The sequence below is a fragment of the Roseibacillus ishigakijimensis genome, from assembly GCF_016595415.1.
Classification (GTDB): domain Bacteria; phylum Verrucomicrobiota; class Verrucomicrobiia; order Verrucomicrobiales; family Akkermansiaceae; genus Roseibacillus; species Roseibacillus ishigakijimensis.
Genome location: NZ_JAENIO010000033.1, coordinates 1 through 45918, shown reverse-complemented (window position 1 = coordinate 45918; position 45918 = coordinate 1). Strand labels below are relative to the sequence as shown.

Genomic DNA, 45918 nt, shown 5'->3' with positions numbered 1-45918 from the left:
TCTTCCGTCGCAGAGCCGCTGAGACCCAGAGATTCACAGAGTTCTTCCTTTCTCAAAAAACTCCACGCTCCTCCCTGTCTTTGCGTCTCTGCGTCTCTGCGTCAAAAATAAGACGCCCTCCGCCCTTCTTCCGTCGCAGAGTCGCTGAGACCCAGAGATTCACAGAGTTCTTCCTTTCTCAAAAACTCCGCGTTCCTCCGTGTCTTTGCGCCTCTGCGTCAAAAATATGACGCCATCCGCCCTTCTTCCGTCGCAGAGTCGCTGAGACCCAGAGGTTCACAGAGTTCTTCCTTTCTCAAAAAACTCCGCGTTCCTCCGTGTCTTTGCGTCTCTGCGTCAAAAATGAGATGCCCTCTGCCGCTAAGAAACCAGCGACCTCCCCTCTGCCGGAAACATCTTCTTTCGCAGAAACAGCGAAACATGCACCAGACCAATGAGCGCAGGCACCTCCACCAGGGGCCCGACCACCGCCGCAAAAGCAACCCCGGAATCGATGCCGAAGACCGCGATGGCCACCGCAATGGCAAGCTCAAAATTATTCCCCGCCGAGGTGAAAGCCACACTGGCCGAGCGCGGATAATCCGCCCCCAGCTTCGCCGCCATCACAAAACTGACGAAGAACATGATGCCGAAATACAAGAGCAGCGGAATGGCGATACGCAGGACATCGAGAGGCAGCTCCACGATGGCATCGCCCTTGTAGGTGAACATCACCACGATGGTGAAAAGGAGGGCCACCAGCGTCAGCGGAGCAATACGTGGTAGAAACACCCCTTCATACCATTCCACACTCTTGACCCGCGTAAGCACCACCCGCGAGAGCATTCCCGCAAAGAAAGGAATCCCGAGATAAATCATCACCGAGGTAAAAATCTCCCCCATGGAGATATCGACCACCGCGCCTTCCAGCCCCACCAAGGGAGGCAAGACGGTGATGAAGAGCCAGGCGTAAGCGCCATAGAAAAGAATCTGGGCAATGCTATTGAAAGCCACCAGACCAGCGGCATACTCCGACGAGCCTTTCGCCAAGTCGTTCCAGACCAGCACCATCGCTATACACCGGGCCAAACCCACCAGGATGAGGCCCACCATGTAGTCCGGTTGATCCCGCAACAATAAGACCGCCAGAATCCACATCACCACCGGCCCGATGATCCAGTTTTGCACCAGTGAAATGCTGATGATCCGGGGATTGGAAAAGACCCGGGGCAACTCTCCGTAGCGCACTTTCGCCAGCGGCGGATACATCATCACGATGAGCCCGATGGCCAGCGGCAGATTGGTCGTGCCCACCGTAAAGGGCCGGAAAAAAGCCTCGGGATCGGCGATGAGGAAACGACCAATGACGATTCCAAGCGCCATGGCAGCGAAAATCCAGGCCGTGAGATAACGGTCTAGGAACGACATTCGGGAAGCAACTTTGTCAGACATGATGATTTGAGTATTTCGAGTGAACCCGCCGGCTCAGCAGCCACAGGAATCGGAGGCTCCGCGGTCAATGGCCGCAATGCAGGTGAGAAAAGTCGGGAGGCAGTCGCAGGCCAACTCGTAGTAAACCTGCAGCCCCTTCTTCTCACAGGAAACCCATCCGGCCTTGCGCATAAGGGTGAGATGCTTGGAAATGGTCGACATATCGCAGTCAAAGGAAGCCACGATATCCGAGACACAACGAGGCCCCTGCGAGAGAGATTGCACAATCTCCAACCTCACCGGGTGGGCCAGGGCCTTGATGATCTCAACCTGTCGAGCGGTGGAAACGGTCGTCATTTACTTGGCGAAAATGCCAAGTAGTTTCGCGTTGTCAAAGACCATTTTGAGAAAAGTCGTTTCAAGGACAAACCAGAGCTTGGCCCAAAAGGCCCCTCCCCCGCCCAACTGAATGGCGAATCTCGCCCGGCCGGGGCGCTTCATACTGCAGTTCGAGGTCTGGACGACAGTCCACGATGACCTCCTTCACTCGCTGCCCCCGTCCGGAACACACGTTCGAGACCCCTTGCCACCGGGAAGTAGCCGCCCACGCAGTCATCTCGGCCACTTCCTTGACCGCGATGAAATCCCGCGTCTGCAGGCCATCGCCATAAACAACGAAACTTTCTTTCGCCGCCACCAAGAGTGCATGCAACCCTTGCTTTTGCCCCGGACCAAAGACATTGAAGTAGCGCAGGATCGCCCAGCGGGGAGCCCAAGCACGCACGATTTGTTCCGAAAGCAACTTGGCCAAACCATAATTGCCCACTGCCCGCACCGGAGATTGCTCATCCACCAGCCCTTCACTCGCGCCGTAGACTGCGGCAGAGGAGGCAAAAACCAGCTTGGCTCCCACTGCAGCGGCATGTCGAGCCACCCGCTGGGTCAAAAGCACATTTTGCTCCCAGTTCTCCACCGCATCTTCCTCACAGCGCGCCACCGCACTGGTCGCCGCCAAATGGATGATGCCCTCACAGGGGTAAGAGCTCAAATCCACGGTGCGCAAATCCTGTGGGTCCTTAGGATGAAGCCGATCCAATTCCAAGACCTCGTGACCCTCTTCACGCAGCACCCGCACCACGTGCTTTCCGATAAACCCCTCCGAACCCGTCACCAAGACTCTCATCTTCAACCCTTTCCTACCTCGACCGCGAGTTCCCCCTCACCCCGCTAGCACTTAGCCACCCCGCTCCCGTTCCAGCCCAATAGCTCCGGCTCCTCGGGCAAGGAGTCAGCCCATGGTCCCTCCCGATAATCAACTCCCGGACCAATGGCCCCCTCGGCATCGTAGCTCCTCACCCACTGCCTCTGGTAACCCAGCCCTGCCAGACGATCAGGACTGTCCCCCGCCAGACTCTCCCGCACCACCACATAGGGGGGCCGGCTCCCTTCCTCGCTCTCCCTCAAAATCTCTTCCAACTGCTCGAGAGTGCGACAGATCAAGACCAGAGCGGCCGCAGGGTCCTCACGTTCGGGCTCCTCACTCCCCTGCGTATCAGGATGCGTGCAGAGCTCCTGCCACAGCCGATCCTGATAGCGATGCCAGCCCTCCTCCCGCTGGGCCAACTTCTCCGCGCTCATCCGGGGTGCATCCTCAGCCAAGGGCGGCAGAGGGCTCCGCTCGCCCCGGCGAAAGACGAGACGCCAGCCCCGCTTCATCCAGGGATGCAGGGCCTCGATACGCGATCCGGCGGCATCAATGAGTAGCGGCTTGTCCCAGACCCCCGCTCGCAAGGTCGGCCAATTGCAACGCTCCCCTTCCCAGACTTCCGGGCGCCAGCTCTTACTCGCCAGATGCCAAGGCTTGGACCAGCCCGACCAATGAATGATCCCGGTCAACTCCAGGTCTTGCTCGATCTCGCCCTCCTCGTTCTTCGTGACATCCCATTGCGGCACCTGATTCCACTTCCGGTCCACCCCCTTGACCCGTCCTCCCGTCGCTGCGGTCAGGGCGAGCTGCTCCTCCTGCCCCATCAGTTCATGGGCCTGCAAAATCTTCTGCCAAGTCCCCTCCTCCCGCATCAGAGCCAGATTCATCATCGGCCCCATAAAGAAGTAAGGATGATCCGCTGCCTGAGCCAACTCCTCGGGCAAGCCGCCCCGGCGCTCCATCTGGAGGCCCAGCGTATTTCCCGGACCAAATAAGCGCCCCATGAGCAGGTTTCCCTCAAAGTCTTCATCGAAATACTCGCCTAAGTCAGAGAGACAAACCATATCGTGATCAACCACCAGACAGCGGTCCCACTCCGGGGCATCCTCGATCACCCGCAGTCGATCGAACACCGCCACCGGAACGTGGGGAGGAAAGTTCCCCGTCACCTCCTCCGTCGCCTCCATGAAATCCACCCGCAAACGTCCGGTCTCAAACGACTCCTGCGAGAAGCCCCGCGTGTAGCATTTCACCCAGACCGGACGCTCCGTCCGGCGCAGAATACTGGCAATCAGTGTGGCATTGTAGCCGAACCCTTGTGCGTCAGTGCTCATAGCAAGGGTTATCGATTGACTATCGAGACCACAATCTCCTATTAACCTAGACATCTCCCAATCTCAAACCAAATGCCACATCAATAGTAAAATCACTTTAGAATTGACACTAATCATCAGCCATCTCTTTCCAAGCTTGAGCGAGTTCATAATCACTAATGCTTGCCGCGATTCTTGAAAAAGCGGTAGCGAAATATTTTCGTTGCTCCAGCGAAAGGCTTTGATTCTCATCCTCATACCATGTCCTCAACGACTCAGAATCACTTTCAAACCACTGGGGGACAGCAGATTCTATTATACTCATATCAGATCCGAAACCCCCACTAATAATTAAGTCCGCAGTAATAGTCGGATTTTGGCGAATGTTTTCACGAACAAGAGCCTGCTTAATCTCACTGAATACAGAATCGGACCGAAATTTGTTTATAATATCTTCACTTTTAACAATACTCTGGAAGAAGGCGTTAGCCTCTTGGAGGTTCCCACGTTCTAGCTCGCTTTGAGCTCTACTAAGATTCAACGCAGTTTTTAACTTGCCCGAAAACCTATCATCTTCCAACATTTCATTGAAAACATCGGGAGCCATCTCCTCAACTTTAGACACCATCTCCAAAGTATCTCCATTGAGATAAAGAGGCACATCGTTCTCCAAAAAAGAAGACAACATTTTAACTTTACCGTTATCATCTAGAATCTTAAACAGACCTTTCTGCACTTCTTCATTAGACCTAATATCTATACTTTCGCCTAGCAATTTAGACGCAAAAGAATAATCAATCGATTCCCTTCTTAACGAATTAATCACGCTACTATAATCATCAATAAGCAAAACCCCTTGACTCTTCACCTCACTCAAGAAGTCAAGAACTTGATTCTTCTTGTAGACATACAATTCCTTATCAGATTCAGGATCGGAGTAACCCGCCCCATTCAAATAACCGTCCAGACCCGCAAATAGAACTCTCTTCTCAAATTCATCATCTAAAAGCTTTTTCATATCTCCCACTTCACTTAGGGCTCCCAACCCCCTCATCGCAAATTTTTCCGCCAAACCTGCGACTATCTGGTCGCGGAACTCATACCCACCTTCATCTGACACGAGATCTTTACCCACAGCCACCAAATCAAGCAAAGGAAGACCAGCCTTACGAAAAGCGTTGACAATTTCCCAATCAATCTGCCCATTGGGGCTCTTTGAGGATCTTGATTTCGCCAATATATTTTTTACCTCCTCTCTAAATTCATTTGCACTAGCATAATACTTGAAGTCTCTCTCATTCCGGATTCTTTCGAGTTCCATCGAAATACGTGACTGTGCTGATTCACTTTTCTGTAGGCGGTTTAATTCCTCTGAGGATTTAATGGAAGAAGACATCCTTGAACTCGTTTCTTCCGGCGTGTTTTCGACCTCATCAGAGGGCCTATAAAACAAACTGACCAGCATTAAAATTAACGCCAACAAAAAAAAAGAGACGCTAATTTTGCCAATTTTATTTAATACAAAAGATCGATTCATAACAAATCATCCACTAAATCAAATTATCCTGCATATTTGATATGAATCTTCCTGACACGGTATTGGTATTCTATCAACCGATCCATCACTTTTATGATCTTCACAATAGACCATACAAAATTCTCCATCCCCGTAAAACGACTTCGGTCGACACTCATGCCACATATACGCCCCCGTCTCTTCATCATAAATCGCCTTCATATCAAGACCACCTTCACATATAGTTGTCGTCTCAAGCGTCGTATCTACAGTCGTTTCCGTCCAAGTCGTATCTGTTGTATCACTCGTCGTGGTTCCACCACCTCCTCCAGCAGCATTGACGAGACCGGAGAGAGCCAGGGGAGAGGCAGCGAGGGCGGGAAGGACCATGGATTGGCGAATAAAGCTTCGGCGTTTCATCAGTTTTCTTCTTCTTAAAATTCCGTTTCTACAAGATGCCCGGAGAAATCAGACTCCGCTCAACAGCGAATGCTCCCTCTCTTTCGAGCGCTTTAATACTTGTCAAAAAAAAAAAAAAAACGTCAACACTGATTTTCAGAAAAACAATCAGTAATTGTTAACTACACCACTTACGACCTCTGCTGCAATGACTTCCTTACCTACCTCTAACCCCCACCCTCCCCGCCTTATCTTAATCGGAGGCTTTTTGGGTGCGGGCAAGACGACCTTGATAACCGAAACCGTGCAGCAACTGGGCCGCCAAGGCTTGCGCTGCGGCATCGTGACCAATGACCAGTCCGAGGGATTGGTCGATAGCGCCATGGCCCGGTTGTCCACTAGCGAGGCGGCGGTGGGTGAGGTCACCGGAGCTTGCTTCTGCTGCCAACTGGATTCTCTGGTGGCCACCGTGCGGGAGCTCGCCACCAATCTGCGCCCCGATGTGCTCCTCTGCGAGCCGGTGGGCAGTTGCACCGACCTGCGGGCCACGGTCCTACTCCCTCTCGCGGAAATCTATCGGATGGAGGTGCGGCTGGCCCCCTTCACCGCTGTTCTCGACTCCCGCCGGGCCCAATCACTTTTCCGCCCGGCCACAACGGGCCGAAAGAAGGGCTTTGCCAAAGAGGTGACTTATATCTTTCGCAAACAAATTGAAGAAGCCGATGTCCTCTTCTTGAACAAATGTGATCGGCTCACCGCCGAAGAGCAGCAAAGCCTGCTGGAGGCCCTGCGCGAACGCTTCCCCGATAAACTGATTTTTCCGGGCTCGGCTCGTGAAGGGGATGGCGTGGCAGACTGGCTGCACTCTTGGGCCGGAGACGACCTCCCCGCCCTTTCGCCCCGCGAGGGCGCCGAGGTGCTGGAGATTGACTATGATCGCTATGCCTATGGCGAGGCCCTACTGGGATGGTATAACGCCTCCCTAGAGGTCTCCGCCAATGCAGAGTGGTCGGGCGACGAGTGGCTCCTCGCCCAGGCGCGGAAGATTGCCCACAGCCTCTCCCAAGCCGACATGGAAGTTGCCCACTTCAAGATGTCTCTCCAATCAGAAGAGCCCGCCGCGTCTGCCCTCGCGGTGGTCAATCAAGTGCTCGCCGAAGAGGAGCCTGTTCTCTCCCGAGCCTTGGGCGCCCCTCTGCAAAAGGGAAACCTTCTCATCAATCTCCGCGCCGAGGGCGAAGCGGAGAAGCTACAGAAAATCGTGCGCGAAGCTCTCCTCGAAAGCGACGATCTGACTCTCAATTGGCAACAGGAGTCCTTTTTCCAGCCCGGAAAGCCCCAGCCCACCCATCGCCTCGCCGCCACCAGCCACTCATTTTCCAAAGCCCACTGAAAGAGCCATGTCTTGGACGCAAATCTTTCCCTATCTCACCGACGATCAACTGGAAGAGTATGAGCAGGAGGTCACCACGGGTGAGCGAGCCGAATTCGAAGAAATGCTCGGCGTCTCCAAAGTTTACAATCGGCAACGGGGTCGTCGCCACATTGTGACCATGACCCTCTTTTGGAAGAATGTGAACGCGGATCAACCCGACCTCGTCACCCCCACCTGGCAGCGTCTCACCCAGGCGCGGCGCTGGGGACTGGTGCGCCGCTTTGATCCCTACGAGAGCTATGTCGAGCCTCTCCTGCTCCACGGCCCCGCACTGACCCGGAAGCATCCGGAGGTCTGCTTTCGAGTCTATCTGGCTGCCGATCTCGACTTTCTCATCGCCCCCCTCACCGAGGCCGGCTTTGAGGTTCAGCACATGAAAAGTTCTTCGCAGCGCTATTGTCCAGGGGGCTTCTGGCGCTTTCTCGCCCTCGCTGAACGCGGCAAGCTGATCACCGTTATGGACACGGACCGGATTCGCTTTGCAGAAGAAGAGCTGGCCCGCACCCACGCCATGCACGAGAGCGAACTCTCGCTGTGGCGGGTGCCCGGCTACTACAATGCCCCTATCCGTGAGAATGTGGCCTACCGCCCCCTCCTCGGTGGTCACATGGGAGCCAGAGGAGGAGTCGCGATTCGCCAATGGATGGAGGCCTTCATCTGGCACAATCGCCGGGGCACCATGCCGAAATTGGTCGAGCTCCCCGGTTGTCGTCCGGTTCCCGTGAAAGCGAATCAGTGGCCGAATTATGGCTTCGATGAGTGGTGGCAGCTCGCTATCTACCCCCGGCTCGCCGCACGAGGGGTGCTCACTTTTGTCCCCACCGACGCGCGCTCCCAAATCCTGCCTCTCGATATCGAATTCACCACTTGGATCAACTCCAAGAGTGAAATGGTTTACTTTCAAGCTGGCGGAGCTTGCTGCTAATAGAACTCCGAGGAATGAAACGCGCAATCATCAGCGGAGAAGTTCTCGGAACCTTTCTACTTGTATTCTTTGGCTGTGGGGCAGTCGCAGGTTCGGTCATTTTCGACTCTTTCGGGGACCTTTTCGCCATCGCCATTATCTGGGGTTTAGGACTCATGATCGCGATTCTGCTAGCCGCTCCGCTCAGTGGTGCCCACTTGAATCCCGCCATTTCGCTAGCTTTCTGTTGCGCGGGAGAGCTTGATAAAAAGCATCTCCCTCTCTACCTGGCCGGGCAATTTTTGGGAGCATTTCTAGCGGCTACTGTTCTGTATCTTCTCATTCACGAACCGTTGGCATCTTATGAAAACAGGATAGGCATTCAACGGAGCGAGCAGGGAAGTGAACAGACAGCTCGCATTTTCGGGGAATTTCATAGCCCTTCGATCAGCACTCAAACGGCGGCACTCGCCGAGTTTCTCGGAACCGGCCTACTGGCTTTCGTGATTTTTCTCCTCACCGACAAACGTCGTCCTCCTTTCCCGCCGTGGTTTCTCTCCTTGGCAATTGGCATGACTTTAACTGTTCTCATCAGCCTCTTCGCTCCTTTCTCGATGGCCGGATTCAATCCTGCCCGAGACTTGGCACCACGATTTTTTTCTTCTCTCGCGGGGTGGGGCCGCTTGCCCTTTCAAGTGAATGGCGCGAGCTGGTGGCTGGTCTACCTCCTCGCACCCTGTCTGGGTGCCATCGGTGGAGGCCTGTTAGCCAAACATCCTCCGACACCAAGGTAGAACCGCTATCCCAAAAAGCCCAGCCCTGCGAATTTTTTCCCCAGAATCTTCTGGGAATCAGTCTTGAGCCAACCGTCAAGAAGGGTGGCGTAGACTTTGCGGAAATCGGTGGTGAACTTGAGGTCGCCCCGGCTCAGATCAGTGAGGCTGGGATATTGACCGTAAAGGCCGCCCTTGACGCCCCCACCCGCCACAAAGAGACAGGAACCTTGCCCGTGGTCGGTGCCCGCGCTGGCATTCTCCCCCACGCGGCGGCCGAACTCGGAAAAGGTCATCACGGTGACCCGCTGGTAGTTCCCCTGCGCCTTGAGATCGGCGAAAAAGGCCTTCAAGGCGTCGTCCATCTGGCCCAGGAGCTGGTCGTGGCGACCCTCCTGCTGGCGGTGGGTGTCGAAGCCACCATGATTGACGTAGTAGACCCGGGTGGGCATGCCTCCGGCGATCATGCGCCCGACCAGACCGAGGCTCTGCCCCAACTGGGTGCCCGGGTAGTTGGCCTGCGATTTGTGCTTGCGAGCCAACTTGACCACTTCCTCGGAGCTGACCTGGGCATTGAGGGCGACGCGTTCCAGATAGGCCGCATTGTCCTCGCCCACCACGGTGCCGGGCGCGCCGACCTCGCTGATGGAGTCCCCGGCGGCGAGTTCGGCCATTCCCTCCTCCAGGCCCATGGCGGGAGCATTGAGCCCTGCGAAGGCTTCCTGCGCTTCCGAGAGATTGTCTCCCCCGTGAATCCAGCGATAGAGCTCAGGGGCGGAAAGGCTGATGCCGGGATTCTGCTGTGCGCCAAAGGACTCGGGCTGGGTCTTGCGCAGACTGACGCCGATCATGGGATCGCTACCTTCGCATTGATTGTCGAAGTAGCGTCCCAGCCAGCCGGTGTTGGAGCGGGCGGCGGGATCGGCAGTTTCCCAAATGGTGGTGGAGACAAAGTGCGAGCGGTTGGGATTCGGGTAGCCAACTCCCTGCACGATCGCGAGCTCACCCTCATCGTAGAGTCCTCCGAGGGCCTTGAGGTTGTCATTGAGACCGAGCCCATCTGTGAGGCGGATAAGGTCTTTCTCCTTTTTGGCCAGGGTCGGACGAGCTTTGTGATACTCCTCATCGCCAAAGGGGACGAGGGTATTGAGACCGTCGTTGCCGCCAGCCATTTGGAGCACGACCAGGATTTCATCATCCTTGCCACTCGCCGCTTGCACGGCCAAATCGCGGGAAGCGACGTCGATCTCGCCAAAGGTCCGCTGCAAAAAAAGGGGCAAGGTCCAGGAGGCGGAGGCTCCCCAGATGCCGGTGCGCAGGAATTCGCGGCGCGTTTTGAAATAATCACTCATGACTCAAGTTCTACAAGGTTCAGGTTAATTGATAAGCGGGGGTGGACATCATGAGGTGAACCAGCTCGGCCACCTCGGTGTTGGTAAAGACGGCGCCCTTTTTGGCACGGGCATAACTCTCGAAGGCGGTGCGGTTCTTCTCCGACAAGGGGCTTTGAAAGAGGCGAAAGGCCAAGTCGTCGACGAGAGAAGATATCTCTTTCCTCATCTCACGGGGCACCAATTTTTCGAAGTCCGGCTGGCGCAGCTTTTTCTGCAGTCCGCGATTGAGGAAAGGCCGCCCTTTGCCGCCGGTCATCATCGCGGGATCGCCCCCGACCCCGGTCACGATTCCGGCGAGATGATAGCGGGAAAGCAGGGTATTGGTATTGACCCAAGCCTGCCCCCAATCCCAACCCGCGACGTTGGGCGGGTCGTAGGGAACTTGCCCCAGTTGCTTGAGCACCTGCTCACTGACGAGCGGATCGATGGCGGGCAACTCCAACTGACGGTGCATCATCACCAGGTAGTCGATGGGGCTCTTGATTTGGGAGCGCAGGGCCTGCGCCGTGTAGAATTCGGGGCTTAGGAAGATTTCCCGCAGAAGCGGACGCAGCTCGTAATTTTGCGCAGTGAAGAGCTGCCCCAAGCGCGAGATGAGTTCCTCGGAAGGATTATCGTAAGCAAAAAACCGCCACAACTTGCCCGCGAGATACTGGCCGCAGCGGGGATGGGTGAGGACGTGACTGACCACGCCCGCGCCATCGAACTTTGCCGTCTTGCCGAGGATGGTCTTCTCCCCCTCATCCCACTGCCGCTTCTGGAAGTGGACTTTGCCAGAATAGCGCTCCAGGCGATAGCCCGTGAAGGCCCGGGCCGCCTCCTTGATATCTTCCTCGCTATAATGACCTTCTCCCAAAGTGAAGAGTTCCAACAGCTCACGGGCGAAGTTCTCGTTGGGTTTCCTTTTACTCGATTGCACAGAATCGAGATAAATCATCATCGCCGGGTCCTGGGCGATCCCGTGAGTGAGGCGGCCGAAATTACCGAGGGCTTCTTTGCGAAACAGCTCCTGCTGCATCCAGAGCAATTTGGCAAAACGCACCTTCTGACTACTCACCGGAAAGTGATCGTGCCAGAAAAGCATCATCTTTTCGGTGAGTGGAGCCTCGGTGCGAATCATGCGATTGATCCACTGCCCGACCAGGGACCGTGATTGCTCGCGGTAGGTGCGATTGCGCTCCTGGTTCTGCTCCCGGCGCAGCAGCTCGCGCTCTTTGCCATCCAAGGCTCGCAGCTCCTTCTGCTGTTCCTGGAAATCGGCCAAGAGCTTTTCGCCCGGCACCTTGGTCCACGCGAGGGGCTCAAAGTTCTTGGTATTGCGAGCCTCCAGCAGCCAATCCACCGCCGCATACCGTCCCCGCTGATGGAACTTGTTGATTTCCTGCGGAGTGCCTCCGAAACCCGCCCGATTCAGCAAATGCGCGGCCTCCTCCTTAGTCCAGTCATCAGAAATCTCGTCCATCGCCTTCATTCAACCACCAACTACGCCAGTGGTTGCTCGCATCTCGCAAAAATCCTCCTTACCGGGCGGGTCACCTAGTTAAAACGCCGCCGACTGATTGAGAATCCAAGCGACCACGAGAATTTGCGGAGTGGTGAGAAGAGGCAGCGCCAAGGTTGCTTTCCAAGATCGAGTGGTCTCCCGCAAGGCCATTATCTCGGTATAATCGGTCGCCGCTCCGGCCATGAGAAAAGTAAAGGCATTCCCCGGCGCAGCGGCCCGGTTCAGCAAGTCCGCGGCAATGGGGCTGGAGCCCTCGGAACACACTTCCAAGATTGTGGTCGCTACCAAAGTGAGGAGGAGGCCGACCAGAGTGGGGCCAAAATACTGCTCAAAAACCCCGGTGGGGACAAAGGCCCGAATGGCGGCAGCGAGGACGAAACCGAAGAAAATCCAACGCAAAATCATGCGCGACTCGCTCAGCCCGGTGCGCACCATTTTTCCGAGATTACGCGAACTCGGGCGGACATTCCGCCACCCCTCACGAAGTCCGTCCCCGAGACGGTAATCCTCTGCCAGCACCACCTCATTCTCATTTGCCGGCAAGCGACCCGCCGCTACCAGCCGGTCGATGGCGAACCCGCTTGAAATGCCGATCAGCATCGAGAGGACGATGAAAACGAGCGTCCACTGCCAGCCGATCAAACCGATCAAAATCAAGGTCAAAGACAGGGAGTTCCAAGGACTGGCGACGAGAAAAGCAACCGTCTGGCCGAGAGAGGCCCCCTTGCGGTAAAGCTGCATCCCCACCATCAGGATGCCGTGATTGCACAAATCCAGCAGAGTTCCCGCAAAGGTCGCGCGCAAGATTCCCGAAAAACTGCCGCCCCGGCCGAGTAAGCCCGCGACCACCTCCTTGGGCACTTGTCCCAAGATCCCAACGGCCGCGATCCCGATGAGAATTCCCCACCAGGCCTTCACCATCAGCTCCCAGATCCCGTGGCTAAAGGTGTGCCACCACTGGGGCCCGCCACCTAGCAAATGACCCGCCATTCCGGCAGCGACCAGCAGCAGTGACCCCCACAGGAGCCAATCCAAGCGAGTCCCTCCCTGACCTCCGCCGCAACAGCCGCTTTCGCTCGCTTGGGAGCTTCCACAACAGGAATCCGCTTCTTTTTCCCGGGCCTCATCCCCACAGTCACACGCCATGGCCAAGACCTACGGCTGCTGACCGACGAGTCAAGGAATGAGAGCGGGGGCAACGGTCACTCCCGCCCTCCTCATTCGGAAAGCCCCTGGTCTCACCGCCTACTCCTCACTTCCCGCACCTTCTTCAGGAGCATCGCTAGCGGCCTCATCAGCAGGTTCCCTCTCCCCCTCTTCTTCGAGCGAGCTATCGGCATCGGGAATCACGCGGGCGATGCCCTGCAGCTTTTCTCCCTCTTTCAAGGTGAGCAACTTGACCCCCTGGGCACTGCGGCCGGTTTCGCGGACCTGGTCCACTTTGATGCGGATGGAGAGACCCCCATTGGTCATGAGCATGAGTTCGTCCTCCGGTTTGACTGCCAGAGAGCCGACCACCGGGCCGGTCTTATCGGTCACCTTCATTGTGATAATGCCTTTGCCCCCACGGGATTGGAGCCGGTATTCTTCGAAGGCGGTGCGCTTGCCGAGCCCGTTTTCGCTGGCCACGAGAAGAGTTGATTCCTCATCCACCAGGGCCAGGCCGACCACGAAGTCATCGCCCACCGGCTTGATGCCCGCCACCCCGGCGGCGGTGCGTCCCATGCTGCGGGACTGGGTTTCGTCAAAGCGCAAACTCAATCCCCGATGGGTAGCCAGAATCACCTCGTCGCTACCCGTGGTGAGGCGCACTCCAATGAGCTCGTTATCCTCTTCCAGCTTGATAGCGATGATGCCATCCTTGCGGAAATTGCGGAAATCGTAGAGCGGGGTCTTCTTCACCTTGCCCGACCGGGTGGCAAAGAAGACAAAGCCCTTGCCCTCGGCAAAGGTCTCGTCCTCACCCCGCTCATTGAGCAGGCGCTCGACCCGCAGGACCGTGGCCACTTTTTCCTCCGCCTGAAGATTGAGCACGTTCTTGATGTTGCGGCCTTTGGAGGCACGCGAACCCTCGGGCAATTCGTAGACCCGTTCGACATAGGCGCGCCCCGTATTGGTGAAAAAGAGCAGGTAGTCGTGGGCCCCGGCACTGAAGAGAGTTTCCACGAAATCATCTTCGTCATCATTGGCTCCCCGGGTCTCCATCCCCCGCATGCCTTTGCCCCCGCGACTCTGCACCCGGTATTCACTGGCGGCGGTGCGCTTGATGTAGCCCCGGTGACTGAGGGAGACAATCATGCCGTCATTGGCGATGAGGTCCTCAATGGCGATGTCCCCATCGTCGGGCACGATTTCGCACAAGCGCGGAGTGGCGAACTTATCCTTAATGGCCAGGAGCTCGTCCTTGATGATGCCAAGCACCCGCTGCTCACTGCCCAAAATGTCGAGGAAGTCCTTAATGGCGACCAGGATATCGTCGTAATCGCCCTTGACCTTGTCCTGCTCCAGCGCGGTGAGCTGGTAAAGACGGAGCTCCAGGATAGAATTGACCTGCCGATCGGTAAAGACGTAGCGATCGCCGCGCACCGAGGGCTGGGAGCGGATGAGAATGCCCAGCTGCTCGGCAGTGGCGGTGGAGAAATCGTAAGCCTTCAGGCGCACGCGCGCCTCGTCGCGATTCTTGGACTCGCGAATAATGCGAATGAAATCGTCGAGATGCCCCAGAGCGAGGAGGAAGGCTTCTAGGCTCTCGGCCTTTTCTTCCGCTTTGCGCAAAAGGTAGCGGGTCCGGCGGATGACCACTTCGCGACGGTGCTCGATGTAGGCATCGAGAGCATCGAGCAGTCCCAATTGCTTGGGGCGACGCTCGTGAATGGCCAGCATATTGACCCCGAAGGAGGTCTCGAGGGCGGTGAGCTTGAAAAGCTGGTTGACCACCACTTGCGGACGGGCATCACGCTTGAGGGTGATCTCAATCCGGGTCTGTTCGTCGGACAGGTCACGCATGCCCGAGATATCAGTGAGGATTTTCTCCCGCACCAATTCGGCGATCCGCTGCTGCAGGGTGGCACGGTTCACGCCAAAGGGCACTTGGGTGATGGTCAGGATGGCGGCCCCGGAGTCCTTTTCATCAATCTCGATTTCACCGCGCATCTTCACACTACCTCGCCCGGAGGCAAAGTAGCTGTCGATGCCCTTGGTGCCCCGGATCTGGCACTTCATAGGGAAATCCGGTCCCTTAATGATGAGCTTCATCTCGTCCAGCGAGATGGTGGGATTGTCAATACGGGCACACACCCCATCGATGACTTCTCCCAAGTTATGTGGCGGGATATTGGTCGCCATGCCGACCGCGATGCCCGTGCCCCCATTGACGAGAAGATTGGGAATGGCTGCGGGCAAAACGGTGGGCTCCACCGAGCGCTCATCGTAGGTGTCGGTCATATCGACCGTCTCCTTCTCGAGGTCGATCATCATGGCCGACCCCATGTGAGTCATGCGGGCCTCGGTGTATCGCATCGCCGCTGCGGCGTCGCCTTCCACCGAGCCGAAGTTCCCTTGCCCATCGACCAGCGTTTCCTTGAGACTCCAAGGTTGGGCCATGTTGACCAAGGTGGAGTAAATTGCGCTGTCGCCGTGGGGGTGATACTTACCCATGGTGTCCCCCACGATGCGCGCGCACTTCAAATACGGCTTGGTCGGAGTGAGGGAAAGGTCGTTGTGCATTGCGTAAAGAATGCGCCGTTGCGACGGCTTGAGGCCATCACGTGCATCCGGCAATGCCCGCGACACGATCACGGACATGGAGTAGTCAAGGAAGGCACCCGACATCTCGTCGGCCACATTCACTCTTTTGATTTCGTCAGAAGCCATTGAATTACGAAAAAATCTAGTAGTAAAAAGTTATCTCAAACATCGAGGTTGCGCACATTGAGAGCATTGTCCTCAATAAAGCGTTTGCGGGGCTCGACCACGTCCCCCATCAGGACATCGAACATCTTGTCCGCTTCCAACTGGTTGTCCTCATCCAGGCGAACCTGCAAAAGAACGCGGTGATCCGGGTCCATGGTGGTGGTGTAAAGCTCCTTCGCGTTCATCTCCCCGAGACCCTTGAATCGCTGAATGTGAACCCCTTTTCGGCCCACCTCCAGGATGCGGGAAAGGATCTCAAAGAGACTGAAGAGGGGCACCACTTCGGCATCCTCTCCCTCGCCGTCGATCAGCTCGTAGAGTGGCTCGTCGTCAGCATAAAACACTTCGGTATCCAAACCGAGTTCATTGACCCGGGCCAAAATGCGCTCGATGGCATGCACTTCATGCAACTCTTTCTTCACCGCGCGGCGCATCGCCCCTTCATATTTTTCCTTGTAAGCCTTATCTTCTTCCTCGCTGAGCTGCTCTCCGAAAAGCCGTAAATCCCGGTTCTCTTCGGCATAGTGCAACAAATCCCGCTCAGTGGCAAAGTAGAGGACCTCTTCCTCATTTCCGGTGCGCACCCGCACCAAAAACTGGGGAAAAGCGCCATTTTCCCGTTTACTCAGGAGCGTGCGGAAGTCCCCGCCATGCCCCTCCACGATGGAGACGTAACGATGGAGATTGGCCAGGTGCTCGAGGATTTCCTTGAGCAAACCGGCCTCCAGAACGTCCTCGCTCCCATATTTGCGAATGGCCACATCCTCCGAACCGAGGCTGATGAGGATGCTGTTGAGGGCGGCGTCATCCGCCACGTATTCCTCCCGCTTCTTCCTCGTCACCTTGTAGAGTGGCGGCTGCGCAATGTAGAGATAGCCGGCCTTCACCAGCTCCGGCATGTGACGGCAAAAGAAGGTCAAGAGAAGAGTCTTGATGTGGGCCCCGTCGATATCGGCATCGGTCATGATGATGACCTTGTGGTAGCGCACTTTGGACAAGTTGAAGGCTCCCTCTTGATTGCCATCGCCAATCCCGGCCCCGATGGCTGTGATCATGGCCTGGATTTCCTTATTTTGCAGCGCGCGGTGCAAGCGGGCTTTCTCCACGTTGATGACCTTACCCCGCAGCGGAAGGATGGCCTGCGTGGTCCGGTTGCGGCCCGACTTGGCCGAACCGCCGGCCGAATCACCCTCCACAATGTAAATCTCGCTCTTGGCCGGATCGCGCTCCGAACAGTCCGCCAGCTTTCCAGGCAATCCGCCTCCAGACATCACCGACTTGCGCACCGTTTCGCGGGCCTTGCGAGCCGCTTCCCGGGCCCGCGCCGCATTCACCGCCTTGTCGACGATGATTTTTGCCAAGTTGGGATTCTCTTCAAAATAGGCCTGCAAGCCTTCGTAAACCACCGAGTTGACCACCCCTTCGATCTCGGCATTGACCAACTTATCCTTGGTCTGCGAGCTGAAACGCGGGTTCGGCATCTTCACCGAAATCACACACACGATGCCCTCTCGGACATCCTCCCCCGAAAGATTCGGATCCTTCTCTTTGAGCAACTTGTTGGCTCGCGAATACTGGTTGATGGCCCGCGTCAAGGAGCCGCGGAAGCCCGTCAAGTGAGTGCCCCCGTCGGCATTGGGAATGGAGTTGGCAAAGCAAAGAATCTGCTCGTTGTAGCTGTCGTTGTATTGGAAAACCACATCCACGAAGACATCATCGCGGGTGACCTTGCCATCGTAGTCCACCTCAACATCACGTTTCCCCTTCAGCACCACTGGCTCTTCGTGAATCAGGGTCTTGCTCTCCCCCAGCTGCTGCACGAATTCCTCGATGCCCTTGGCGTAAAAGAAGGTGGTCTTCTCGGCCGAGCCCGGGCGCTCGTCCTCCAACTCAATGGTCAGACCGGGATTCAGGAAAGCCAGCTCGCGCAGACGGGTCGCCAGGCGGTCAAACTCGAAAGAAATGGTATCGACGAAGATCGTCGCGTCGGGATAGAAAGTGATGATGGTGCCGGTTTTTTGAGGGCCCACTTCCCCCACCACCTCCAGCGGCTTGGTCGTTTTTCCCCGCTCGAACTCAATGGCATAAACCTTGCCATCACGATGAACTTCGGCTTTGAACCAGTCTGAAAGGGCATTGACGCACTTTGCCCCCACCCCGTGCAAACCGCCGGAATACTTGTAAGCCCCTTGCCCGAACTTGCCACCCGCATGCAAGCTGGTGAGCACCAGCTCCACTGCTGGCATCTTGAACTTCGGGTGCATATCGACCGGAATTCCCCGGCCGTCATCGGAAACAGAAACCGAGCCATCGGCGTTGATGGTCACCCCGACCGTCGTGCAATAACCGGCCAAATGCTCGTCGATAGAGTTGTCGAGCACCTCGAACACACAGTGGTGCAAACCCCGGATATCGGGATCGCCGATATACATGCCGGGACGCTTCCGCACCGCCTCCAAACCTTCCAGTTTGTCGATCTGGGAAGCTCCGTATTCCTGATCGGAACCCACTCCGGTGTTCGCCTCCTCCGAGGGGGTCAAACCCTCGTCTTTCTCGCTTTCCTCGCCTTGAGCCATAGAGGCGATTAGGTTCTGAAATTGTGGACCTGCACACAAGATTCTTTCCGCGAATCTGCGTCAAAAAAAGCCCTCCCGGCCGAACGAAAAGCGAACTCCCCAGCCAGACGGAACCTTGTTCGCCTCCCTTCAGAGAGTCAAATCCAACACTCTCTTCTGCCACTCCATCAACTTGGAATCATCACCAGCAGCAAAAGCCTCCAAGCTGGCCCGAGCACCCAACACCGAGGGGTCAAGATCGAGCTCGGCAGCCCGTTTTTCCCGCCGCTGCAACAAATCCTCCACCCTCTTTTCTCGCTCCCGGTCCCGCACCCGACGGGGACCCTTGATTTTTTCAGGGAAATCAGACTCGTCAATTTCGGCAACCTTGGCCACCACTTCCAAGAGGCGGCGACGGCGATCGGAGCGCATGCGCCCGAGACTCAGCCGCTCTCCACTCGCCCCAGCAAGGCTCCAAGCCAGCAAATCCTTATTGCCAGCCACCATAAAGCTCGGACGGTTCCAAGCCTCCGCCTCCTTCTCCCGCCAAGTCCAAAGCTCCTTCAGATAAGCCAGGGTCTTTCGGTCCAGCTTGCCCGAACCCTTGATCCGCCAGGCATCTTCCCGACTGGTCGGCCTTTCCAGAGCCCGTTGTCGGTCCCATTGACAACTTTCCACGAACCACTCATAGCGACCCAATTCCCGCAGACGGGCGACGATTTTCCGTGCCATGGGAATGAGGTATTTGACATCATTCAAGGCATATTGAGCCATTTTGTCGGGCAAAGGACGCTGCCCCCAATCGGCTTTTTGTGAACCCTTGGGAAGGGTCACCCCAAAAAACTCTTCTACCAGATTGGCATAGCCAAAGCGTCGGCAGCCGATGAGGCGAGCCCCAATCTGAGTATCCCAAACCTCGGGAGGCACCCCGCCCCAACCTTGCCGCATGAGAGCCATATCGTAATCGGCTCCATGCAACCAGAGAGGGCGACTCAGTAAACGATTGGCGAGTTCACTGATATCCGCGTCCAAAGGGTCCACTAGGACCCCCCTTTCACCATCAGTGAGCTGGATGAGACAAATGCGTTCGCTATAACGAAAAAGGCTGTCGGCCTCGAGATCGAGACCGAGCAGCTCAGATTCTAATAACGCTTCGTCGTAACCCCAAACGACAGGCTCAGACACGAGATGATCGGGCAAAATATCGAAGCGTAAGGAGGAAGCTTATTTGATGACCTCGTTCTCGAAGGGATTGACCCGGGCGCAAGCGCGGAAGAACGAAGAACCGGAAACAGGCTCAGTGCTAACCACCTTGTAGGAAAGGTTGTCATCACACTTCACTGTCTTCCAGACCGAACCTTCGACGTCGGGCTCAATCTCAACCGCTGTGCCGTCGGGCAGAATTTGCTCGAAGTAATACTCGATCGTTTCCCGCACGCCGGGGCGCTTCATCACGGACAACTCACAGAGACCGGTTGCGCCATCAATCGTGACGTCAACTTCAGCATTCACCTGGGTCGAAGCATCAGCCAGGGGAGATTCGGAGGAACCCAGTTCAGCAGTCGCGTCGAAGGCGAACTCGAACAAGTTGCTCTGTCCGTCACCATCAAGGTCCGCTTCAATCTCGAAACCAGCTTCTCCACTCGCTCCTGCATCCGATTTGGCCGTATTGGATGACTGCAGGGACTTGAGCGCGCCTTGCAGACTGTCAACCAAGCAAAGCTCAACTTCGAAATCACGACGACTCAAATCACCAGGAACGAGAGCCTGCGCTCCAGAAAGGTCGGCGGTAGCCACTCCCCGGGCGAAGCGCAGCCGCATTATGAGGTCATTGCGCGGCTTGTCGCCGGAAATGTTCCCGATAGCCTGCGCACCGAGCGGAGTATTAAAGAAGAGGCGGAAAGCGACGTCGGGGAACTCGTAGCCGCGGTCATAAACGCCGGGCAGAATCATCTGACCCCCGAAGTTCTGGTCAACGAAGGGGAAGGGCCAAATCGGGAACTCGAAATCGTTCTGCTCGGAACCCAAAACCACTGCTCCACGGACAAAATCACCTTGGAAGGTCTTGAGGTATCGGGTCTCTTGATCCGTCCCCGCGCCCACAGCCACAATTTCCGACAACGCGGTAGGGTCAGGAAGAGCCTCGTAAACGAAGAGCTCGCTGAGCTCTTCATCCACATAGAGCTCAAAGGTGGTATCCGTGGCATTGCCCACGAAGAACAATTGCTCTTCAAACTTGGTCAATCCGGTGTTTACGATCTCCACAACATCACCATCGACCAATCCATGAGGATCCGCAGTGGTGATGACAACCGGGGCATCGATAGCAGGTGTAATAGTGATACCGGGAATGGGCGTTCCACCCAAGGGGACCACCTCACCGAAAGTGCCATCCGGAATGGCTTCCAAAGTGAAGGGAATGGTCAATCCTTCGTCGACAAAAAGCTCCACCTGAGTATTGGCATCGAAATCTTCCACATCACTATTGAGGTTGACGTAGAAGCGCCCCCCATCAAGGCCGGCAATACCGGTCTCGTAGAGATAAATTTCTTCGCCACCCTCCAAGCCGTGTCCGCCAAGACCGTAGATCCCGTAGGTCGGGGAAAGCGGTTCCTGGTCGAGACGCAAGGGAGCGGTGATGATCACGGGATCGCCCGGCTCTTCTCCCAGCTCTAACTCAGAAAACTGGATTCGATCCCCTCCCGCGTAGGAGACAGGGACACCATTGAAGTCATAGCGGTTCTCGAAAACCTTCAAGAAGGCATCATCCAAGCCCGAAATCAAATTGGAGGAATTGTTTCCTGTCCAGAAAACTGAGCCGGGGAGGCGGTAATCCATCAGAACTGCGGGATCGCCGTCGTAATCGGTCCCGAAATTGGAAAGATTCTGGAAGCGGAAACCAGTCTTCACGTTGGTGATCCCGGCGCGGCTCGAAATCCCTGGATAAGCCTCAATCAGCTGAAGCTGGTTCACTGCGATCTCATCGAGCGGAGCATAAACCGGAGAGCGGTCCTTATTGGCCTCAATCCACGTGCGGATGGGATAAGTGAAGAGGTAACCGTTGGAATTACCGGTGTAAATGATGGTCTCCCGCAAATGGCGGACTTCTTCTTCATCAGCCAGTTCCGCGCGCGCGGCACGTTCGCGAGCGGTCAGCACGCCATCGCCATTGGTATCGGCATCATAGACGAGATACTCGCGCACATATTCGTAGCGAGTGGCATCCTTTTCGCGGAAGGAAGCCGACTGCAGGTCGTGCAGAACCAAAGTGGAACGATCCGAAAACGCACCATCCAAGGGGCGGGGAAAGTCGTTCATAGGGCCAGCCACCAAGCGAATATATTCCGGAAGACGGGCGGGGATGCGGGAAGCCTCGTCAACCGCCCCCAAGCGGTGCCACTGGTTAACCACATCGCGGTCCCGGTCTCCAAACCGACGGGTCAGGAAGGCATTGTGCCCGGCAGGACAAGGGATTGCACCTGGAAAATAAGGAACCAGACCAGGCCCTGCTGGCAAACTGGGACACTCCACGTTCGAACGGGCATTTCCATCATAAATAATAAACCAAAAAGAGCCTCCCCGATACTCAAAGCCGTCTGGTCCGGTCGCCCGATATTGGCGGTCATTCAGGACGGAGATTTGGGGCACCGCTGACGAGGTAGCCACCAATCCCAAGAGGACGGAAGTGCAAGCTGATCCGACGAAATTTCGCATACCGAAGAAATCTCTCGTTTTTAAAATGATGCTGCAAGAGGATTCTCCCCTCTTCGGCAAATTTTTTCTCATTTTATTCATTTCTAGTAAGTTTTAGTCATGACAAAACAGGGCCCATCTTTCTTTCAACGAAGACCTTTCATCAAAAATTCAGCATTGGAGGCGGTTCCCTTTAGCTGGCGCATGAGGAGTTCGACCGCTTCTCCCACCGGCATGGCGGCGAGCTGGCGGCGCAACTCGATAACGCGGGGCAGCTCCTCCTGATGATAAAGCCGGTCATCATTCCGGGTGCCGCTTTGGTGAATGTGAATGGCCGGGAAGACCCGTCGCTCGGCCAATTCCCGGTCCAAACGAATTTCCATGTTTCCCGTGCCTTTCAGTTCCTCGAAAATGACATCGTCCATGCGGCTATCCGTCTCCACTAGGCAGGTCGCCAGGATGGTCAGGCTCCCCCCATCGACGACGTTTCGCGCCGCGCCAAAAAACTTGCGCGCTTTGGCCAGCGCATTAGGGTTCACGCCGCCTGAACCAATGGGTCCCCCGCTGGCCGCATTGTTGTATCCTCGCGCCAGGCGGGTGAGACTATCGAGCAGAATGACAACATGATCGCCATTCTCGACCATGCGGCGCGCCCGGGTCAGGACCATGTCTGCGACCTGGGCATGACGCTTGGTGCTTTCATCGAAAGTCGAGCTGATCACCTCCGCCTCAACGGTGTCCTCAAAATCACTCACCTCCTCCGGCCGCTCATCAAGAAGGAGAATGATGAGCTTGCTCTCGGGATGGTTCTCTTGAATGGACCGGGCGATTTGCTTCAACAAAACCGTTTTGCCTCCCCGGGGAGGAGCGACAATCAAGCCGCGCTGCCCTCGCCCCAGGGGTGCCACCAAATCGACCAAACGCACCGCCAAATCATCCTCGGAACGTGTTTCAAGGTGGAAGCGGTCCTGCGGGAATTCGGAGGTCAGCTCTTCAAAATCGGGTCCAGCCTCGAATTGCCGGGCTGGCTTTCCTTCGATGGCGAGGATCTCGTGAGCGGAAAGATAATTGTCTCGGCCACGGGGCGGACGCACCCGCACGGTGACCTCGTTTCCCTCCCCAAGGCCGAACTCCTCGAGATAATGAGCACCGAGATACACGTCGTCGGGGCCGGCCCGAAAACTCCGTCCGGCATCACGGAGCATGGCGAATTTTCCTTTGGCCTGCTCCAAAACTCCGGTGGCCTGCAAATCGCTACCGAACTGCCCGAGTTTGCAGACGAGATCAAAAATCAGTTTGCCCCTTTCCGCGCCGGTATTGCGCACCCCCAGCCCCTCGGCCTGCTCCAACAATTCGCTAAGGGGACGTTTGCGAATCTCGTTGAGATCCGTCACGGGCGGCACTTCGATGGCACATTGTGGCCCCCTCTTCTCCCGGTCATGGGCAATGCGCCCTTGCAGCTTTTCAACAAAAACATCCACCTGCTCGACCAGAAACTCACATTGGCCGGAGGTCCAAAAAACTTGATCAGCCGAATCCACTTTGGTTTCCCAAGGCAATTGACTGTTTAGGATCGCTTCGGCGGTGTCTTCCTCGAGACCGGGCCGGGCCAGCAAGCGTTCCTTTTGAGTGTCCCGCGGACAAGCCGTGACGAGCACTCCCCGATTATCCACTTTCCACCCGGTCTCAAAATAGAGGGGTATATCGGCGAGGAGAACATCGGCGCCCTCCCGGATCCCCCTACGGGTCGCCTCTCCCAGGCTCTCCCGAACCCGGGGATGAAGGATGGCCTCCAGGCTCTTGCGGGCAGAAGGATCGGCAAAAACGAGTTTGCGCACTGCCGCTTTGTCGAGTTCATCCCCTTGGAAACAACCTTCACCCAATTTTTGCCGGATTTCACGCAAGACGGCCTCCTCAGTCAGAAGCTGCCCCACCTCCGCATCACAATCGAAAAGAAGGAGATTCTCCACCCGATCGGATAAGAGCTTGGCCAGACTGGATTTACCACTGGCGACACCGCCAGTTAACACGAGGGATATCATGAGATTCGTTGGAAAATGGAAACGATTGGAAAAAGAAAGTCTGATGGCCGAAACCATCAGACTTGGAAAAAATCAATTCTGGTAAAGGTGCACCTTACTTACCGCTGGTAGTATCGAGCGGAGGAAGAAGGCTGGCGTCCAGACCTGCCGGAGCAGAGGAACCACCCACACCCAAACCGGGGTCTCCAAGACCGGTGTTGCCACCGTTGACGGGGTTACCACTAGCGTCCTGAATCTGCGCAGTCACGAAGATAATGAGGTTGCTCTTGATGTGGTTCTCGGAGTTGCTCTGGAAGAGGCGGCCAATCCAGGGAAGGTCACCAAAAATCGGCACCTTGTCCTCGACTCGCTGAACGTCTTCACGCATCAGGCCACCCACTGCCACGGTGTGACCGTCATAGATGGTCAGACCAGTGGTCACGCGACGGCTCGCGAAAACAGGCATCTCGATCCGGTTTTCGGTAATGGTGACGTTCGTCGGGTTACCGAAGGCATCAGAGGCTGGCGAGGTGATGGGGCTACCGTAGTTGATGAAGCCTTCAAACTCGACAATCTCGGGAGCAAAACGGAGGTCAATGACGTAGTCGTTCGCACCAATCGTCGGCTGAATCTCCAGAGTCACCCCGGTGTTGCGTGTTTCGAACGCAGTCGGAGTGGAGGGAGTGACGGGGAAGATACCTGCGCCACTACCCGCGCCACCGATTCCGCCGGTGGCACCCACTTGGTTAGGAAGTTCCGGTGGTTCGTATTCGGTGGGGTAAATGAACTCGCGAATGATCTCAATCGTAGCGGTTTCACCCGAACGAGCGAGAACGCTGGGAGCGGTCATGATGTCGGTTCCCTTCTTCTGAGCCAATCCACGCATAATCATCTGCACCTGACCATCGGTGAAGAGGCCGGTAAGGGAGAGAATACCAGGCGCGACCGAATTGTTCTGAGCGGTGCGATTCGGATTGTTCAGCACAGAATCGATGCTGTTCTTGGAAATGGCGTAATCTCCGGAACGAAGTCCGCTGGTGATGGTGCCACCGGTCAAAGCCGCGCTGGAGTCAGCGGGGACATTGGGAAGGTTGAACGCGCCAACCGTGCCGAGGAAGTCGCCACCGGAACGGGCTGCACCATTACTGGTTGTTCCACCACCGGGGAAGAATTCGCTGGAAACGCGGAAGGGCGTGATGAGCCAGTCAAAGCCGAGCTCGTCGGTGTTTTCCTGGGACACTTCCACAAACTTGGTCATGATGTGAATTTGCTTCGGAGTATTCTTCAGCAAGTTCTCCACAATCTGGTCGACCAAATCGAGGTTACCAACAGTGTTCTTCACGATCAGGCTGGAAGAACTGGAGATGAAGCGGGCACTGGCGCCATCGGGGAACTCGACACCACTATCGGCGAGAAGCTCCTTGACGGTGCGGCGCACGGAAAGGCCGCCACCACCCAAACCGCCGTCATTGGAAGCGAAGGGATCGTCCGAAGCGCCACCACCGCCACCGCCGTCGTTATCGGAGAGGTCAGTAACGAAAGTAGGAGGAACGGTCCAGGTGCGGGTCACAAGGTCAGCACTGCTGTCGGCTCCGATGGGGAGAAGAGTGACCGCGTATTCGTCCACCCGGTAGCGCATGCCAGTCTTGTTACAGACATATTCCAAGGCGGTCGCCAAGGGCACGTTGCGCAAGCGAAGGGTGTCGATGGACTTCGAACCAGGATCCGCTCCGAGGAGAAGACCACCACCGTCCAGATCTTCGTCAGGACCGGAAGCACCACCAGAGATGGACCCTTTTTCGATGACGAAGTTGATACCCTTGCGATCAGGATTCGGATCGGGATCAAGCTCAATGGACTTCTGAGTCAAATACTCCATGGCCTCGTCGAGGGGAGTATCAGCGAAGTCAACCCGGGGAATAATGATATTCTGAAGCTTGTTGGTGAGGTTGAGGGAACGTCCCCCACCCTGCTGGCCACCTGCGGGGCCGAAATCACCAGCGGCAGAAATGGAAGGCACGGTCAGCTCCCAAGCCTTGTCCACTTCCATGAGAAGCTTGGACCGGGTGTGATCGTAAGCCGCGCGGTAGTAGTCGGACTTGATGGCCGCCACCCGCTCCAACCAGCGGCGAGCCGCCTTGTTGTAGGGGTCGATTCGCAGCACGGAGTGAAACTGCTTCTCGGCATTGTCGTAATCAGCCAAGTTGTAGAATCCTTCCCCTTTGTAGAGGAGACGACGCACTTCATCGACATTCTGGGAATGCTCGTGAGTGAGAGAGGGGTTCACCCGAATGGGGTCATCGAAATACTCCAGGGACTTCTGAGCCTCGAAGCGGTGAGGATCGGCCACCAACACATCGTTCAAGAGGCCTTTGGCTTCATCGTATTTCCCGGTGCGGCGATACTGCTGGGCCAGGGCGACGCTTCCGTCACCGAGGTGCGCAACAATCTCGTTTCGCTTCGCTTCGGTCTTGGGACCGTAAGGGAGAACATTGAGAGCTTCCTTGTAAAGGCGCACGGCCTCTTCAAAGTCTTTGGAAGCATAGGATTGACGACCTTCCATCAGGAGGTCCACGGCTTGTTGTGTCGCTGCTTCACGGCGGAGTCTCTCTTTCTCCAGCAGGCTTTGGCCCGAGCTGTATGAAATTGGCGTCGCCGCGAAGGCGAGTGCCAGCAGTCCAGCGTGAATGCGCGTTGTGGTGTGCTGCATGATTTGGTGTGTTGTAGAATCCCTCATAAGGAGGGGGTTTGTGAAGTCAATTTTTCGGAGAATGGCAGATTTCTTAATTTTCAACCTTTAATTCCAGTTCTTGAGTCTCGCCATTGTTGTCCCACAGCAGGGTTGCCGTGGTGCCATCGCCGCCGATTTCCTTGAGAGTGTAGGGCTTGTTCTGCGCATTCTCGTCATAGGGCAACGAGAATGACATTCCCTCCTCGACCTCAAAGACGTTGTTCTCTTCCGCCGGCGTGTCGAGATAGAGACGGGCGGTGTAGTCAGATTGGAGGGTCTGGTGAGAGCCAGCTGGAATCTCGTAGACCTTTCCAGCCTTACCTTCCTTCTGATCTTCCACCACCGCGAGATCTTTGGGAATGCCGTTGGCTTCCACTTGCTTCAGCTCGACGAACTTGAAGCGATTCTGGTAGGGAGCATCGGCGAAGAAGATATCGCCAGGCGCGGCGGTGGCTCCACCCCGCATGCGATTTTCCGCTTTCTTGCCATCCTGGATACCTTCAATGCGGAAGCTCAAGGAGCCGCCGCCAAAGTTGGAGAAGCGGAGATACCACTGCTCTTGCTCCACACTTGCCAAGCGAACTTTGGCAAAAAGGGAGGGGAAGCTGCTCTTGTCATTGGGAGCGGTCTTGGCCTCGAACTCCTCGCCATTGGAGAATCCGTCTTCGTCAAAGTCCCGCTGGGGAGCATTGCCATAGCCCATCTCGTCGCCCATGCCGTGGGTCAACCACCAGCTGTTGGGAATGGGCGGGTGAACCGGCTTCTCGTTGGAGTCACCAATGTCAACCGGAGTCTCCGCTCCCTTGCGGACAAAAAGGTCCACTCCGGTGAAAACTTCCACCTCGCGACCCGCCGCCGTGCGCACGGGATCGACGGTAGGCGCGGTCGAAAGGGTGGTCACCGCCTGGCTGATTTCAACTTCTTTGTCGAAAGGAATGGCCGGCTGGGGATTCTCCGTAGCAGCGGGGAATTCCTCTTCCACGGCTCCCAATTTCATCACTCCCAGCACCACCATCGCGATGGCGATGACTGCGGCGACACCCAGGAAAATCTTTTCGTAATTATCTTTCATCTTCTAAAGTGTGCGTTTGTTTATTCTGCGATTTCAGGGAGTTCAACGGGCTCGCCAAAGAGGAGCAGGCGGACCTGATAAGCCGCATAGACTCCCTCATTGCCAAGAACTTGACCGAGAATGCGACCGGAGTCAGCGACTTCCACTGCAGCTTCTTCTTCACCCGCTTCTTCCTCAGCGGCAGCTTCATCGTCGCCGCCATCACCGAAATCGAAGCCTTCGAAACCACCGAAACCTCCGGCACCCTCGTCTCCTCCCCCATCATCTTCGGCCACTTCTTCCAAGCCGGCCTGACTCCGCACGGGAGGGGCGACATTCTCATTCCCAATGCGCACCATATCGATGGCAAAGAAGTAATCCTTGGAGGTGCTCAGGGAATTGAGCAACTTCACCGCGACATCCTCATCAGCAAGGATTGTAAACTCCATGGGCAAACTTTGCGCCAGGGGCACGGGCAAACGATCGCGCTCGAAAGGCTCGGTCCAGCTTTGACCCGACTCGGAGGGCAGCGGCTGGCGCACCACATTGCGCACGGCGTAACCACCCTCTTCCGCCAATTGACGGAAGAACCACTCGGTCGCATTGAGCTGGTAATTCAGCTTGGCAGTGGCTTCCGGATTGGCCAGCGCGTCGAGGTAGGACTCCATGCCCAGCGCGAATTGCTCGGGATAGGAGATTCCCTTCTCATCGAAGAGCGCTTTGATCTCTTCGGTCTTGGCCACGAGACGGTTTTGGAATTCCGAAGGGGAAATCCGTTCCATTTCTTCCGGGCGATAAGCCTGCAGGGCGTTTTGCAGTCCCTCGACTTTTCCGCGCAAAGCGGTCACTTCAGTCTGGCGTGCTTCCAGGTTTTCCTCAGTGGGGAAAGGACGCACGCGGGCCATTTGCTCGACCTCGCTTTTGATGCTGGAGAATTCCGCCTGACGTTCGTTGTAAGTTTTTCCTTGGCTCAATCCCAGCGCAACCAGACCGCCACCGAGGACGAGGGTTCCGGCCAGGAGGCCAATTGCAAATCCGTTTTCCTTCATAGTTATCCAGTAAATTCTTTAGAGTGTTTTGCCGTTAGTCACTTCCGCAAAAGCAACGGGCTCCCGCAGAGGCAAAATCATGGTGAAAGGAGCTCCAAAGGTCTCCTCCGCCAAGGTGGTGTTGTTGTTGATGAGGATTTCCCCGTCCTTGAGAGGCAGCACGCCATCCCGGGAATCGAGGTCGGGCTTGGTCAACTGGAAGTAAGTCTCGGGCTCCGCGCCAGACTCTTCTGCCGCTGCGTTGGCCGCCTGCACCGACTTCTTGATGCGCTCAAGCACCTCATTGACCGCGCGGTGATCCTTACCGTCCACTCCAGAACGCCAGAAGCCGTCGATGCGGATGGCGTTGAAGGCGGGCGTGCCCTCGTAGTTTCGAGCTTCCTGGCTTTTGGAATCCACGAAGGTTTCTCCATATGCGAGACGCTCGAAGCCACCCTTGGCATAGGATTTGCCAGAGTCAGCTTCTCCGGGAACGTAGTTCACATAGGGGCGAAGCTCCGTAATCCAGACAGTTTCGCTGGCGAAGTAGCCTCGCAGCTCGTTGAGGATGCCCACCCATTGGGTGCGGGACTCCTGGAAATCGGCATACTCGCCACCGATGGCTTCGATCTCGGCAATGGCATTGTCCCATTGACGCAAGGTTCCCGCGTAGGGAGCGAGTTCATCGCGGCGGTCCGAGATTTCCTGCACCTTCTCGGCGGCAGCACCGGCAGCCACAAACTTGGTGCCCGCCCAGGCACCGAGACCGGCGAGCAAAATACCGGCCGCTCCGAGGAGCCAGGGCTTGCGGCGCGCACTGGCCCGCTGGGCGCCAACTGAGGTGGGAACGAGGTCGATGTGGAGCTCTGCTTTCCCAGCTCCTTCCACGGCGAGCCCGACCAGTTCACCGAGCTGGTGAGCTTTGGCCGCGAGGGACTCATCGGCGAGCTGGACCCGGCGAAGCGGGTTGAAGGCCTCGACGGGCAAGGACAGTTTTTCCTGCAGGAAGTCGACCAAATTGCCAAGGTTGGCGCCGCCACCTGCCAAGAAGACTTTGGTGGGAGCGTTGCCGCCCTGCTGGGAGCGGTAGAAATTCGTGCGGCGGGAAATCTCGCCGGGAAGGCGGTTCACCGCATTGCGAATGTGGGAAGCCAAGGCCGCAGTGGCCTCGTCCATGCCTTCGGTGTAACCAAGACTGACCACCCCGCTGCTGACTTTGTGCCCCTCGGCCTCTGCAAAGCCCACCCCGAATTCCTTGGCGATGGAGGAAGTGAGGCTCGCTCCAGTTGTGCCGGGAGAATTGACCCCTTGGATAAACACTTTCTTGCCCTCAATGTAAATCAACTCAGTGGACTTGGCCCCGATATCGACCAAGAGGACGGGCTCAGTGACGTCAGGATAGTTGAAACGGAAGGCATTGTAGAGCGCGGTGGGCGCGGCATCCACTTCCTTCAAGCTCAACCCTGCTCCCGAAACTGACTCACTGATATCGTCGAGCACTTCCTGGCGAATGGCCACCAGAAGCACCTCTTTCTCAATGCCTCCGCTTTCGATGGCCGCCCAGTCCCATGCACCTTCGGTGAGAGGAAAGGGAATTTGTTGCTGGGCTTCCAGCTCCACCAACTCGGTCAGGTCATCGCTATCGATGGGCGGAAGCTTGACGAACTTGGTGATGACAGAGTGGCCGGGGACGGCGGCGCGAACCTTGTCTTTGCCCGTTTTGAGAGCCTTGGCCAGTTGGGCAACTGCGCCCCGCACTTCCGCGTTGCGCATTGATTCCGCTGCCGGATCGGCGAGGATATCAACCTCCTGGTATTTTTTGAGAACGAGTCCCCCCCCTTTCTGGGGCGAGAAGGCAGCCATCGTGATGCGCTGCGAGCCAATATTAAGTGCGATTGTCGACTGGGAGTCAGCCATAGGTGTGTGTTCTAGGGTCTTCGTTAACGGCTCCAGTCGCCCGGAGCCAAGAAATTAGGAAAAATGAAAAGTCAATTGTCGAGAGAAAATCCCTTTAGCGACGGTCGGTTTGCTCTTCGAGGTAGCGATCCCACCAGAGGAACTTGAAGGGAGTGTCCGCCTTGCTCATGAGAGGGAACTTGTCAGTGCGGGAAAGACTGGGAGACTTCCACCACTCTCCGGACTTGGAGCTGAAGGTGGCGGCTTCCGAGCCATTGTAGGACACGATGCCTGCTACCGCTTCCACGGCACTCTTGCCTGCCCGGTCGCCACCGGTGAGACGGCGGATGGTAGCGGGAGAGAGGTAAACCGAGGCATAGACGTCTTCGCCCACGGGCACATTGACGTAGGTGACGTCCTTCTCGAGGAGGAAATAGCCCCGGCCGGCGGGATCTTTCACCGCGACATACCAGCGGATTTGCAGGCGGTCGATGAAGCCGTCTTCCGGCTCGGGCCGGGCATCGACTTCCAACTTCACTTCGGCTTCCAACCAGTCTTTGGGATCCCATTTCTTTTTGCCGGTATTCCCTCCCAATTCGGGGGACTGCAGGTCGTCAAATGCCGGATCATCAGCCTCAACGCGGACTTGTTGGGCGAGGGCTCCCGTCGCAAAGAAACACAGCCCCAAAAGGAGCCCAGCGGTTTTTTTCAGTTTGATCGTGTGCATAAAGGTCGAGCTTGAGTTTCTATGAAACTAGGCGGTCAACTCGTCGCTTGGCGAGCAGAATTCTTGCAAAATTTTGTGTCTTTTCTGCGTAAACACATGGTGCATCCACAAAGTTGGGCTCGCTTTCGTCTGCCAATCATTGAAAGCTGCCCTCATGTTCACTATTTCCACCCAAGCGCTCACCGTGGGAGCCATCACCGATGCGGCCGCGCTCGAGCACAATTACTCTTTGCAGGACACGGACTTGATCGAGCTCCGCCTCGACGCCCTGGGAGCTGGCGAAGAGGTGATCGATTTCGCCCGCCGCCACTCCCCCGCCCTCCCTCTCCTCATCACGGCCCGCGCTCCTGAAGAGGGCGGGCTCGGTCAACACGACCTAACCAGCCGCCTGCATCTGCTGCGAAGCCTCCTTCCTTTCGCCAGTCTGATCGACATCGAAACAGCCAACCATGAGCTCTATCAGGACCTGTTGGAAGAGGCTGCCGCCCGCGAAGTCGCCACCGTCTTCTCCTACCACGATTTTGAAGAATTCGACCACCTCGAAACGATCGAAACCCTGGCTCGGGCGCAGGCCTTGGGAGCGACCATTGCCAAAGCCGCCGTCACCGTGCGCGACCCGCTGGAGCTGACTCTTTTCGAGTCTCTCCTCGCCGAGATGGAAGGGGTGCCCTTTTCATTGATGGGGATGGGCAAATATGGGCCCGCCTCCCGCCTGTTGGCGGCCCAGCATGGCTCCGTCTTGAACTACGGCTATCTCGGTGCCCAAGCCACCGCCCCGGGGCAGTGGCCGGCTCCCTTGCTCAAGCAAGTGCTGGGCGCCACCCCTCCCTTTGCGAACTATCCGTGAGGGCTCAGCGGCGGGGCAGCGCTTGCAGATACTCCACTTTCGCCTCGGCGGGAAGGGCTTCCAGAAAGATGCGGCCATAGCGTTTGGTCACCACGCGATTGTCCAAAATAGCGACGATTCCGTGGTCTTTGGCCGAACGGATAAGCCGCCCCACCCCTTGACGCAGCTTGACCACCGCTTCCGGCACCGAGTAGTCCATGAAGGCATTGCCTCCAGAGGCCTCAATGGCTTCGATGCGCGAGGCCACTACCGGATGGTCGGGAACCGCGAAGGGAAGACGGGTGACGATAACATTGCTGAGGGCCTCCCCGGGAACATCCACCCCTGTCCAGAAGGAATCGGTGCCAAAGAGAACGCTGTGCACATCCTTGCGAAATTCGCTCACCATCCGGTGGCGCGGCATACCTTCTCCCTGCACCAGAAGCCGAATCCCCTCCCGCTGGAAAAAGGGGCGCATGGCCTCGGCGGTTTTTCGCAACAGACCATAACTGGTAAACAAGACAAAGGCCTTGCCATCGGTGCGGCGGATAAAGTGCTCCACCCAGGCCGGCAGGGCGTCCGCGAACTTGGGGTCGGCGGGCTCCGGCATGCCTTTGGCTACGAAAACCTGCATTTGCTTGCGGTAGTCGAAGGGGCTTCCGATACTCACCGGCCGTGCCTCTTCCGCGCCGAGACGCCCCCGGAAATAGCGCAGCTCCCGATCCCCGGTTCCCAGCGTGGCACTGGTCAGCACCACCGGCTTTCCCCGTCCGAACAGACTCTCCCGCAGACGGTCCGCGATTTCCACAGGCGCGGAACGCAGAGTGATGGCCTCGCGATTGGCCCCTCCCCGCTCCACCCAGTAAACGCTGCTGTCATCTTCCTGGTCGAGGAAGACCCGCAAGGCGCCATGAGCCTCGCGCAGACGGCGCACGCCATCGAGCAGCTCGCCCCGGGTGGAATTGTCCTTTTCCATCCCGTCCGCCAGCTCCTCCAGCCGAGTCCACAAATCCCGCAGGGGTTCCGCCAGGGTATTGGGCACGAGCGCGGGATGGCGCACCCGGCTCTCCCGTGATTCTCCCTTGAAATCGACCACCTCCCCCACGAGTCGGAAAAACTCCCCCATCTCTTCGAAAACGCGCTCCACCCCTCTGATGGCGGTGACATCTTGCAGAGTTCGCAAGAGACCTTTGCGCGAGCGGGGATTGTATAGCCGCTGCAAATCAAATCGCATGCCCCCCTCCGCGAGCCGGATCCCCAATTGACTGGCAGCCACGTTTTCCAAGGTGTGGGCCTCGTCAAAAATGACGAAATCGCGCGGAAAAAGAAATCCGCCATCCTCGCCGCCAGGTTCGCTGAGGCCATCCAGATCGGCGAGAGCAAAGAAGAGGGTATGATTGACCACCAGAACGCGAGCCTCGCCCGCTTTTTTCCACGCCTGCTGGAAAAAGCAATTTCCCTTCGCCCCACAGAGCCGCTGGGTGCAAATCTGCGACTCGCTGCAAACTTGAGCCCAGACCTTGGGCGAGGGCTGGAAATCCAAATCACTCAGGGTCCCCTCCGTCGTTTCCTCCGCCCAAGTCCAGATGCGCTTGAGCTCGGAGGCTTCCTCCTGGCCGAAGAGGTCGCCTTGCTGCTCCCAGGCCCGGCGGAGCCGCAGAGGACAGAGATAATTGCCCCGCCCTTTCAGCAAAACAGCATTCCATTCACCCGGAACAAGGGCCTTTACGACCGGCAGGTCTTTGCGAAAGAGCTGTTCCTGCAGATTGATGGTGTGAGTCGAGACGATGGCCTTGCGCCCCTCCTCAATGGCAAAGCGAACGGCGGGCAGGAGATAGGCCAAACTTTTGCCCACCCCGGTGCCTGCCTCCACCGCCACGCAGCGATCCGACCCGAGAGCCTCCGCCACCGCCACCGCCATCTCTTGTTGCTGGGGGCGATACTCGAAGTCGTCGGAAGCAGAGAGCTGGCCCCCGGGGGAGAAGGCATGCTGCATCTCCCTCGCCAACCACGAGGCTCCGCTGCCACTCTCCGTTACCGAAATCACCTGCGCCTATTCTGCAATCGGTGCCTTCCCCGACCCGGGTCACCGGCAGGTTCCGCCAAGCGGGGAGGGCAGCCAGAGGTTACTTGTCCAGGTATTTGTCGCGCTCTTCGCAAAAGACGGTCGCCAGTTCCAAACAGCGACGCGCCAAATCACGAGCCCGGCGCGGATCGACGAGGGAAACCCCCTCTTCTTCCAATTCGCCCTGATAAATCTCCCAAGCCTTTTCCGCCGCTTCCTCGAGGTCAATTTTACGCTTGTTGTTGGAGGAGCCGGAATCTTCCCGGTTCCCACCGCCCCGGCGGCCGCGGCCCCGGCGACGGCCCTTGCGGTCGTCGTCATCCCCCTCCTCATCGGAATCCTGTTTGTTGGCCTCGGACTTATCACCGTCCTTCTTGCCATCCGCCGCGCGGGAGGAATCGTCGCCTTTCCCTTCGGAAGAAGCCTGATCGCCACCCGAGGATTGCGGGGCAGAAGATTTTTTGGCGTCTTCGCCGGATTTGCCCTCCTTCTCCTTGGCTCCCCCTGACCCATCATTGGCCGAAGAGGATTTTTCCGAACCGCCAGACTCCTTGCGATCTCCCTTACGATTCTTGGCCGCATCGCCAGCGCCCTCCTTCTTGTCGGAGCCTGCTTTTTCCTCGCGTGCCTCCGCTTGGGCCAGCTCTTTCTTCGCTTCTTCGGGGGATTCCTCGACGACCTTGATCTCTTTGATTTCTTTCACCGCCTCAGCCGGGGGATTCTCGGCGAGGGAATAAGTGGTTTCGTTCTCTTCCATGGAAATTGTTTTTGCAGAAGCCTCCTCACCCTCGCGGGGGGCGACCTCCTCTTTTTGAACGGCTTTTTTGCGGGGAGCCCGCTTACCGCGCACCCCTTTTTTCACCACTCGCTTGCGAGCAGCTTTCTTCGGGGCCTCTTGTTCTTCTGACATAGGGCGGGCAGTCTTTGACTTTACGCCCGATTTGGCAAACGCCAAAATAGTCAGATGGAAAAAAGTAAGCCCGGCCCGGATGCCATCCCGCCGGGCTTGAGGATTGCTTCCCCCCAATCTGCGGACTAAGTAGCAGCCATGGCTCCCGCTTTACCCGCAGAATGTCAGGAAATCTTCCTGGCCCCGGGCTACCCGGCCCTCCAGATTAAGACTGACCACTGCCAAGCCACCCTGGCTCTGCATGGCGCCCACCTGATCCATTGGCAGCCCGCCCACTGCCAGCAGCCGGTGCTCTACACGTCCCCACAAGCGGTTTTCCAAGAGGGCAAAGCCATCCGCGGTGGCATTCCCCTTTGCTGGCCCTGGTTCAACGCCCATCCCACTGCCCCGGACCGCCACCCGTCCCATGGCGTAGCCCGCACCCGCTTCTGGCAACTGGAATCGGTGGCCATCGAAGCGGCGGAAGCCCGCCTCAGCCTCATCCTTCCCCCCGATGACGAGACCCGGCGACACGTGCCCTTCCCCTTCTTCCTGCGAGCGACTTTTCACTTGGGAAAAACCTGCTCTGTCCTGCTGGAAACCCAAAACCGGGGAACGCGGAACGCCCTCGTGGGTGGGGCCCTGCACAGCTACCTCGCTCTCAGCAGCCTCGCCCACTGTAAGCTCCTCGGCCTCGAGAACACACCCGCAATCGATACCACGCCGACTCCGGAGCGCATCCTTCCCGGCGAAGAATCCCCCCTCACCATCAGGGGCGAAGTGGACCGCATCTATACCGGCACTGCCCTGCCAGTAACCCTCCGCGATCCCGGGTGGCAGCGGGAAATCGCTCTCTCCAAGGAGGGCTCCCTCAGCACCGTGATCTGGAATCCGGCAGAGGAAAAGGCTGCGGCCCTCGCCGATTTGCCAGACCAGGGCTATCAGGACTTCGTCTGCATCGAGGCCGCCAATGCCCGGCAGGACACCAGAATCATCGCGCCCGGCGCCTGGCACCGCCTCGGCACCACTCTGCGCGTGACCAATCCCGAAGGATAGGACGGGCCGACACATTTGCGCGCGAATTTCTTTTCTCCCTCCCGCCCTTTTCCCTTACAAGCGCTCCGTGCTCACCGCTTACGTTCACGATCTCGATCCCGTTCTGATTTCCTTTTCAGAATTTCTCAAGGTCCGCTGGTATGGCCTGGCCTACCTCGCCGGCTTCATCGCCGGATGGTGGTTTCTCAAGAAATTCGCGGAGCGCAAGCTCTTCCCCCTTGCTCCCGACAAAGTCTCCGATTTTATCGCCTACGGCGCTTTCCTGGGGGTCTTTCTAGGGGGTCGCTTGGGCTACGTGCTCTTTTACATGCTGCCCTCCGCCGAGGGGAGAGCCCGCATTGCGGAAGATCCCCTCACCATCATCAAGGTCTGGGATGGCGGCATGGCCTCCCATGGCGGCATCATTGGCCTGACCATCTTCTGCTGGTTCTACGCCCGCCGGACCAAGGTCTCATGGGCCGCGCTCGGTGACGGCCTGGTCTGCGTGGCCCCCCTGGGAGTCTTTTTCGGACGAGTCGCCAATTTCATCAATGGCGAGCTCTACGGCCACGTGGCCAAAGCAAGCTGGCCCTGGTTGGTGAAATTCCCCGGCACCATCTTCAACCCCGCCTGCGAAGAGGCGAAAAATTACGACGCCGTCATGAACGTGGCCATTGAGGCCGCTCAAGGCGAAAGCCGCAACCTCCTGCAGCTCGCCTACGAGACCGGATACGGCGGCGAACAAGCCCTCGCCACCGCTGTGCGCGAAAGCGATGCCGTCAAAAGCGCCATCGAGCCCTTTTTGCAGGCCCGCCATCCCTCCCAACTCTACGAGGGAATCCTGGAAGGACTTCTCCTCTTCGCCCTCCTCACTTTTCTACGCCTCCGCTATCCCAAGCTGCCCAAGGGACGCCTCACCGGCCTCTTCTTTCTCCTCTACGCCGGCGGCCGTATTTTCGTGGAACAATTTCGCGTTCCTGATTCCTCACTGATTGGAATTTTCACCAAAGGACAATTTTACTCCCTCTTTTTCATCGCGGTAGGAGTCGCCTTCCTCCTTTTTTCAAAAAGACCCCACTCCCAATCGCCATAATTAGAGGAATTGACAGTAGTAAAAATTCGGTCAATTATCTAGACGTTTTCAGGAGTAAAACTAGTAGCTCCCCCTTTCTGAAACGCATTCCCCACCCTTTGCTTTGAAAACAAATTCGAACAGCAACCCGTATTATTTTATTTGTGAACAAATCAGAAAGGCGAGCAGACCTCGAGGAGCTGGTCCAGACTCTCAGCCCTGATACCCGGAGAAATCTCAAGTATCTCCTTGAATTCGGCACGGGCTATCTGGGTTGCGAGGATCTCGCCCTAGTGGAGGCCCCCGATAGGCACGACGAGAGCCTCGGCTATTCCCGCCTCCACCCCATTCCGAACACAAAAAAGTATTTACGCGTCAGAGGATTCCAAACCAATCCTTGCGAAAAGAAACTGAAAATTTTTCTGCAACTCCTCGCCCTCAACGACAGCCGGGAGAACTGCTGCACGAATTTTGATAAACTCAAAGAGTACTCCGAAGCTCTCTTTGAGGGATGCCCGGACAGCATCGTGGTCACCAACGAGCGGGGCGTCATTTCCGATGCCAACCGAGCGATGGTTGCCCTCACCCGCATCTCCCGCGACAAGCTTATCGGGATGCAAGTGGCCCGATTGACCGACTCCCATGGACGGATGGAGATTGCGGAATCGTTGCGCAAGCTCGCCTCGCAAGGACGCGTCTTTTTCGAGTGCAATCTCTACGTCAAGCCCCAGCGCCGCATTCCCGTGGCGGTCTCGGTGCGCGATTTTCACTTCCAGGGACGCCGCCTCGTGCTCGCCACTTTGCGCGACATGCGCAGCGAGCGCGACGAGATCAGCGCCAGCGAGACTTACCAGAGCAGCATCCAACGCTGCATCACCAATGCCGACGATTGCTTCCTGCGCTACGATCAATTTGGTCGCATCTCGGACTGCAATCCCCACACCCGCAAGCTGACCGGATTCAGCCCCAGCTGGTTGCAAGGGCGCCCCTTCGACGACCTGCTCTCCCTCAACTCCCTGAAAAAATTTCGCCAGGCCGTCACCCGTCTCCAGAAAACCGGCTACGCCACCTTCAATGGAGAAGTGATGCACGCCAATGGCAAGCCGGTCCCCGTCCGCGCCACCATCATGCAGCTCGAGTTCAATGGCGAACACTTCTGCCGAGTCCTCCTGCAAGATCTGCGCGAAGAAGAGTGAGACTTTCCCGAAGTCTCCCCACACGCCTGTCTTGACTCTTGCCCCGCGATTCAAGAGTCTTCCCCTCCCCCACTTCCGGGACCACCTTCATGGACACTAGCCTCACTCGCAATTTCTCCATCATCGCGCACATCGACCACGGCAAGACCACGCTCTCCGACCGGCTGCTGGAATTCACCCAGACCGTTGCCGAGCGCGAGGCCAAAGCCCAGCTTCTGGACGCCATGGATCTGGAGCGCGAAAAAGGCATCACCATCAAGTCCCACCCCGTGACCATGGCCTACCCCGCCAAGGACGGAAAGACCTACAAGCTCAACCTCCTCGACACCCCCGGGCACGTGGATTTCTCCTACGAAGTATCCCGTAGTCTCGCCGCCTGCGAAGGAGCCATTCTCATCATCGATGCCGCCCAAGGAGTGGAAGCGCAGACCATGGCCAACGTGAACCTCGCCCTCGAGCAAGACCTCGCCATCGTCCCCGTGCTGAACAAAATCGACCTCCCCGCCGCCGACGTCGACAAATGCCGCCAGCAGCTGGAGGACATTCTCGCCATCCCCGGCGAAACCGCCATTCCCTGCTCTGCCAAACAAGGCATCGGCATCGAGGACATCCTCGAAGCCATCATCGAACTTGTGCCGCCCCCGCAAGACAGCGAAGACGGCCTCCTCCGCGCCTCCGTCTTCGACAGCCTCTACGACGCTTATCGAGGCGTGATTTCCTACGTGCGCGTGATGTCGGGCAGCGTGAAAAAGGGCGACAAAATCAAGCTTTTCCACACCGAGAACACTTACGAGGTCAAGGAAACCGGCGTCTTCACCCCCGGCATGCGCAAGACCGACTCCCTCGACGCGGGCGACGTGGGCTACCTCATTGCCAACATGAAGACCACCGCCGAGATCAAAATCGGCGACACCATCACCCTCAAGGACAAGCCCTGCCCCCAGCCCCTGCCCGGCTTCAAGGAAATCCGCCCCATGGTCTTCTCCGGCATCTACCCCATCGACACCTCCGACTACGAGGCCCTCAAGGTCGCGATGGGCAAGCTGCAAATCAACGACGCCGCCTTCACTTTCCAAAACGAATCCTCCACCGCCCTCGGCTTCGGCTTCCGCTGCGGCTTCCTCGGCCTCCTCCACATGGAGATCATCCAGGAACGCCTGCGCCGCGAGTTCGATATGGACGTGATCTCCACCTATCCCTCCGTGATTTACGAGGTCACCAAGACCGACGGTGAGGAAATCATCGTCGACAACCCCTCCTTCCTTCCCGACCAGCAGGAAATCGCGGAAATCCGCGAACCCATGGTGCGCATCTTCATCATGCTCCCCGGCGACTACATCGGCGACGCCATGCAGCTCATTATGGAAAAACGGGGTGAACTCGAGAACACCGAGACCATCGACGAGTTCCGCGTCATGCTCACCGCCACCGTGCCCCTCGCCGACATCCTCGTCGACTTCAACGACCGCCTCAAGTCCATGACCCGCGGCTACGGCTCCATGGACTACGAACACGCCGGCTACCGTGCCGCCAAGATGGTCAAGATGGACATGCTCATTGCCGGTGAACCCGTGGAAGCCTTCTCCACCATCGTGCACAAGGACAAGGCCCAGTCCCGCGGACGCGAGCTGGCCGAAAAACTCAAAAACGTCATTCCCCAGCAAATGTTCGTGGTCGCCATCCAGGCCGCCATCGGAGGCAACGTCATCGCCCGCGAATCCATCAGCGCGATGCGCAAAAACGTGACCGCCAAGTGCTACGGTGGTGACATCTCGCGGAAGCGCAAACTGCTCGAGAAGCAGAAGAAGGGCAAAGCAAAGATGAAAGCCTTCGGCAAAGTCAACATCCCCCAGGAAGCCTTCATCAAAGTGCTCAAGAGCGGAGATTAAAAAGGAGCGACGGCACTCCTGCCGTCTCGGGCGAAACGTTTAGCGACAAGAGTGCCGCTGCTCCTTTTAAGGGAGGGACGGCACTCTTGCCGTCGTCGGCGACCCTTACAGCGGCAGGAGTGCCGCTGCTCCATGGCAAACACTCTTGCCATCTTTGGCAGTTAGATCAGTGATCCCCTTGACCACAAATATCCTTTCAAAAAGAGAATCCATGCCGCAAAAAATGACCTTCAACTCATCCCTTTCGTTTTGCCCGACACCTCGCAAGAATTTCTCACCGAACTGGACAAAAAGCTCTGGAACGCCGCTGACCGCCTCCGCGCCTCTCTCGATGCCGCCGTTTACAAGCACGCCGTTCTCGGTCTTATCTTTCTCAAATACGTTTCCGACTCCTTCCGCATGCGGCAGGATGAAGTCACCACGCTGCTGACCGACCCGGAGAGCGATTACTACCTCGACCCCGAGGACTACGGTGGACCTGATTCAGAAGACTACGCCGAAGCCCTCCGCCTCGAGCTCGAGGAACGCGACTACTATCTGGAGAAAAACGTCTTCTGGGTCCCCGCCCTCGCCCGCTGGAAGACCATTCAAGACAACGCCAAGCTCCCGCCGGGCACCGTCATCGAGGTCACCAACGGCAAGAAGGAAGCCTACGAAATCAAATCCCTCGGCCGCTTCATCGATGACGCCCTCGAAGCCGTCGAGCGCGAGAACCCCAAGCTTAAGGGCTTCATTGAGAAAAACCGCTACGCCCGCCTCGAGATTCCGCAGGAAAACCTCGGCGGCCTCATCGACCTCATCGCCACCATTCCCTTCGAGCACGCCGACCTTCACGCCAAGGACATCCTCGGGCACGTTTACGAATACTTCCTCGGCCAGTTCGCCCTCGCCGAGGGCAAGAAGGGCGGCCAATACTTCACCCCCAAGTCCATCGTCTCCCTCATCGTCGAGATGCTCGAGCCCTACCAAGGGCGCGTCTACGACCCCGCGATGGGCTCCGGGGGCTTCTTCGTGCAAAGCGAAAAGTTCATCACGGAGCACGGCGGCAAGCTAGGCAACCTCTCCGTCTATGGCCAGGAATCCAACCCCACTACCTGGCGCCTCGCCGCCATGAACATGGCCATCCGGGGCATCGACTTCAACTTTGGGAAAGAACCCGCCAACAGCTTCACCAACGACCAGCACCCCGACCTTCGCGCCGACTACGTGATGGCCAATCCCCCCTTCAACATCAAGGAATGGTGGGACGGCAAGCTGGAGGGCGACGCCCGCTGGAAATACGGCACCCCGCCCCAGGGCAATGCCAACTTCGCCTGGGTGCAGCACATGCTCCACCACCTCGCCCCCAATGGGTCCATGGCCCTCCTCCTCGCCAACGGCTCCATGTCGTCGAACACCGGCGGCGAAGGCGACATTCGCCGGGCCTTGCTCGAGGCCGACCTCGTCGAATGCATGGTCGCCCTCCCCGGCCAACTCTTCACCAACACCCAAATCCCCGCCTGCATCTGGTTCCTCACCAAGAATAAATCCGGTAGGGATGGCTCGCCGAGCCATCCGCCCCTCCGCGATCGCAGCGGCGAAGTCCTCTTCATCGACGCCCGCAATCTCGGCTACATGAAAGACCGCGTCCTGCGCGACTTCACCCCGGAAGACATCGCGAAGATAGCCGGCACCTTCCAGAACTGGAAGCGCTCCGGTAGGGACGGCTCGCCGCAGCCGTCCGAACCCCAGACCGACCTCTACGCCGACATCCCCGGCTTCTGCAAATCCGCCACCCTCGCCGAAATCGCCAAACACGACCACGTCCTTACTCCGGGAAGGTATGTCGGCGCGGCCGATGAGGAAGATGATGGCGAGCCCTTTGCGGAGAAGATGGCGAGATTGACTAAGGAACTCGGCTACCAATTCAATAAAAGTCGACGATTAGAAGAAGTCATTGAAGAGAAACTACACTCAATCGGCCATGGCGCTTGAGAACTTAGTCAATTCCCCCAACGAATGGAAGTGCTCGACCTTGGGTGAGATTTGTAAGGCCGGAGGAGGCGGCATTCAAACTGGTCCGTTCGGCAGTCAGCTCCATGCGGCGGATTATGTGCCGGAGGGCATCCCTTCAATAATGCCAAAGAATATCATGGTCGAGCGGATCAACCCAGAAGATATCGCATGCATATCGGATGAAGATGCGAAGCGACTCGCGAAATATTTGGTTCGTTCAGGAGACATTATCTACAGCCGCAGAGGAGATGTGGAAAAGTGCGCGCTTGTAACTGACAACGAAAATGGCTGGCTGTGCGGAACCGGATGTCTGCGGATTCGACTAGGGGAACAATCGCAAGTTTCTCCAGCGTATCTTCATGCGTTTTTAGCACATCCGAATGTTCGCGAATGGGTTCTTCGTCATGCCATCGGTGCAACTATGCCGAATCTCAACACTTCAATACTGAACGCGCTGCCAGTCCCTATTCCTAGTGACGAGGCTCAAAGAGAGATCGCCACTATCTGGCGCACGTCAATTGACAAGATCGAACTCAACCGGCGTATGAACCGGACGCTGGAGGAGATGGCGCAGGCGATTTTCAAGTCGTGGTTTGTCAATTTTGAGCCCGTCAAGGCCAAGGCCGCCGCCAAAGCCGCCGGAGCCACCGCCGAAGAAATCAACCGCGCCGCCATGGCCGCCCTTGCCGGAAAAGCCCGCGCCGAACTCGACGCCCTGCCCCCCTCCACCCTCGACTCCCTGGCCCAGACCGCCGCCCTCTTCCCCGACTCCCTCCAACCCTCCGAACTCGGCGAGATTCCGGTTGGGTGGGAGGTTGGTAAACTGGGAGATATCGCAGAAAACCGCCGAGAAGGAGTTCATCCATCGACGTTATCCCCGAACACTCCTTACGTAGGTCTGGAGCATATTGAAAAACTTTGTTTTTCCCTTTATACTTGGGGCTCCGCGTCTGACGTTGACAGCCAGAAATCCCGATTCTCAAAAGGGGACTTCCTGTTTGGCAAGTTACGCCCATACTTTCACAAGGTCTGCTATCCAGCCATAGAAGGAATTTGCTCCACAGATATCTTGGTAATACGGCCCTCTAAGCTAGAATATTCAGGCTTCGTAGGCTGCCAAATTTTTGAACCAAATTTTGTGGAATTCGCAAATGTAAGAAGCACTGGAACACGAATGCCACGAGCAAAATGGAAAGATATGGCTGATTTTCCATTAGCGATTCCACCATCCCAACTCGCAGATAAGTTCACTGAGCTTGTGAGCCAACACTGGGAATACAAAAATTCAAACGTGCACCAATCCCGCACCCTCGCCGAACTCCGCGACACCCTTCTCCCCAAGCTCCTCTCCGGCGAATTGACCGTCCCCGTAACTGGATCCAAAACTGAGGAATCCCTCTCCTGACTCATGGCTGAAACCGAATACGATTTTTCCAGCATTCCCGATTGGCCCAATTTTGAGGTCACCCTGGACAAGGTGAGCGGTCGCATCCCCGTCAGCAAAATGTCCGGTTGGCGAGCCTTCACCGAAGCCATCGAAGACGACTTCTTCAACAACCGTCAAGCCGACTACGTCTTCCGTGGCCAACGCCGCTATAGTTGGTCCCTCTCCCCCAGTCTGGGTCGCCTCAATCGCTCTGGAATCATCACTTCAGCGATTGCTGAATACCAGGCCGAACAATTCGCCCGCTCCGTCCGGGGCCGCATTCGCGACAACTCCCTTGTCCAACCCGAGGAGAGAGAAGAACTCTGGTCCATCGGACAACACCACGGACTCCATACTCCTCTCATCGATTTCACTTATTCCCCTTACGTCTCGCTTTTTTTCGCCTTCGAGAAAGAAGACCCCCAGCACGAGAACGAGAACCCCTACCGCGTGGTTTACGTCATAGACAAAGCCTTCGTTGCTCGCGAGGACGTTTGCCCCGACATCCGCACCATCGAACCGCGCAAGGACGAATACGGTCGCCTCGTCAACCAAGCCGGCCTCTTTCTCTACGCTCCCTACGACAACACTATCGAAAACGTCCTCGTCAATTCCATGCAGGAAGAGGACCTTGTCGATATCGATGAAAACTCCGAAGCGGCAGAAATTGCCCGCTACATCTGTAAAATCTACATCGCGAACGAGGATCGCGAAGGCTGTCTCCGCAACCTCCGTCGTATGAATGTCCATCACGCCAGCCTCTTTCCCGATCTCATCGGCTCCTCCAGCTATTGCAACATTCTCACTGCCGAAGAAGCCCTCCACCGAGCGGAAGAGCAGAAACAGCGCGAGAAGCTAGCCCGCGAAAAAAAGGAGTCTCCCGAAAAATCGGAGGAAGGACCACAGGAACAAGAAATTTCCGAACCGAAAAGAGAGATTCCCGAAATCAGCGCGATTCTCAGCAGGCCTGAGGAGACCAGAAAGATCGAGCCAGGTCGCATTGAAGTGATCACTGATGAACTCGAAAGCGCACTGTCCAAACACCTCGTTGTGGATTGGGCTAAGCGGGAATCCTCGCAAGCGAGGCTCCGCATCGTTGCCCGCAATGTTCTCCGCCGTTTCGGGTACCCTCCGAACTTGCGTGATCAGGTCATTCAAGAGATTCTCGATATTCTAGCCCAAAAAGAAGAGAGTGATGCCGGATAAGTTTCCCTTCAATGCCCGAAAACTAATGGAAAAAGCAATCGACGTTATGCGCTTATCCATTAGTGAACCACGCGACGATAAAGTCAGCCCGAAAGTGGGAGCCGTTCTTTGGCTTAAAGGCGAAGTTCAGACCGCCAGCCGAGGCGAACTACGTTATGGAGATCACGCGGAATTCACCTTGTTAGAACGCAAGAACCGGGAACGGGCTTTAGATGGGGGCATACTCTTCGCCACCCTCGAGCCCTGCGCTCCAGGAGCCCGCAATCACCCCAAGCTCAGTTGCGCCGAACGCATCGTCAATGCCCGCATCAAAAAGGTCTACATCGGCATCGAGGATGACGACCCCACGGTCGCCCGCAAAGGCATTCAGTATCTCGAAAACCACGGGGTCGAATGGGAACTCTTTGACCGCGATCTACAGGAAGTTATCCTCAAGGAAAACGAGGACTTTTTCAAATGGGCTCGTGCACAAGCGGGCAAAGAAACCGAGGAAGAAAAACCGGTCCAATTGAGCCCCCTCGAAAGCCGAGCCGAGCATTACTCAATCGATGACTTCTCGGTGGAAGCGCTCGAATACTATCGCGAAAAAGCCGCGATCCCGGAAGCTCGCAATGATGAACGCTTCTTGCGGCGACTCCTACAACAAAACCTGCTCGAAAAGCAGGGTAAGAACTACGAACCTACCCAACTTGGAATTCTGACCTTTGCTGAAGAACCACGCCGCAGCATTTCCCAAGCTGGCCTTCTCGCAACAGTCAGGGGATGTCCCACAGGTCGTTAAAACTCTCGGTGGTCGTTGGCGTGAGATTGGCTATTTATTCGTCGATTTCAAGGTTGGTGTTGAGGCTTC

Annotated in this window: 32 protein-coding genes; 12 read left to right on the top strand and 20 right to left on the bottom strand. The window is 57.0% G+C overall.

Annotated features, from left to right (window positions below):
* Positions 1-360 precede the first annotated feature (360 nt).
* The 5 genes from arsB to JIN78_RS12310 form a co-directional block, all read right to left on the bottom strand.
* Entirely contained in the window at positions 361-1407 is a 1047-nt protein-coding gene (gene arsB, locus JIN78_RS12330; RefSeq protein WP_307833002.1) for an ACR3 family arsenite efflux transporter, read from the bottom strand.
* 57 nt (positions 1408-1464) lie between these two features.
* Positions 1465-1767, bottom strand: coding sequence for an ArsR/SmtB family transcription factor (locus tag JIN78_RS12325; RefSeq protein WP_200392281.1), 303 nt, complete (start codon positions 1765-1767; stop codon positions 1465-1467).
* 61 nt (positions 1768-1828) lie between these two features.
* Positions 1829-2593: an NAD-dependent epimerase/dehydratase family protein gene (locus tag JIN78_RS12320; RefSeq protein ID WP_200392280.1), complete on the bottom strand. Its 765-nt coding sequence runs from the start codon at positions 2591-2593 to the stop codon at positions 1829-1831.
* Between the two features lie 44 nt (positions 2594-2637).
* A complete protein-coding gene (locus tag JIN78_RS12315) occupies positions 2638-3951 on the bottom strand; it encodes a glycosyltransferase (protein ID WP_200392279.1) in 1314 nt (437 codons plus the stop codon).
* A 109-nt stretch (positions 3952-4060) separates the two neighbouring features.
* The gene (locus JIN78_RS12310; protein ID WP_200392278.1) at positions 4061-5467 is read right to left on the bottom strand and encodes a hypothetical protein; all 1407 of its coding nucleotides are present in this window, start codon (positions 5465-5467) and stop codon (positions 4061-4063) included.
* Between the two features lie 586 nt (positions 5468-6053).
* Here JIN78_RS12310 and JIN78_RS12305 point away from each other — a divergent pair.
* From JIN78_RS12305 to JIN78_RS12295, 3 genes are read left to right on the top strand one after another with little or no spacing between them, the layout of a single operon-like run.
* Positions 6054-7238, top strand: coding sequence for a GTP-binding protein (locus JIN78_RS12305; protein ID WP_267907066.1), 1185 nt, complete (start codon positions 6054-6056; stop codon positions 7236-7238).
* A gap of 7 nt (positions 7239-7245) precedes the next feature.
* Complete coding sequence (locus tag JIN78_RS12300) at positions 7246-8205, top strand: hypothetical protein (RefSeq protein WP_200392276.1); 960 nt, start codon at positions 7246-7248, stop codon at positions 8203-8205.
* A gap of 14 nt (positions 8206-8219) precedes the next feature.
* Entirely contained in the window at positions 8220-8978 is a 759-nt protein-coding gene (locus tag JIN78_RS12295; protein WP_200392275.1) for an MIP/aquaporin family protein, read from the top strand.
* A 5-nt stretch (positions 8979-8983) separates the two neighbouring features.
* Here the strand turns inward: JIN78_RS12295 and JIN78_RS12290 are convergent, their stop codons facing one another.
* From JIN78_RS12290 to JIN78_RS12230, 13 genes are all read right to left on the bottom strand, one after another.
* A complete protein-coding gene (locus tag JIN78_RS12290; RefSeq protein ID WP_200392274.1) occupies positions 8984-10309 on the bottom strand; it encodes a DUF1501 domain-containing protein in 1326 nt (441 codons plus the stop codon).
* A gap of 19 nt (positions 10310-10328) precedes the next feature.
* The gene (locus tag JIN78_RS12285) at positions 10329-11813 is read right to left on the bottom strand and encodes a DUF1800 domain-containing protein (protein ID WP_200392273.1); all 1485 of its coding nucleotides are present in this window, start codon (positions 11811-11813) and stop codon (positions 10329-10331) included.
* A gap of 78 nt (positions 11814-11891) precedes the next feature.
* Positions 11892-13001 (bottom strand): permease, encoded by a 1110-nt coding sequence (locus tag JIN78_RS12280; protein ID WP_200392272.1) that lies wholly within the window; start codon positions 12999-13001, stop codon positions 11892-11894.
* 99 nt (positions 13002-13100) lie between these two features.
* Complete coding sequence (gyrA, locus tag JIN78_RS12275; protein WP_200392271.1) at positions 13101-15728, bottom strand: DNA gyrase subunit A; 2628 nt, start codon at positions 15726-15728, stop codon at positions 13101-13103.
* A gap of 35 nt (positions 15729-15763) precedes the next feature.
* A complete protein-coding gene (gyrB, locus tag JIN78_RS12270; RefSeq protein WP_200392270.1) occupies positions 15764-18343 on the bottom strand; it encodes a DNA topoisomerase (ATP-hydrolyzing) subunit B in 2580 nt (859 codons plus the stop codon).
* A 129-nt stretch (positions 18344-18472) separates the two neighbouring features.
* Complete coding sequence (locus JIN78_RS12265; protein WP_200392269.1) at positions 18473-19507, bottom strand: ribonuclease D; 1035 nt, start codon at positions 19505-19507, stop codon at positions 18473-18475.
* Between the two features lie 39 nt (positions 19508-19546).
* On the bottom strand, positions 19547-21640 hold the full coding sequence (locus JIN78_RS12260) for a hypothetical protein (RefSeq protein ID WP_200392268.1): 2094 nt from the start codon (positions 21638-21640) through the stop codon (positions 19547-19549).
* A 521-nt stretch (positions 21641-22161) separates the two neighbouring features.
* Positions 22162-24057, bottom strand: coding sequence for a transcription termination factor Rho (gene rho, locus JIN78_RS12255; protein WP_200392267.1), 1896 nt, complete (start codon positions 24055-24057; stop codon positions 22162-22164).
* 94 nt (positions 24058-24151) lie between these two features.
* The gene (locus JIN78_RS12250) at positions 24152-26746 is read right to left on the bottom strand and encodes an Amuc_1098 family type IV pilus outer membrane protein (protein WP_200392266.1); all 2595 of its coding nucleotides are present in this window, start codon (positions 26744-26746) and stop codon (positions 24152-24154) included.
* Positions 26747-26819: 73 nt separating this feature from the next.
* Positions 26820-27839, bottom strand: a complete 1020-nt coding sequence (locus JIN78_RS12245) for an Amuc_1099 family pilus-like system protein (RefSeq protein ID WP_200392265.1) — start codon at positions 27837-27839, stop codon at positions 26820-26822.
* 20 nt (positions 27840-27859) lie between these two features.
* Complete coding sequence (locus JIN78_RS12240; protein ID WP_200392264.1) at positions 27860-28867, bottom strand: Amuc_1100 family pilus-like protein; 1008 nt, start codon at positions 28865-28867, stop codon at positions 27860-27862.
* An 18-nt stretch (positions 28868-28885) separates the two neighbouring features.
* Positions 28886-30763: an Amuc_1101 family PilM-like pilus complex protein gene (gene mul2B, locus JIN78_RS12235; protein WP_200392263.1), complete on the bottom strand. Its 1878-nt coding sequence runs from the start codon at positions 30761-30763 to the stop codon at positions 28886-28888.
* A gap of 94 nt (positions 30764-30857) precedes the next feature.
* Positions 30858-31469 carry an Amuc_1102 family pilus-like protein gene (locus tag JIN78_RS12230; RefSeq protein ID WP_200392262.1) on the bottom strand — a complete coding sequence of 204 codons (612 nt, stop codon included), beginning with the start codon at positions 31467-31469 and terminating at the stop codon, positions 30858-30860.
* A gap of 154 nt (positions 31470-31623) precedes the next feature.
* Between JIN78_RS12230 and JIN78_RS12225 the strand changes: the two genes are divergently transcribed.
* Entirely contained in the window at positions 31624-32316 is a 693-nt protein-coding gene (locus tag JIN78_RS12225) for a type I 3-dehydroquinate dehydratase (RefSeq protein ID WP_200392261.1), read from the top strand.
* A 4-nt stretch (positions 32317-32320) separates the two neighbouring features.
* Here the strand turns inward: JIN78_RS12225 and JIN78_RS12220 are convergent, their stop codons facing one another.
* Together JIN78_RS12220 and JIN78_RS12215 are read right to left on the bottom strand one after the other, a co-directional pair.
* Positions 32321-34342, bottom strand: a complete 2022-nt coding sequence (locus tag JIN78_RS12220) for an ATP-dependent DNA helicase (RefSeq protein ID WP_200392260.1) — start codon at positions 34340-34342, stop codon at positions 32321-32323.
* A 79-nt stretch (positions 34343-34421) separates the two neighbouring features.
* Entirely contained in the window at positions 34422-35270 is an 849-nt protein-coding gene (locus JIN78_RS12215; protein ID WP_200392259.1) for a putative sodium/potassium/calcium exchanger, read from the bottom strand.
* Positions 35271-35408: 138 nt separating this feature from the next.
* Here JIN78_RS12215 and JIN78_RS12210 point away from each other — a divergent pair, with 138 nt between their 5' ends.
* From JIN78_RS12210 to JIN78_RS12175, 8 genes are all read left to right on the top strand, one after another.
* On the top strand, positions 35409-36305 hold the full coding sequence (locus JIN78_RS12210; RefSeq protein WP_200392258.1) for a D-hexose-6-phosphate mutarotase: 897 nt from the start codon (positions 35409-35411) through the stop codon (positions 36303-36305).
* A gap of 67 nt (positions 36306-36372) precedes the next feature.
* A complete protein-coding gene (gene lgt, locus JIN78_RS12205; protein WP_200392257.1) occupies positions 36373-37377 on the top strand; it encodes a prolipoprotein diacylglyceryl transferase in 1005 nt (334 codons plus the stop codon).
* 143 nt (positions 37378-37520) lie between these two features.
* The gene (locus tag JIN78_RS12200; RefSeq protein ID WP_200392256.1) at positions 37521-38552 is read left to right on the top strand and encodes a PAS domain-containing protein; all 1032 of its coding nucleotides are present in this window, start codon (positions 37521-37523) and stop codon (positions 38550-38552) included.
* Between the two features lie 89 nt (positions 38553-38641).
* Complete coding sequence (gene lepA / locus JIN78_RS12195) at positions 38642-40441, top strand: translation elongation factor 4 (protein ID WP_200392255.1); 1800 nt, start codon at positions 38642-38644, stop codon at positions 40439-40441.
* A gap of 249 nt (positions 40442-40690) precedes the next feature.
* On the top strand, positions 40691-42415 hold the full coding sequence (locus JIN78_RS12190) for a class I SAM-dependent DNA methyltransferase (RefSeq protein WP_200392254.1): 1725 nt from the start codon (positions 40691-40693) through the stop codon (positions 42413-42415).
* Positions 42405-43841: a restriction endonuclease subunit S gene (locus JIN78_RS17560; RefSeq protein WP_200392253.1), complete on the top strand. Its 1437-nt coding sequence runs from the start codon at positions 42405-42407 to the stop codon at positions 43839-43841. The genes JIN78_RS12190 and JIN78_RS17560 overlap by 11 nt, the downstream gene beginning before the upstream one ends.
* A 3-nt stretch (positions 43842-43844) precedes the next feature.
* Positions 43845-45068, top strand: coding sequence for an FRG domain-containing protein (locus tag JIN78_RS12180; RefSeq protein WP_200392252.1), 1224 nt, complete (start codon positions 43845-43847; stop codon positions 45066-45068).
* Positions 45058-45849, top strand: coding sequence for a hypothetical protein (locus tag JIN78_RS12175; protein WP_234037970.1), 792 nt, complete (start codon positions 45058-45060; stop codon positions 45847-45849). Before JIN78_RS12180 ends, JIN78_RS12175 begins: the two co-directional genes overlap by 11 nt.
* Positions 45850-45918: the final 69 nt, after the last annotated feature.

Excerpts from the sequence above, each read along its gene's own strand:
- JIN78_RS12215 (WP_200392259.1), bottom strand. The coding sequence starts at position 35,270 with ATGTCAGAAGAACAAGAGGCCCCGAAGAAAGCTGCTCGCAAGCGAGTG.
- JIN78_RS12290 (WP_200392274.1), bottom strand. The coding sequence starts at position 10,309 with ATGAGTGATTATTTCAAAACGCGCCGCGAATTCCTGCGCACCGGCATC.
- JIN78_RS12315 (WP_200392279.1), bottom strand. The coding sequence starts at position 3,951 with ATGAGCACTGACGCACAAGGGTTCGGCTACAATGCCACACTGATTGCC.
- JIN78_RS12180 (WP_200392252.1), top strand. The coding sequence starts at position 43,845 with ATGGCTGAAACCGAATACGATTTTTCCAGCATTCCCGATTGGCCCAAT.
- JIN78_RS12230 (WP_200392262.1), bottom strand. The coding sequence starts at position 31,469 with ATGCACACGATCAAACTGAAAAAAACCGCTGGGCTCCTTTTGGGGCTG.
- gyrA (WP_200392271.1), bottom strand. The coding sequence starts at position 15,728 with ATGGCTTCTGACGAAATCAAAAGAGTGAATGTGGCCGACGAGATGTCG.
- JIN78_RS12225 (WP_200392261.1), top strand. The coding sequence starts at position 31,624 with ATGTTCACTATTTCCACCCAAGCGCTCACCGTGGGAGCCATCACCGAT.
- JIN78_RS12300 (WP_200392276.1), top strand. The coding sequence starts at position 7,246 with ATGTCTTGGACGCAAATCTTTCCCTATCTCACCGACGATCAACTGGAA.
- JIN78_RS12305 (WP_267907066.1), top strand. The coding sequence starts at position 6,054 with ATGACTTCCTTACCTACCTCTAACCCCCACCCTCCCCGCCTTATCTTA.
- JIN78_RS12285 (WP_200392273.1), bottom strand. The coding sequence starts at position 11,813 with ATGGACGAGATTTCTGATGACTGGACTAAGGAGGAGGCCGCGCATTTG.
- JIN78_RS12295 (WP_200392275.1), top strand. The coding sequence starts at position 8,220 with ATGAAACGCGCAATCATCAGCGGAGAAGTTCTCGGAACCTTTCTACTT.
- gyrB (WP_200392270.1), bottom strand. The coding sequence starts at position 18,343 with ATGGCTCAAGGCGAGGAAAGCGAGAAAGACGAGGGTTTGACCCCCTCG.
- JIN78_RS12325 (WP_200392281.1), bottom strand. The coding sequence starts at position 1,767 with ATGACGACCGTTTCCACCGCTCGACAGGTTGAGATCATCAAGGCCCTG.
- JIN78_RS12260 (WP_200392268.1), bottom strand. The coding sequence starts at position 21,640 with ATGAACGACTTTCCCCGCCCCTTGGATGGTGCGTTTTCGGATCGTTCC.
- mul2B (WP_200392263.1), bottom strand. The coding sequence starts at position 30,763 with ATGGCTGACTCCCAGTCGACAATCGCACTTAATATTGGCTCGCAGCGC.
- JIN78_RS17560 (WP_200392253.1), top strand. The coding sequence starts at position 42,405 with ATGGCGCTTGAGAACTTAGTCAATTCCCCCAACGAATGGAAGTGCTCG.
- JIN78_RS12245 (WP_200392265.1), bottom strand. The coding sequence starts at position 27,839 with ATGAAAGATAATTACGAAAAGATTTTCCTGGGTGTCGCCGCAGTCATC.
- rho (WP_200392267.1), bottom strand. The coding sequence starts at position 24,057 with ATGATATCCCTCGTGTTAACTGGCGGTGTCGCCAGTGGTAAATCCAGT.
- arsB (WP_307833002.1), bottom strand. The coding sequence starts at position 1,407 with ATGTCGTTCCTAGACCGTTATCTCACGGCCTGGATTTTCGCTGCCATG.
- lepA (WP_200392255.1), top strand. The coding sequence starts at position 38,642 with ATGGACACTAGCCTCACTCGCAATTTCTCCATCATCGCGCACATCGAC.
- JIN78_RS12210 (WP_200392258.1), top strand. The coding sequence starts at position 35,409 with ATGGCTCCCGCTTTACCCGCAGAATGTCAGGAAATCTTCCTGGCCCCG.
- JIN78_RS12250 (WP_200392266.1), bottom strand. The coding sequence starts at position 26,746 with ATGCAGCACACCACAACGCGCATTCACGCTGGACTGCTGGCACTCGCC.
- JIN78_RS12320 (WP_200392280.1), bottom strand. The coding sequence starts at position 2,593 with ATGAGAGTCTTGGTGACGGGTTCGGAGGGGTTTATCGGAAAGCACGTG.
- JIN78_RS12280 (WP_200392272.1), bottom strand. The coding sequence starts at position 13,001 with ATGGCGTGTGACTGTGGGGATGAGGCCCGGGAAAAAGAAGCGGATTCC.
- JIN78_RS12310 (WP_200392278.1), bottom strand. The coding sequence starts at position 5,467 with ATGAATCGATCTTTTGTATTAAATAAAATTGGCAAAATTAGCGTCTCT.
- JIN78_RS12240 (WP_200392264.1), bottom strand. The coding sequence starts at position 28,867 with ATGAAGGAAAACGGATTTGCAATTGGCCTCCTGGCCGGAACCCTCGTC.
- JIN78_RS12175 (WP_234037970.1), top strand. The coding sequence starts at position 45,058 with ATGCCGGATAAGTTTCCCTTCAATGCCCGAAAACTAATGGAAAAAGCA.